Here is a 55923-nt window from a genome sequence, read left to right on the forward strand (position 1 = left end):
CCCCATGTGAGAGTAGGTCATCGTCAAGATTAAATTCCGAAACCCCAATTGCGAAAGCAATTGGGGTTTTGTTTTTGTCCGCAGAAAAGTCACGGCAACTGGATTTCTATGCAATAGCTCGGCGCGTGGCTATCATGCGGGCCTCATTGTGAGGCGAGACCTGCATGCTGACGTTGTTAAAGCTTCTTAAAGATGGCCGATTCCATTCGGGTCAAGCATTGGGTGCTGCCCTGGGCGTCAGTCGTAGCGCCGTGTGGAAGCAGCTTCAGCATTTAGAAGCTGAGCTGGGATTGTCCATTCATAAAGTTCGTGGGCGCGGCTATCAACTGTCCGCGCCATTGGCGCTGCTCGATCCTTCCGAGATCAGTGCCCGGGCGATTTCTTGCGACTGGCCCGTCCAGGTTTACGACTCAATCGATTCCACGAACGCCGAGGCGCTGCGTGCTATAGAGCGGGGGCAGGCTGCGCCCTTTCTTGTGCTCTCGGAGCGGCAGACGGCCGGGCGCGGGCGACGGGGTCGCAAATGGGTCAGTCCCTTCGCTGAAAACGTCTATTACAGTCTGGTGCTGCGTATTGATGGTGGGATGCGCCAGTTGGAGGGCTTGAGTCTCGTCGTTGGGCTCGCTGTTTTGCAGACGTTGCGTGAGCTGGGTATTGCAGCCGCTGGATTGAAGTGGCCCAACGATGTTCTGGTGGGTCAGAAAAAGATCGCTGGAATATTGCTTGAGCTGGTTGGTGACCCTGCTGATGTGTGCCACGTGGTTCTGGGGGTGGGAATCAATGTGAACATGCAGTCCGCTGACGAGGTGGACCAGCAATGGACATCCATGCGGCTCGAATCAGGCAAATTGTTTGATCGCAACCAATTGGTCGCCATGTTGGGGGAGATGCTGCAGCGATACCTGGCTCGTCATCAGGCGGGTGGTTTTTTGGCCATCCAGTCGGAGTGGGAGCAAAATCACCTGTGGCAGGGGCGAAGCGTGTCGTTGATTGCCGGTGTCAATCAAATTGATGGCGAGGTGCTTGGTATTGATGGCCAGGGTGCCCTGCGCCTGAAGGTGGATGGTGTGGAGAAAGTCTTCAGTGGTGGTGAATTGAGCCTGAGGTTGCGTGATGATTCTTGAGCTCGATTGTGGGAATAGTTTCATCAAGTGGCGCGTGCTTGCGGCGAATGCCGGGCAGCTGCTTGGTGAGGGGGTGGTCGATTCCAATCTCGCATTGCTTGAGGGGTTGGGGGAGCTCAAAGGGCTTGCCCTCACGTTTTGCCGGCTGGTGAGCGTCAGGACTGCGGAAGAGACCGGTGCGCTGACGTCACTGCTGAAGGATACCTTTGATGTGCCGATAGTGTGCGCAGCGCCTGCTCGCGAAATGTCAGGCGTGCGCAACGGTTATGAAGAGTTTGAGCGGCTGGGGCTGGATCGCTGGCTTGCAATGCTTGGAGGCTTTCATCTGGCTTCAGGTGCGTGCCTGGTGCTCGACTTCGGTACGGCCGTGACTGCGGACTTTATCGCTTCTGATGGGGAGCACCTGGGTGGTTTCATCTGTCCGGGCATGCCGTTGATGCGCAACCAGTTGCGCACCCATACGCGGAAAATTCGTTATGGAGATCTGGCGGCGGAGCAGGCTCTGGAAAATCTTGTTCCAGGGCGCGCGACTGTCGAAGCTGTCGAGCGTGGTTGTTTGCTGATGTTGCGCGGCTTCGTAATGACTCAGCTCGAGTTGGCGCGCAGCTACTGGGGTGAGGACTTTGTCGTATTCCTTACCGGGGGGGATGCGAGCCTGGTTTCTGAGGTCGTGCCTCGGGCCAGGGTGGTTCCGGACTTGGTGTTTGTCGGATTGGCCATGGCCTGTCCCTTGTCCTGAGGTTTTTATGCGTTGGTTGTTTCTGCTGCTGCTTGTCCTCAATGGCTTTTACTACATCTGGCATCAACAGGAGGCTCCACTGCGTGCGAAGGATGTCACGCCTTTGAGTCTGTATCGCGGGTCTCAGCAGGATATACGCCTGTTGAGCGAAGCGGGTGATGCCTCCAAAGACAAGACTAAAGCTGTCTCGCCAGACAATGGCTGCCTTTATCTGGGGGGCTATACGCGCCAGGAGGCCGCGCAGGCGGTTGAGCGTCGGTTGAGCGGGATGGAGGTCAAATACCAGTCCCTGCCCAGGGGCTCGGAAAGCGCAGGGTATTGGGTGCGTATTGCGCCGGAAAGCCGGCGTTGGCTGGACGATCTGCAGCTGCAAAACCTTTCTAAAGAATTCAATGAGTTAAAACATAAAATAATGCCGTGCGAGGGGGTTGCACCCACCGAATAGTTTGCATAGAATGGCGCCCGCTCCACAGCGAACACCGGAAACGGTTAACGATGTGAGGCGAGGTCAACGCAGCTAAGCTCAGGTTTTTAATGAGAAAAATGCTTGACAGAAGGCTGGCATGATGTAGAATGCCGGCTCGCTTAGGAGGGGTTCCCGAGCGGCCAAAGGGATCAGACTGTAAATCTGACGTCTACGACTTCGAAGGTTCGAATCCTTCCCCCTCCACCATTTTTAGCGAGAGCTGTAAGCCTCGCGGGTATAGTTTAGTGGTAGAACCTCAGCCTTCCAAGCTGATGATGCGGGTTCGATTCCCGCTACCCGCTCCAAGTTTACAGGTTTTGCACAGTGTTACGCTCTTGTAGCTCAGTTGGTAGAGCACACCCTTGGTAAGGGTGAGGTCAGCGGTTCAAATCCGCTCAAGAGCTCCATATAACAAGGCAGATATGAAAATATCTGCCTTTGTTTTAGGTGGTTGTGGTTGCGCCTCGTTGTGTATTCGGGGTTGCCGGTGTCGCAGATGCTGGTGTTGCAGTCGGGATTGCCTGGTAAGTGTTGTAAAGTCTTTTTCGGGTCGGCATAATGGTCGGCCTGATTTTGTTTTAGGTCAGTAGCTCAATTGGCAGAGCGACGGTCTCCAAAACCGTAGGTTGGGGGTTCGATTCCCTCCTGACCTGCCAGATTCACCTGGTGTGTCTGGCTTTCTTTTCACAGGATCTTCATAGATGACTCCTAAAGCTGAAGCTCAAGGCTCTCGTTTCGACCTCCTCAAGTGGCTTGTAGTAGTCGCTCTGGTGGTTGTTGGCGTTGTTGGCAATCAGTACTTTTCTGCTTCGCCGATCCTGTACCGCGTACTCGCATTGCTTGCCATTGCTGCTGTAGCTGCCTTTGTAGGCCTGCAGACGGCCAAGGGCAAGTCTTTCTTTGTACTGGTTAAGGAAGCTCGCACCGAGATTCGTAAAGTCGTTTGGCCAACTCGCCAAGAAACCACGCAGACCACCCTGATTGTGGTGGCTGTTGTTCTGGTTATGGCGTTGCTGTTGTGGGGGCTTGATTCCCTGCTCGGCTGGCTTGTTTCCTTGATTGTCGGCTAAGGGTGTCCCGTGGCTAAGCGTTGGTATGTTGTGCATGCTTACTCCGGTTACGAGAAGCATGTAATGCGCTCGCTGATCGAGCGCGTAAAGCTGGCCGGTATGGAAGACGGCTTCGGCGAGATTCTGGTTCCCACTGAAGAAGTGGTTGAGATGCGCAATGGCCAGAAGCGCAAAAGCGAACGCAAATTCTTCCCTGGCTACGTGCTGGTGCAGATGGATATGAACGAGGGTACCTGGCACTTGGTCAAGGATACGCCTCGGGTGATGGGTTTCATCGGCGGTACCGCCGACAAGCCTGCACCGATCACCGATAAGGAAGCAGAAGCGATTCTGCGCCGCGTTGCTGACGGTAGCGACAAGCCGAAGCCGAAGACGTTGTTCGAGCCGGGCGAGTCGGTACGTGTCAATGACGGTCCATTCGCGGACTTTACCGGTGTTGTTGAAGAAGTTAACTACGAAAAGAGCCGGATTCAGGTCGCAGTGCTCATTTTCGGTCGCTCTACTCCGGTGGAGCTCGAGTTCAGCCAGGTCGAAAAGGTCTAGCTGAGCAACAATCCCAACCCCGCAGCCGTAGGCTGTGGGGTTTTGTCGTCACTGGGATAAACGCGCAAGTAACCGGGGAGCCTCTCGAGGCGTTCGAACCCGTAATTGGAGTGCCTCATGGCCAAGAAGATTACCGCTTACATCAAGCTGCAAGTGAAGGCCGCTCAGGCTAACCCAAGCCCACCTGTTGGTCCTGCTCTGGGTCAGCACGGCGTGAACATCATGGAATTCTGCAAGGCTTTCAACGCCCGTACCCAGGGTCTTGAGCCAGGTCTGCCGACTCCAGTGATCATCACTGTCTACAGCGACCGTAGCTTCACTTTCGAAACCAAATCCACCCCTGCTTCGGTTCTGCTGAAGAAGGCGGCCGGTCTGACCAGCGGTTCCGCTCGTCCGAACACCGTTAAGGTTGGCACCGTCACTCGTGCTCAGCTGGAAGAAATCGCGAAAACCAAAAACGCGGATCTGACTGCAGCTGATATGGAAGCAGCCGTGCGTACTATCGCCGGTTCTGCTCGTAGCATGGGCCTTAACGTGGAGGGTGTGTAATGGCTAAGCTGACCAAGCGTCAAAAGGCTATCGCCGGCAAAATCGAAGCAGGCAAGTCCTACAACTTTGTAGACGCTGCTGCCCTGCTGGCCGAGCTGTCGACTGTCAAGTTCAGCGAGTCGTTCGACGTAGCTGTAAACCTGGGTGTTGACCCGCGTAAATCCGACCAGGTCGTTCGTAGCGCTACCGTGCTGCCACACGGCACTGGCAAGACCGTTCGCGTTGCTGTGTTCACCCAGGGTCCAGCTGCTGAGGCCGCTCTGGCTGCCGGCGCTGACCGTGTAGGCATGGACGACCTGGCTGCCGAAATGAAAGGCGGCGACCTGAACTACGACGTAGTGATCGCATCCCCGGATGCAATGCGCGTTGTAGGTCAGTTGGGTCAGATCCTCGGTCCACGTGGCCTGATGCCTAACCCTAAAGTCGGCACCGTAACGCCAGACGTAGCTACCGCGGTTAAAAACGCCAAGGCTGGTCAGGTTCGTTATCGCACCGACAAAAACGGCATCATCCACACTTCCGTTGGCAAGATCGGCTTCGACGCCGTCAAGCTGAAGGAAAACGTTGAAGCCCTGATCGCTGATCTGAAGCGTATCAAGCCGGCTTCCTCGAAAGGCATCTACGTCAAGCGCGTTACCCTGAGCACCACCATGGGCCCAGGTCTGGTTATCGACCAGAGCTCGCTCGACGCGTAAGACACAGATTGGCGCAAGCGATTGCGCCAATTGAAAAATTGGGGTCCCTGCCTGGCGGGGGCTATCCAAGACCGTAGGCGACGCAAGTCTTAAACCACAAGCCTACGCAGATGGTGCTCCCGGTTCCTTACCGAATCAGACACCAAAACGACATCCGGTTTCGACCAGATGAAACGGTAACAAGCAGGAGTTAAACCCGTGGCAATTAAACTCGAAGACAAGAAGGCCATCGTCGCTGAAGTCAACGAGGCTGCCAAAGTCGCTCTGTCCGCTGTCGTGGCTGATGCCCGTGGCGTAACAGTAGGCGCGATGACCGGACTCCGTAAAGAGGCTCGTGAAGCTGGCGTTTACGTACGTGTTGTACGTAACACCCTGCTCAAGCGCGCTGTTGCTGACACTGAATTCAGTGTCCTCAACGACGTGTTCACCGGCCCTACCCTGATTGCGTTCTCCAAGGAACATCCAGGCGCTGCTGCCCGGATCTTCAAGGAATTCGCAAAGGGTCAGGACAAGTTCGAGATCAAGGCAGCTGCGTTCGAGGGCAAGTTCCTCGCAGCTAACCAAATCGACGTACTGGCAACTCTGCCGACCCGTGACGAAGCAATTTCTCAGCTGATGAGCGTGATTCAAGGCGCTACCAGCAAGTTGGCTCGTACTCTGGCGGCAATTCGCGACCAGAAAGAAGCTGCTGCAGCCTAAGGCTCGTCAACTTCTCGCGTTTTTTGTTTTTTTCGATGGTCGCGTAGGCCGTCCCCAATATCAGGAATTAGATTCATGTCTATCTCTCAGAACGATATCCTTGAAGCAGTTGGCAACATGTCCGTAATGGAAGTTGTTGAGCTGATCAAAGCTTTCGAAGAAAAATTCGGTGTTACCGCTGCTGCTGCATCGGCTGGTCCAGCTGTTGCTGCTGCCGTTGCTGAAGAGCAAACCGAATTCAACGTCATGCTGACCGAAGCTGGCGAGAAGAAAGTTAACGTGATCAAGGCTGTACGTGAACTGACCGGTCTGGGCTTGAAAGAAGCCAAGGCTGTAGTTGACGGCGCACCTGCCATGGTTCTGGAAGCTGTTGCCAAAGACGCAGCTGACAAAGCCAAAGCAGCTCTGGAAGAAGCAGGCGCTAAAGTCGAGCTGAAGTAAGCATCGACTTTGCTCCTCCAGCCCGAGCGTTAAGCGACAGGCTGATGGCTGGTGGCTCTTGCCACCGGCCTTTTTCCGTTATTGGCAGCCGACTGGGTCGGTGTCGATAACGTGCTGTAACCACCCGATGCGGTGGCGCAAACCATGGGGTTTGCACGATTTTCTGGCTGCTCCCGTCGGGAGGGGCCAAACAAGCAGGTGACCAAGCTGGGGAACGCTGATGGCTTACTCATATACTGAGAAAAAACGTATCCGCAAGGACTTTAGCAAGTTGCCGGACGTCATGGATGTGCCGTACCTCCTGGCCATCCAGCTGGATTCGTATCGTGAATTCTTGCAAGCGGGAGCGACTAAAGATCAGTTCCGCGACGTGGGCCTGCATGCGGCCTTCAAATCCGTTTTCCCGATCATCAGCTACTCCGGCAATGCTGCGCTGGAGTACGTCGGATATCGTCTGGGCGAACCGGCATTTGATGTCAAAGAATGCGTATTGCGCGGTGTAACTTACGCCGTACCTTTGCGGGTAAAAGTGCGCCTGATCATTTTCGACAAAGAATCGTCGAACAAAGCGATCAAGGACATCAAAGAGCAAGAAGTCTACATGGGTGAAATCCCCCTGATGACTGAAAACGGTACCTTCGTAATCAACGGTACCGAGCGTGTAATCGTTTCCCAGCTGCACCGTTCCCCGGGCGTGTTCTTCGACCACGACCGTGGCAAGACGCACAGCTCCGGTAAACTGCTGTACTCCGCGCGCATCATTCCTTACCGCGGTTCGTGGCTGGACTTCGAGTTCGACCCGAAAGACTGCGTATTCGTGCGTATCGACCGTCGTCGCAAGCTGCCTGCATCGGTACTGCTGCGCGCGCTCGGCTATACCACCGAAGAAGTGCTGGACGCGTTCTACACCACCAACGTATTCCACGTGAAGGGCGAGACCCTGAGCCTGGAGCTGGTGCCTCAGCGCCTGCGCGGTGAAATCGCTGTCCTCGATATTCAGGATGACAAAGGCAAGGTTATTGTCGAGCAGGGTCGTCGTATCACCGCTCGCCACATCAACCAGCTGGAAAAAGCCGGTATCAAAGAGCTGGATGTGCCTCTGGACTACGTCCTGGGTCGCACAACCGCCAAGGTCATCGTGCATCCGGCAACCGGCGAAATCCTGGCAGAGTGCAACACCGAGCTGAACACCGAGATCCTGGCAAAAATCGCCAAGGCCGGCGTTGTTCGCATCGAAACTCTGTACACCAACGATATCGACTGCGGTCCGTTCGTCTCCGACACCTTGAAGATCGACTCCACCAGCAACCAACTGGAAGCGCTGGTCGAGATCTATCGCATGATGCGTCCTGGCGAGCCGCCAACCAAAGACGCTGCCGAGACCCTGTTCAACAACCTGTTCTTCAGCCCTGAGCGCTATGACCTGTCTGCGGTCGGCCGGATGAAGTTCAACCGTCGTATCGGTCGCACCGAGATCGAAGGTTCGGGCGTGCTGTGCAAGGAAGACATCGTCGCGGTACTGAAGACCCTGGTCGACATCCGTAACGGTAAAGGCATCGTCGATGACATCGACCACCTGGGTAACCGTCGTGTTCGCTGCGTAGGCGAAATGGCCGAGAACCAGTTCCGCGTTGGCCTGGTACGTGTTGAGCGTGCGGTCAAAGAGCGTCTGTCGATGGCTGAAAGCGAAGGCCTGATGCCGCAAGACCTGATCAACGCCAAGCCAGTGGCTGCGGCAGTGAAAGAGTTCTTCGGTTCCAGCCAGCTGTCCCAGTTCATGGACCAGAACAACCCGCTGTCCGAGATCACCCACAAGCGCCGTGTTTCTGCACTCGGCCCTGGCGGTCTGACTCGTGAGCGTGCCGGCTTTGAAGTGCGTGACGTACACCCGACTCACTACGGTCGTGTATGCCCGATCGAAACGCCGGAAGGTCCGAACATCGGTCTGATCAACTCCCTGGCCGCTTATGCGCGCACCAACCAGTACGGCTTCCTCGAGAGCCCGTACCGCGTGGTGAAAGACGCTCTGGTCACCGACGAGATCGTGTTCCTGTCCGCCATCGAAGAAGCTGATCACGTGATCGCTCAGGCTTCGGCCACGATGAACGACAAGAAAGTCCTGATCGACGAGCTGGTAGCTGTTCGTCACTTGAACGAATTCACCGTCAAGGCGCCGGAAGACGTCACCTTGATGGACGTATCGCCGAAGCAGGTAGTTTCGGTTGCTGCGTCGCTGATTCCGTTCCTCGAGCACGACGACGCCAACCGTGCGTTGATGGGTTCGAACATGCAGCGTCAAGCTGTACCGACCCTGCGTGCTGACAAGCCGCTGGTAGGTACCGGCATGGAGCGTAACGTAGCCCGTGACTCCGGCGTTTGCGTCGTGGCTCGTCGTGGCGGCGTGATCGACTCCGTCGACGCCAGCCGTATCGTGGTTCGTGTTGCCGATGACGAAGTTGAAACCGGTGAAGCCGGTGTCGACATCTACAACCTGACCAAGTACACCCGCTCCAACCAGAACACCTGCATCAACCAGCGTCCGCTGGTGCGTAAAGGTGATCGGGTTCAGCGTAGCGACATCATGGCCGACGGTCCGTCCACCGACATGGGTGAACTGGCTCTGGGTCAGAACATGCGCATCGCGTTCATGGCATGGAACGGCTTCAACTTCGAAGACTCCATCTGCCTGTCCGAGCGTGTTGTTCAGGAAGACCGTTTCACCACGATCCACATCCAGGAACTGACCTGTGTGGCCCGTGACACCAAGCTTGGCCCAGAGGAAATCACTGCCGACATCCCGAACGTGGGTGAAGCGGCACTGAACAAGCTGGACGAAGCCGGTATCGTTTACGTAGGTGCTGAAGTAGGCGCAGGCGACATCCTGGTCGGTAAGGTCACTCCGAAAGGCGAGACCCAGCTGACTCCGGAAGAAAAACTGCTGCGTGCGATCTTCGGTGAAAAAGCCAGCGACGTTAAAGACACTTCCCTGCGTGTACCTACCGGTACCAAAGGTACTGTCATTGACGTACAGGTCTTCACCCGCGACGGCGTTGAGCGTGATGCTCGTGCCCTGTCGATCGAGAAGTCCCAGCTGGACGAGATCCGCAAGGACCTGAACGAAGAGTTCCGTATCGTTGAAGGTGCTACTTTCGAACGTCTGCGTTCCGCTCTGGTCGGCCACAAGGCCGAAGGCGGCGCCGGTCTGAAGAAAGGCCAGGACATCACCGACGAAGTTCTCGACGGTCTTGAGCACGGCCAGTGGTTCAAACTGCGCATGGCTGAAGATGCTCTGAACGAGCAGCTCGAGAAGGCCCAGGCCTACATCGTTGATCGTCGCCGTCTGCTGGACGACAAGTTCGAAGACAAGAAGCGCAAACTGCAGCAAGGCGATGACCTGGCTCCGGGCGTGCTGAAAATCGTCAAGGTCTACCTGGCAATCCGTCGTCGCATCCAGCCGGGCGACAAGATGGCCGGTCGTCACGGTAACAAGGGTGTGGTCTCCGTGATCATGCCGGTTGAAGACATGCCGCACGATGCCAATGGCACCCCGGTCGACGTCGTCCTCAACCCGTTGGGCGTACCTTCGCGTATGAACGTTGGTCAGATCCTTGAAACCCACCTGGGCCTCGCGGCCAAAGGTCTGGGCGAGAAGATCAACCGCATGATTGAAGAGCAGCGCAAGGTTGCCGAGCTGCGTAAGTTCCTGCACGAGATCTACAACGAGATCGGCGGTCGTCAGGAAAGCCTCGATGACTTCTCGGACCAGGAAATCCTGGACCTGGCTCAAAACCTGCGTGGCGGCGTTCCAATGGCCACTCCAGTGTTCGACGGTGCCAAGGAAAGCGAAATCAAGGCCATGCTGAAACTGGCGGACCTGCCGGAAAGCGGCCAGATGCAGCTGACCGACGGCCGTACCGGCAACAAGTTCGAGCGCCCGGTTACCGTTGGCTACATGTACATGCTGAAGCTGAACCACTTGGTAGACGACAAGATGCACGCGCGTTCTACCGGTTCGTACAGCCTGGTTACCCAGCAGCCGCTGGGTGGTAAGGCGCAGTTCGGTGGTCAGCGTTTCGGGGAGATGGAGGTCTGGGCACTGGAAGCATACGGTGCCGCTTACACTCTGCAAGAAATGCTCACAGTGAAGTCGGACGATGTGAACGGCCGTACCAAGATGTACAAAAACATCGTGGATGGCGATCACCGTATGGAGCCGGGCATGCCCGAGTCCTTCAACGTGTTGATCAAGGAAATTCGTTCCCTCGGCATCGATATCGATCTGGAAACCGAATAACACGTGACGCGAATCGAGAGCGGGGCAGTATTGCCCGCTCTCTGCTCCGCCAGGAGGAAAGGCCTTGAAAGACCTACTGAATTTGCTGAAAAACCAGGGTCAAGTCGAAGAGTTCGACGCCATCCGTATCGGATTGGCATCGCCTGAGATGATCCGTTCGTGGTCGTTCGGTGAAGTTAAAAAGCCGGAAACCATCAACTACCGTACGTTCAAACCTGAGCGTGACGGCCTGTTCTGCGCCAAGATCTTTGGCCCGGTAAAGGATTACGAGTGCCTGTGCGGTAAGTACAAGCGCTTGAAGCACCGCGGTGTGATCTGCGAGAAGTGCGGCGTTGAAGTCGCGCTGGCAAAAGTTCGTCGTGAGCGCATGGCGCACATCGAACTGGCCTCGCCGGTTGCCCACATCTGGTTCCTGAAATCGCTGCCGTCCCGTATCGGCTTGCTGATGGACATGACCCTGCGTGATATCGAGCGCGTTCTCTACTTCGAGAGCTACGTCGTTATCGATCCAGGCATGACCACCCTTGAAAAGGGTCAGCTGCTGAACGACGAGCAGTACTTCGAAGCGCTGGAAGAGTTCGGCGACGATTTCGATGCCCGCATGGGTGCCGAAGCTGTCCGCGAACTGCTGCACGCTATCGACCTGGAGCACGAGATTGGCCGTCTGCGTGAAGAAATTCCGCAAACCAACTCGGAAACCAAGATCAAGAAGCTGTCCAAGCGTCTGAAGTTGATGGAAGCCTTCCAGGGTTCCGGCAACCTGCCAGAGTGGATGGTGCTGACCGTTCTGCCGGTTCTGCCGCCAGACCTGCGTCCACTGGTCCCGCTGGATGGCGGTCGCTTCGCGACTTCCGACCTCAACGATCTGTATCGTCGAGTGATCAACCGTAACAACCGTTTGAAGCGCCTGCTGGATCTGTCCGCTCCGGACATCATCGTGCGCAACGAAAAGCGTATGTTGCAGGAAGCCGTCGACGCACTGCTCGACAACGGTCGTCGTGGCCGCGCTATCACAGGTTCCAACAAGCGTCCTCTGAAATCCCTGGCTGACATGATCAAGGGTAAGCAGGGTCGTTTCCGTCAGAACTTGCTCGGTAAGCGTGTTGACTACTCCGGCCGTTCGGTAATTACCGTAGGTCCGACCCTGCGTCTGCACCAGTGCGGTCTGCCGAAGAAGATGGCTCTCGAGCTGTTCAAGCCGTTCATTTTCGGCAAGCTGGAAATGCGTGGTCTCGCGACCACCATTAAAGCTGCCAAGAAGATGGTCGAGCGCGAGCTGCCGGAAGTTTGGGACGTTCTCGCTGAAGTGATTCGCGAACACCCGGTTCTTCTCAACCGTGCACCGACCCTTCACCGTCTGGGTATCCAGGCGTTTGAACCGGTACTGATCGAAGGTAAGGCTATCCAGCTGCACCCGCTGGTCTGCGCCGCGTACAACGCCGACTTCGACGGCGACCAAATGGCCGTGCACGTACCGCTGACGCTGGAAGCCCAGCTGGAAGCGCGTGCGTTGATGATGTCGACCAACAACATTCTGTCGCCAGCCAACGGTGAGCCAATCATCGTTCCGTCGCAGGACGTTGTATTGGGTCTGTACTACATGACGCGTGAAGCGATCAACGCCAAGGGCGAAGGTCGTGTATTCGCGGATCTGCAGGAAGTTGACCGTGTGTTCCGTGCCGGCGAAGCCGCACTGCACGCCAAGGTCAAAGTCCGGATCAACGAAACCGTCAACGACCGTGACGGCGGCAGCGTGACCAACACCCGTATCGTCGACACCACTGTCGGCCGTGCGCTGTTGTTCCAGGTTGTGCCAAAAGGTCTGTCGTACGACGTCGTCAACCTGCCGATGAAGAAAAAGGCGATCTCCAAGCTGATCAACCAGTGCTACCGCGTGGTTGGTCTGAAAGAGACCGTTATCTTCGCTGACCAGTTGATGTACACCGGTTTCGCCTACTCGACCATCTCCGGCGTTTCCATCGGTGTTAACGACTTCGTTATCCCGGATGAAAAAGCCCGCATCATCGGTGCAGCCACCGACGAAGTGAAAGAGATCGAGAGCCAGTACGCCTCCGGCCTGGTAACCCAGGGCGAGAAGTACAACAAAGTGATCGACCTTTGGTCCAAGGCGAACGACGAAGTTTCCAAGGCGATGATGGCCAACCTCTCGAAAGAGAAAGTCATCGACCGTCATGGCGTCGAAGTCGACCAGGAATCGTTCAACTCGATGTACATGATGGCCGACTCGGGTGCGCGGGGTTCCGCAGCACAGATTCGTCAGCTCGCCGGTATGCGTGGCCTGATGGCCAAGCCGGACGGCTCCATCATTGAAACGCCGATTACTGCGAACTTCCGTGAAGGTTTGAGCGTACTTCAGTACTTCATCTCCACTCACGGTGCTCGTAAAGGTCTGGCGGATACCGCGTTGAAAACGGCGAACTCGGGTTACCTGACTCGTCGTCTGGTAGACGTGGCGCAGGATCTGGTTGTAACCGAGATCGATTGCGGCACCGAACACGGTCTGCTGATGACTCCGCACATTGAAGGCGGTGACGTTGTAGAGCCGTTGGGTGAGCGCGTATTGGGTCGTGTTATTGCCCGTGACGTATTCAAGCCGGGTACCGAGGACGTCATCGTTCCTGCTGGCACCCTGGTAGACGAGAAGTGGGTCGAGTTCATCGAGCTGAACAGCATCGACGAAGTGATCGTGCGTTCGCCGATCAGCTGCGAAACCCGCTACGGCATTTGCGCCAAGTGCTACGGCCGTGACCTGGCTCGTGGTCACCAGGTGAACATCGGTGAAGCGGTCGGCGTTATCGCTGCCCAGTCCATCGGTGAGCCGGGTACCCAGCTGACGATGCGTACGTTCCACATCGGTGGTGCGGCAAGCCGGACCTCCGCAGCCGACAGCGTTCAGGTGAAGAATGGCGGTACCGTCCGTCTGCATAACCTGAAGCACGTTGAGCGAGTGGATGGTCACCTGGTTGCCGTGTCCCGTTCCGGTGAGCTGGCCATCGCTGATGACTTCGGTCGTGAGCGTGAGCGTTACAAGCTGCCGTACGGTGCCGTGATTTCGGTTAAAGAAGGTGACAAGGTCGACGCTGGCGCCATCGTGGCCAAGTGGGATCCGCACACTCACCCGATCGTTACCGAAATGAAAGGTACCGTGACCTACGTGGGCATGGAAGAAGGCATCACGATCAAGCGTCAGACTGACGAATTGACCGGTATGACCAACATTGAAGTACTCGACGCCAAAGATCGTCCAGCTGCCGGTAAGGACATCCGTCCGGCCGTTAAGATGGTCGACGACAACGGCAAGGATCTGTTGCTGCCAGGCACTGACGTTATCGCTCAGTACTTCCTGCCAGCCAACGCCCTGGTCGGTGTAGCGGACGGTGCGAAGATTGCGATCGGTGATGTTATCGCTCGTATTCCGCAAGAAACTTCGAAGACCCGTGACATCACCGGTGGTCTGCCGCGTGTTGCCGACCTGTTCGAAGCCCGTCGTCCGAAAGAAGCGTCGATTCTGGCTGAAGTCAGCGGCACCATCGCGTTCGGTAAAGAGACCAAGGGCAAGCGCCGTCTGGTCATTACCCCGAACGACGGTAGCGATCCGTACGAAGAGCTGATTCCGAAGTGGCGTCACCTGAACGTGTTCGAAGGCGAACAGGTAAACCGCGGCGAAGTTATCTCCGACGGTCCGAGCGATCCACACGACATCCTGCGTCTGTTGGGTGTGAGTGCGCTGGCCAAGTACATCGTTAACGAGATCCAGGACGTTTACCGTCTGCAAGGCGTGAAGATCAACGACAAGCACATCGAGACCATCCTGCGTCAGATGCTGCGTAAAGTTGAAATCGCTGAATCCGGCGATTCCAGTTTCATCAAGGGCGACCAGATGGAACTGACTCACGTACTGGTTGAGAACGAGCGCCTGGCGACTGAAGACAAGTTTGTCTCCAAGTTCACTCGTGTACTGCTGGGTATCACCAAGGCGTCGTTGTCCACCGAATCGTTCATCTCGGCGGCTTCCTTCCAGGAAACCACCCGCGTACTGACCGAAGCGGCGGTAACCGGCAAGCGCGACTACCTGCGCGGCCTGAAAGAAAACGTGGTCGTGGGTCGCCTGATCCCGGCTGGTACCGGTCTGGCTTATCACAGCGAGCGTAAGCGTCGCCGTGATGCAGACAAGCCGTTGCGCGTGAGCGCCAGTGAAGTGGAAGCTGCACTGACCGAAGCGCTGAACTCGAGCGGTAACTGAGTTCTGCGGTAAATGAGTGTGAGGCCCTGGTCACTCCGTTCATCGAATCGAGACAAATTGTCGAGATTGGATGAGCGGGGAGGGCGGGGCCTTGCCTTGACTGGGGACAAGATCCTCTTTAGACTCTTGTACCCCTAAATTTGGCGGGAACTCGTTCCTGCCATTTTGCTTTTCTTGCAAGACAATAGCGTCGCAAGACAACAGTGGAGCTAGTAGATGGCAACTATCAACCAGCTGGTACGTCAGCCGCGTAAGCGTATCGTCGAGAAATCCGACGTGCCTGCGCTGCAGAACTGCCCGCAACGCCGTGGCGTGTGCACCCGTGTGTACACCACCACGCCGAAAAAACCTAACTCGGCACTGCGTAAAGTATGCCGTGTGCGTCTGACCAACGGTTTCGAGGTTTCCTCGTACATCGGTGGTGAAGGCCACAACCTGCAAGAGCACAGCGTGGTACTGATCCGCGGCGGTCGTGTAAAAGACTTGCCAGGTGTTCGTTATCACACCGTTCGCGGTTCGTTGGATACTTCCGGTGTTAAAGGTCGTAACCAGGGTCGTTCGAAGTACGGTACCAAGCGTCCGAAGTAATCGGCCGTTTTGCAGTTATTCATTTTATTGAGTCGATAAGAGTAAGGTCGGGCACGTATCCACAGGATCTGTCCCGGGCTAACCTGAAGACCGTTTGAGGGCTTATCAATGCCAAGACGTCGCGTAGCAGCCAAGCGTGAGATTCTGGACGATCCGAAATACGGAAGCCAAATCCTCGCCAAATTCATGAACCACGTAATGGAAAGCGGCAAGAAAGCCGTTGCCGAGCGTATCGTTTATGGTGCCCTGGATACCGTGAAGGCTCGTAAGGCCGGCACCGATCCCCTGGAACTCTTCGAAAAAGCACTCGACGCCATCGCTCCGCTGGTCGAAGTGAAGTCGCGCCGCGTTGGTGGTGCTACTTACCAGGTTCCGGTCGAGGTTCGTCCTTCCCGTCGTAACGCTCTGGCAATGCGCTGGTTGGTAGACTTCGCTCGCAAGCGCGGCGAGAAGTCTATGGCTCTGCGTTTGGCTGGCGAACTGTTGGACGCCGCCGAAGGTAAAGGTGCTGCAGTTAAGAAGCGTGAAGACGTGCACCGTATGGCTGAAGCCAACAAGGCTTTCTCGCACTACCGCTTCTAATTCTAGCGTCACTCATTTTGCGAGGGCTTTATGGCTCGTACTACACCGATTAATCGCTACCGTAACATCGGTATCGTTGCTCACGTGGATGCTGGTAAAACCACCACCACCGAGCGCGTCCTTTTTTACACTGGCAAAAGCCACAAGATGGGCGAAGTGCATGACGGCGCTGCGACCACTGACTGGATGGTTCAGGAGCAGGAGCGTGGTATTACCATTACTTCTGCTGCCATTACCGCCTTCTGGCAGGGTTCGGCCAAGCAGCACAAAGACCAATACCGCTTCAACGTCATCGATACCCCGGGCCACGTAGACTTCACCATTGAAGTTGAGCGTTCCCTGCGTGTACTCGACGGCGCGGTCGTTGTGTTCTGCGGCACCTCCGGCGTTGAGCCTCAGTCCGAAACCGTATGGCGTCAAGCCAACAAGTACGGCGTTCCACGTATCGTTTACGTGAACAAGATGGACCGTGCCGGTGCGAACTTCCTGCGTGTGATCGCTCAGATCAAGCAGCGTCTGGGTCACACCCCGGTGCCGATCCAGTTGGCAATCGGTTCCGAAGACAACTTCCAGGGTCAGATCGATCTGATGACCATGGAAGCGGTTTACTGGAACGATGCCGACAAGGGCATGACTCCACGTCGCGAAGCTATCCCTGCTGAACTGCAGGAACTGGCTGAAGAGTGGCGCAACAACATGGTTGAGGCTGCGGCCGAAGCCAGCGAAGAGCTGATGAACAAGTATCTCGAAGGGGAAGAACTCTCCATCGAGGAAATCAAGGGCGCTCTGCGTCAGCGTACTATCGCTGGTGAAATCGTTCTGGCTGTTTGCGGCTCTTCCTTCAAGAACAAGGGCGTTCCCCTGGTTCTCGACGCCGTTATCGACTACCTGCCGGCTCCAACCGACATTCCTGCCATCAAGGGTACCGACCCGGATGACGAGGAAGTGCAAATGGAGCGTCATGCAGACGACAATGAGCCGTTCTCGGCTCTGGCGTTCAAGATCGCTACCGACCCATTCGTGGGTACCCTGACCTTCGTCCGTGTTTACTCGGGCGTGTTGGCCTCCGGCGACGGCGTGATCAACTCGGTCAAAGGCAAGAAAGAGCGTGTGGGTCGTATGGTGCAGATGCACGCAAACGCCCGTGAAGAGATCAAGGAAGTACGCGCTGGCGACATCGCGGCCTTGATCGGCATGAAGGACGTCACCACTGGTGAAACCTTGTGCAACGCTGACAAGCCAATCATCCTGGTTCGCATGGACTTCCCGGAGCCGGTTATTTCGGTTGCCGTTGAGCCTAAGACCAAGGATGACCAGGAAAAAATGGGTATCGCTCTGGGCAAGCTTGCTCAGGAAGACCCGTCTTTCCGCGTCAAGACTGATGAAGAGACTGGTCAAACGATCATCTCTGGCATGGGCGAGTTGCACCTGGACATCCTGGTTGACCGGATGCGCCGTGAGTTCAACGTCGAAGCCAACATCGGTAAGCCTCAGGTTTCGTATCGTGAGCGCATCACGAAGAATTGCGAAATCGAAGGCAAGTTCGTTCGTCAGTCCGGCGGTCGTGGCCAGTTCGGCCATTGCTGGATTCGTTTTGCTCCTGCTGACGAAGGTCAGGAAGGTCTGCAATTCGTGAACGAAGTAGTGGGTGGTGTGGTTCCTAAGGAATACATCCCGGCTATCCAGAAGGGTATCGAAGAGCAGATGAAGAACGGCGTAGTTGCCGGCTATCCGCTGATCGGCCTGAAGGCTACCGTGTTTGATGGTTCTTACCACGACGTCGACTCGAACGAGATGGCGTTTAAGGTGGCTGCTTCCATGGCGACCAAGCAACTGGCCCAGAAGGGCGGTGGTGAGTTGCTCGAGCCGATCATGGCGGTAGAGGTTGTTACGCCTGAAGACTATATGGGTGACGTGATGGGCGACCTTAACCGTCGTCGCGGCATGATTCTGGGTATGGAAGACACGGTTTCCGGTAAGGTGATCCGTGCTGAAGTTCCGTTGGGCGAGATGTTCGGTTATGCGACCGATGTTCGTTCGATGTCCCAGGGTCGCGCAAGCTACTCTATGGAATTCAAAAAATACAATACGGCTCCGTCGCACATCGTCGAAACCGTTACCAAAAAACAAGGCTGATTCAGTCCTTTAGGCAAGGAGTTAATTGTCGTGGCTAAAGAAAAATTTGATCGTTCCCTACCGCACGTCAACGTTGGCACCATCGGTCACGTTGACCACGGTAAAACCACTCTGACCGCAGCTCTGACTCGCGTTTGCTCCGAAGTTTTCGGTTCCGCAATCGTTGATTTCGATAAAATCGACAGCGCTCCAGAAGAAAAAGCTCGTGGTATCACCATCAACACCGCGCACGTCGAGTACAACTCGAAGATCCGTCACTACGCTCACGTTGACTGCCCAGGTCACGCTGACTACGTGAAGAACATGATCACCGGTGCTGCTCAGATGGACGGCGCGATCCTGGTTTGCTCGGCCGCTGATGGTCCGATGCCACAAACCCGTGAGCACATCCTGCTGTCCCGTCAGGTAGGCGTTCCGTACATCGTGGTTTTCCTGAACAAGGCTGACCTGGTAGACGACGCTGAGCTGCTGGAACTGGTCGAGATGGAAGTTCGCGACCTGCTGTCCACCTACGACTTCCCGGGCGATGACACTCCAATCATCATCGGTTCGGCTCGTATGGCGCTGGAAGGCAAAGACGACAACGAAATGGGCACCACTGCCGTTCGTAAACTGGTTGAAACTCTGGACAGCTACATCCCAGAACCAGAGCGCGCTATCGACAAGCCATTCCTGATGCCAATCGAAGACGTATTCTCGATCTCGGGTCGTGGTACTGTTGTGACTGGTCGTATCGAGCGCGGTATCGTTCGCGTTCAAGATGCACTGGAAATCGTTGGTCTGCGTGACACCACCACCACCACCTGCACCGGTGTTGAAATGTTCCGCAAGCTGCTCGACGAAGGTCGTGCTGGCGAGAACTGCGGCGTTCTGCTGCGTGGTACCAAGCGTGACGACGTTGAGCGTGGCCAGGTTCTGGTTAAGCCAGGTTCGGTTAAGCCGCACACCAAGTTCACCGCAGAAGTTTACGTTCTGAGCAAGGAAGAAGGCGGTCGTCACACTCCGTTCTTCAAAGGCTACCGTCCACAGTTCTACTTCCGTACTACTGACGTGACTGGTAACTGCCAGCTGCCAGAAGGCGTTGAAATGGTAATGCCAGGTGACAACATCCAGATGGAAGTTACCCTGATCAAGACCATCGCAATGGAAGACGGCCTGCGTTTCGCTATCCGTGAAGGCGGTCGTACCGTCGGCGCTGGCGTCGTAGCCAAAATCATCGAGTAAGCATCTCTTTTGAGATAGCTTCGATGCTTTGAAAGGCCCCCGCTCAGCGGGGGCTTTTTTATTGGGTTGACACCCATCTGGGGCGTCTATAGAATTGCGCCTCCTTTTAACGGGCGTATTGCGCCCGGTGGGAATAGCAGCCGGAGTCTGAAATCCAATGCAAAATCAGCAAATCCGTATCAGGTTGAAGGCTTTCGACCATCGCCTGATCGACCAATCAACCCAGGAAATCGTGGAAACCGCGAAACGTACTGGTGCTCAAGTGCGTGGTCCAATTCCACTGCCTACCCGTAAAGAGCGGTTCACCGTTCTGGTCTCCCCGCACGTCAACAAAGACGCGCGTGACCAGTACGAGATCCGTACTCATAAGCGCGTTCTGGACATCGTCCAGCCAACGGATAAAACCGTTGATGCTCTTATGAAGCTTGATCTTGCGGCCGGTGTGGAAGTGCAGATCAGCCTCGGCTAAGACTCGGTCTTAGTCGTGTAACGCTCTGAAATGGGCGGCCATAGCGGGTGAAAGCCCCGTACACTCATGAGGTTTACAACATGACTATTGGTGTAGTCGGTCGTAAATGCGGTATGACCCGTATTTTCACCGAAGAAGGTGTCTCCATTCCGGTCACGGTCATTGAGATCGAGCCGAATCGCGTCACCCAGTTCAAAACTGAAGAGACCGATGGCTATCGTGCAGTGCAAGTCACTGTCGGCGAGCGTCGTGCTTCGCGTGTAACAGCAGCTCAGGCTGGCCACTTCGCTAAGGCGAACGTTGCCGCTGGTCGTACCGTAATGGAATTCCGCCTTGAAGAAGGCGAGTACCAGGCCGGCGATCTGATCAACGCTGAAATCTTCGCCGCTGGTCAACTGGTTGATGTAACCGGTCAGTCCAAGGGTAAAGGCTTCCAGGGTACGATCAAGCGTTGGAATTTCCGCGGGCAAGATAACACCCACGGTAACTCCGTATCCCACCGCGTTCCAGGCTCTATCGGCCAGTGCCAGACTCCTGGTCGTGTATTCAAGGGCAAAAAAATGTCCGGTCATATGGGCGCTGAGCGCGTGACCGTGCAGTCCCTCGAAGTAGTGCGCGTGGACGCTGAACGCAATCTGTTGTTGGTCAAGGGCGCTGTTCCTGGCGCTACTGGCGGCAACTTGGTTGTACGTCCAGCAGCCAAGGCTCGCGGTTAAGGGGAAGCTGACATGCAATTAAATGTAAATGACGCTCAAGCGATCGAAGTTTCCGAACTGACATTTGGCGGCGAATTCAACGAGACGCTGGTTCACCAAGCAGTCGTGGCCTACATGGCCGGCGGCCGTCAGGGTTCCAAGCAGCAAAAGACCCGTTCCGACGTTCGTGGTGGCGGCAAGCGCCCATGGCGTCAGAAAGGTACTGGCCGTGCTCGTGCCGGTACTATCCGTAGCCCAATCTGGCGTGGCGGCGGTACCACTTTCGCAGCTCGTCCTCAGGATCACTCCCAGAAGCTGAACAAGAAGATGTATCGCGCAGCAATGCGTTCCATCCTTGCTGAGCTGGTGCGTACTGATCGTCTGGTCGTGGTTCAGGATTTCGCCGTTGAAACGCCGAAAACCAAAGACCTGCTGGGCAAGCTGAACAACATGAGCCTGACCGACGTTCTGATCGTGTCGGACGCTGTTGATCAGAACCTGTACCTGGCTGCTCGTAACCTGCCACACGTAGATGTACGTGACGTGCAAGGTTCCGATCCAGTTAGTCTGATCGCATACGACAAGGTGTTGATCACCGTGTCGGCCGTGAAGAAATTCGAGGAGCTGCTGGGATGAACCAGGAACGCGTATTTAAAGTTCTGCTTGGCCCGCACGTTTCCGAGAAGGCTACGGTTCTGGCAGACAAGAAAGGCCAGTTCGTTTTCAAGGTTGCTACTGACGCAACCAAGCTGGAAATCAAGAAGGCCGTCGAAAGCCTGTTCAGCGTGAAAGTAGAGCGTGTAACTACCCTGAATGTTCTGGGTAAGAGCAAGCGCACTGCTCGCGGTCTGGGCAAGCGTAATGACTGGAAGAAGGCAGTTATCTCCCTTCAGCCAGGCCAAGATCTCGATTTCAGCAGCAGTGCTGAGTAAGGAAGGGGTGCATCATGGCAATCGTTAAATGCAAACCGACTTCCCCTGGCCGCCGTTTTGTGGTCAAGGTGGTCAACCAGGAGCTGCATAAAGGCGCTCCTCACGCACCGCTGCTCGAGAAGAAATCGAAGACTGGTGGTCGTAACAACAATGGCCGTATTACCACTCGTCACATCGGTGGTGGTCATAAGCAGCATTACCGTATGGTCGATTTCCGTCGCAACGACAAAGATGGCATCGTCGCCACTGTCGAGCGTATCGAATACGATCCAAACCGTACTGCTCACATCGCACTGCTCTGCTACGCAGACGGCGAGCGCCGCTACATCATCGCCCCTAAAGGCGTGAGTGCTGGCGACCAGCTGATCGCAGGCGCTCTGGCTCCAATCAAGCCAGGCAACGCTCTGCAACTGCGCAACATTCCAGTCGGTTCTACCGTACACGGCATCGAACTGAAGCCAGGTAAAGGCGCACAGATCGCTCGTTCCGCTGGTGCTTCGGCTCAGCTGATCGCTCGTGAAGGTGTGTACGTTACCTTGCGTCTGCGTTCCGGTGAAATGCGTAAAGTCCTGGCTGAATGCCGTGCGACCCTGGGCGAAGTCTCGAACTCCGAGCACAGCCTGCGTTCGCTGGGTAAAGCCGGTGCCAAACGCTGGCGTGGCGTTCGCCCAACCGTTCGTGGTGTTGCCATGAACCCGGTTGACCACCCACATGGTGGTGGTGAAGGTCGTACCTCTGGTGGTCGTCATCCGGTATCGCCATGGGGCTTCCCGACTAAGGGCGCGAAGACTCGTGGTAATAAGCGTACCGACAAAATGATCGTCCGTCGTCGCAAGTAAATAGAGGGATACGACAGTGCCACGTTCTCTGAAAAAAGGTCCTTTTATCGATCTTCACCTACTGAAGAAGATCGAAGTGGCGGCGGAAAAGAACGATCGCAAACCGGTGAAAACCTGGTCGCGTCGTTCGATGATCCTGCCACAAATGGTCGGTCTGACCATCGCAGTACACAACGGTCGTCAGCACGTCCCAGTTCTCGTGAACGAAGACATGGTCGGCCACAAACTGGGCGAGTTCGCCGGTACCCGCACTTATCGCGGGCACGTGGCAGACAAGAAAGCCAAGCGTTAAGGGGTTAGGAAATGGAAGTAGCCGCTAAGTTGTCGGGCGCTCGAATCTCCGCCCAGAAAGCCCGCTTGGTCGCCGACCAGATCCGCGGGAAGAAGGTGGGCGAAGCGCTCAACCTGTTGGCTTTCAGCAGTAAGAAAGCCGCCGAGATCATGAAGAAAGTGCTGGAGTCGGCCGTAGCCAACGCCGAGCATAACGAAGGCGCAGACGTTGATGACCTGAAGGTCAGTACCGTTTTCGTCAACGAAGGGCGTTCGCTGAAGCGCATCATGCCACGTGCCAAAGGCCGTGCTGATCGCATCGTCAAGCGGTCTTGCCATATCACTGTCAAGGTTGCTGACAAGTAACGGAGTCGAAGAGATGGGTCAGAAAGTACATCCCATTGGCATTCGCCTGGGAATCGTCAAGGAGCACACCTCCGTCTGGTACGCAGACGGTCGGACTTATGCGGACTATTTGCTCGCAGATCTGAATGTGCGTGAGTACCTCCAAGACAAACTAAAAAGCGCGTCCGTAAGCCGTATCGATATCCATCGTCCGGCCCAAACTGCACGCATCACCATCCACACCGCTCGTCCAGGTATCGTTATCGGGAAGAAAGGTGAAGATGTTGAGAAACTGCGTCAGGACCTGACCAAGCAAATGGGTGTGCCTGTGCACATCAATATCGAAGAGATCCGCAAGCCGGAGCTCGACGGTATGCTGGTTGCGCAGAGCGTAGCTCAGCAGCTGGAGCGTCGCGTAATGTTCCGTCGTGCTATGAAGCGCGCCGTACAGAACGCCATGCGCATTGGTGCCAAAGGCATCAAAATCCAAGTGAGCGGTCGTCTCGGCGGTGCTGAAATCGCACGTACTGAATGGTATCGCGAAGGTCGTGTGCCATTGCACACCCTGCGTGCCGACATCGACTATGCCAACTACGAAGCTCACACCACTTACGGTGTGATCGGTGTAAAGGTTTGGATCTTCAAAGGCGAAGTAATTGGTGGTCGCCAAGAAGAACTGAAACCACAAGCACCAGCGCCTCGTAAAAAAGCTGCTAAGTAAGGGGTACGCCAAATGTTGCAACCAAAGCGTACGAAGTTCCGCAAGCAAATGACTGGTCACAACCGTGGCCTGGCATTGCGCGGTAGCAAAGTCAGCTTCGGCGAGTTCGCGCTGAAGTCTGTTGCTCGTGGTCGTCTCACCGCTCGTCAGATCGAGTCAGCGCGTCGTGCACTGACCCGTCACGTAAAACGTGGTGGCAAGATCTGGATCCGTGTATTCCCGGACAAGCCGATCTCCAAGAAACCTCTCGAGGTTCGGATGGGTAAAGGTAAGGGTAACGTGGAATACTGGGTTGCCCAGATTCAGCCAGGCAAAGTCCTGTATGAAATCGAGGGTGTTTCTGAAGAGCTGGCGCGTGAGGCTTTCGCCCTGGCTGCTGCAAAGCTGCCGCTCGCCACCTCCTTTGTTAAACGGACGGTGATGTGATGAAAGCGAATGAACTTCGTGAAAAATCCGCACAGCAGCTGAACGAGCAACTGCTCGGCCTGCTGCGCGACCAGTTCAATCTGCGTATGCAGAAAGCAACTGGCCAGTTGGGGCAGTCTCATCTGCTCTCGCAAGTTAAGCGTGACATCGCTCGCGTGAAGACTGTGCTCAACCAGCAGGCAGGTAAGTAATCATGGCTGAAGCCGAAAAAACTGTCCGTACGCTGACTGGCCGTGTTGTCAGCGACAAGATGGACAAAACCATCACCGTTCTGATCGAGCGTCGCGTTAAGCACCCGATCTACGGTAAATACGTTAAGCGTTCGACTAAGCTGCACGCGCACGACGAAACCAATCAGTGCCACATCGGCGACAAAGTCACTATTCGTGAAACTCGTCCTTTGGCCAAGACCAAGTCTTGGGCGCTGGTTGATGTTCTCGAACGCGCTGTGGAAGTCTAAGGACTAGGGGTCGGAGAAATTATATGATTCAGACTCAATCCATGCTCGATGTGGCCGATAACAGCGGCGCTCGCCGCGTTATGTGCATCAAGGTGCTGGGTGGCTCCCATCGTCGTTACGCTGGTATCGGTGACATCATCAAGGTTACCGTCAAGGAAGCAATTCCTCGCGGTAAAGTGAAAAAAGGCCAAGTGATGACTGCTGTTGTAGTCCGCACTCGTCACGGCGTACGTCGTGCTGATGGCTCCATTATCCGCTTTGATGGCAACGCTGCTGTTCTGTTGAACAACAAGCAAGAGCCGATCGGCACCCGTATCTTTGGGCCAGTGACCCGTGAACTTCGTACTGAGAAGTTCATGAAGATCGTCTCGCTCGCCCCAGAAGTGCTGTAAGGAGATCCGACATGCAAAAGATTCGTCGTGACGACGAGATCATCGTGATCGCCGGCAAAGACAAAGGTAAGCGCGGTAAGGTGCTTAAGGTTCTCGCTAACAACCGTTTGGTTATTGGTGGTCTGAACCTGGTCAAGCGTCATACCAAGCCTAACCCGATGTCGGGCGTGCAGGGCGGTATCGTCGAAAAAGAAGCTCCGCTGGATGCTTCTAACGTCGCCATTTTCAACGGCGAAACCAACAAGGCTGACCGCGTTGGTTTCAAAGTAGAAGACGGCAAGAAAATTCGTGTCTTCAAGTCGACCCAAAAAGCGGTTGATGCTTGAACACTGCTAGGTAGATGAGACCATGGCACGACTAAAAGAGATTTACCGGAAGGAAATTGCTCCGAAACTTAAGGAAGAACTTAAGCTTTCGAACGTGATGGAAGTTCCGCGCGTTACCAAAATCACTCTGAACATGGGTCTGGGCGAAGCGATCGGCGACAAAAAAGTCATCGAGCACGCTGTTGCTGACCTGGAAAAGATCACCGGCCAGAAAGTCGTTGTGACCTACGCTCGCAAATCCATCGCTGGCTTTAAAGTCCGTGAAGGTTGGCCGATCGGCGTCAAAGTGACCCTGCGCCGTGAGCGTATGTACGAGTTCCTGGATCGTCTGCTGTCGATCTCCCTGCCTCGGGTTCGCGACTTCCGCGGCCTGAATGCCAAGTCCTTCGATGGTCGTGGCAACTACAGCATGGGCGTGAAAGAGCAGATCATTTTCCCGGAAATCGACTACGACAAGATCGATGCTCTCCGCGGTCTGGACATCACCCTGACCACCACTGCCAAGAACGATGATGAAGGCCGCGCTCTGCTGCGTGCGTTCAAATTCCCGTTCCGCAACTGATTGGAGTAGGACCATGGCCAAGATGAGCATGAAAAACCGCGAGCTGAAGCGTCAGCTCACGGTTGCCAAGTACGCCAAGAAGCGTGCAGCACTGAAAGCTATCATCGTTGATCTGAACGCAAGTCCAGAAGCGCGTTGGGAAGCTACAGTAGCCCTGCAGAAGCAGCCACGTGACGCAAGCGCCTCGCGCATGCGTAACCGCTGCCGCCTGACCGGTCGTCCACACGGTGTTTACCGCAAGTTCGGCCTCGGCCGTAACAAGCTGCGTGAAGCTGCCATGCGTGGTGACGTACCGGGTCTGGTTAAAGCCAGCTGGTAAGTACTGTCAAAGTCTCGGTGTCCAGGATCGCAAGATCCTGACCACCGGTGGCCTTGAATCTGGATCAAGCCCCTTTTGGGGCTTGATTCATTTCTGGGGTGTGTCTAGAATACCCGGCTCGCCTGAGCCCGTGTTTTTCATGCCCGGAGATTCTCGGCGACACGTAATAGCCGCAAGGCTAATTTTTTTGTATTAGGAGCGTCTAGCCCATGAGTATGCAGGACCCGTTAGCGGACATGCTAACTCGTATCCGTAATGCCCAGATGGCTGAAAAGTCCGTCGTAAGCATGCCATCTTCCACGTTGAAGGTAGCTGTTGCCAAAGTCCTGAAGGACGAAGGTTACATTGCGGGTTATCAGATCAGCAGCGAAATCAAGCCACTGCTGTCCATCGAGCTGAAGTACTTCGAAGGCCGTCCGGTTATCGAAGAAGTGAAGCGCGTTAGCCGTCCAGGCCTGCGTCAGTACAAGTCCGTCGATGATCTGCCAAAAGTTCGTGGCGGTCTCGGTGTGTCTATCGTCTCCACCAACAAGGGTGTGATGACTGATCGTGCTGCGCGCGCTGCCGGTGTCGGCGGCGAAGTTCTTTGCACTGTGTTCTAAGGGGGGATAAGCATGTCTCGCGTCGCTAAGAACCCCGTTAAGCTGCCAGCCGGTGTCGAAGTAAAATTCGCAGGCCAACAGCTTTCGGTGAAGGGTGCCAAGGGCACTCTCGAACTGAACATCCATTCGTCCGTTGAGATCGTTGAAGAAGCTGGTGAGCTGCGTTTCGCTGCTCGCAATGGCGATCAACAGACTCGCGCAATGGCTGGTACCACTCGTGCGTTGGTAAACAACATGGTCCAAGGCGTAAGCCAAGGCTTCGAGCGCAAGCTCCAGCTGGTCGGTGTTGGTTACAAAGCGCAAGCAAAAGGCACAGTGCTGAACCTGGCTCTTGGCTTCTCGCACCCAGTGGATTACGAACTGCCGGAAGGCATCACCGCTGAGACTCCTAGCCAGACCGATATCCTGATCAAGGGCATCGACAAGCAGCTGGTAGGTCAAGTGGCCGCCGAGATCCGCGACTTCCGTCCACCAGAGCCGTACAAAGGCAAAGGTGTGCGCTACGCGGACGAAGTCGTCCGTCGTAAAGAAGCCAAGAAGAAGTAGGGCATAGCAAATGACCGACAAAAAAGTTACTCGACTGCGTCGCGCTCGCAAAGCACGCCTGAAAATGCACGAACTCGAAGTCGTGCGTCTCTGCGTGTTCCGCTCTTCGCAGCACATCTACGCCCAGGTCATTTCGGCCGACGGCAACAAAGTCCTGGCAAGCGCCTCGACTTTGGATAAAGAACTGCGTGATGGTGCCACTGGCAACATCGACGCGGCCACTAAGGTTGGCCAGCTGGTCGCTACGCGTGCTAAGGCCGCTGGCGTCTCGCAGGTGGCTTTCGACCGCTCTGGCTTCAAGTACCACGGCCGCGTTAAAGCGCTGGCTGATGCTGCTCGTGAAGCTGGGCTGGAGTTCTAAGTTATGTCAAATAACGACCAAAAGCGCGACGAAGGCTACATCGAGAAGCTGGTTCAAGTTAACCGCGTAGCCAAAACCGTTAAAGGCGGCCGTATCTTCACTTTCACCGCGTTGACCGTGGTTGGTGATGGTAAAGGCCGTGTTGGCTTCGGCCGTGGCAAGTCGCGTGAAGTGCCTGCTGCGATCCAGAAGGCAATGGAAGCTGCTCGCCGCAACATGATCCAGGTTGATCTGAACGGCACCACCCTGCAGTACGCCATGAAGTCCGCTCACGGCGCTTCGAAGGTGTACATGCAGCCTGCTTCTGAAGGTACCGGTATCATCGCTGGCGGCGCTATGCGTGCTGTCCTCGAAGTTGCTGGCGTTCAGAACGTTCTGGCCAAGTGCTACGGCTCGACTAACCCGGTAAACGTGGTTCACGCCACTTTCAAGGGTTTGAAAGCAATGCAGTCTCCTGAATCCATTGCCGCCAAGCGTGGCAAAAGCGTCAAGGAGATCTTCTGATCATGGCTACCGTTAAAGTTACGCTGATCAAAAGCATGACCGGCCGCATCCCTAACCACAAACTGTGCGTTAAGGGTCTGGGTCTGCGTCGCATCGGTCACACTGTAGAAGTCCAGGATACTCCCGAGAATCGCGGGATGATCAACAAGGCTTACTACATGCTGCGTGTCGAGGGTTAATCGATGAAACTCAATGATCTGAGTCCAGCGCCGGGTTCCCGTCGCGAAAAGCATCGTCCGGGCCGTGGTATCGGTAGCGGTTTGGGTAAGACTGGTGGCCGTGGTCACAAAGGTCAGACCTCTCGCTCCGGTGGCACCATTGCTCCAGGCTTTGAAGGCGGTCAACAGCCGCTGCATCGTCGCCTGCCGAAGTTCGGTTTCGTTTCCCTGAAAGCCATGGATCGCGCAGAAGTGCGTCTGTCCGAGCTGGCCAAAGTGGAAGGCGACATCGTCACCGTGCAGTCCCTGAAAGATGCCAACGTGATCAACGTCAACGTACAGCGTGTGAAAATCATGCTGTCCGGTGAAGTGACTCGCGCTGTCACTATCGGCAAGGGAATCGGCGCCACCAAAGGTGCGCGTGCGGCTATCGAAGCAGCTGGCGGCAAGTTCGAGGAATAAATGGCTAAGCAAGGTGCTCTCTCTGCGCTCGGCAAAGGCGGTATGTCTGAACTCTGGGCTCGTCTGCGTTTTCTGTTCCTGGCGATTATCGTCTACCGAATAGGCGCACACATCCCGGTTCCAGGTATCAACCCGGACCGACTCGCGGACCTGTTTCGACAGAATGAGGGGACCATTCTTAGCTTGTTCAACATGTTTTCCGGCGGCGCGCTGGAACGGATGAGTATCTTTGCACTGGGGATCATGCCGTACATCTCGGCATCGATCATCATGCAACTGATGACCGCCGTCAGCCCGCAGCTGGAGCAGTTGAAGAAGGAAGGTGAAGCTGGCCGTCGCAAGATTAGCCAGTACACCCGCTACGGCACTGTCGTCCTCGCTCTCGTCCAGGCCATTGGCATGTCCATTGGTCTGGCGGGGCAGGGCGTTTCGTTCACTGCTGACTTCAGCTTTCATTTCGTTGCGGTAACCACATTTGTGGCAGGCGCGATGTTCATGATGTGGCTGGGTGAGCAGATCACTGAGCGTGGTGTAGGCAACGGTATCTCGATGTTGATCTTCGCAGGTATCGTCGCCGGTCTTCCGAGAGCGATCGGGCAGTCTTTCGAGTCTGCGCGTCAGGGTGATATCAACATCTTCGCCCTGGTTGCCATCGGTTTGCTGGCAGTAGCGATTATCGGTTTCGTGGTGTTCATTGAGCGTGGTCAGCGTCGTATTGCTGTTCACTACGCCAAGCGTCAGCAGGGCCGCAAGGTCTTCGCTGCGCAGACCAGCCACTTGCCGCTGAAGGTGAACATGGCCGGTGTTATTCCGGCTATTTTCGCGAGCAGCATTTTGCTGTTCCCGGCTTCGTTGGGTGCCTGGTTCGGTCAGTCTGAAGGTATGGGCTGGTTGCAGGACATCTCGCAGTCGATCGCTCCTGGTCAGCCGTTGAATATTCTGCTGTTTAGTGCAGGGATTATTTTCTTCTGCTTCTTCTATACGGCGTTGATGTTCAATCCGAAAGACGTAGCGGAAAACCTGAAGAAGTCCGGTGCCTTTATTCCGGGCATCCGTCCAGGTGAGCAGTCTGCGCGCTACATTGATGGCGTTCTGACTCGCTTGACCATGTTCGGTGCTCTTTACATGACGGCCGTCTGCCTGTTGCCCCAGTTCCTGGTGGTTGCAGCCAACGTACCGTTCTACCTTGGCGGGACCTCGTTGCTGATCGTCGTCGTGGTTGTGATGGACTTCATGTCCCAAGTACAATCGCACCTCGTTTCGCACCAGTACGAATCCCTGATGAAGAAAGCCAACCTGAAGGGTTACGGCAGCGGCATGCTGCGCTGACCCATAAGGTTCGAGGAGTTGGTGATGAAAGTTCGTGCATCGGTGAAAAAGCTGTGCCGTAACTGCAAGATTATTCGCCGCGAAGGTGTTGTTCGAGTAATTTGCAGCGCGGAACCGCGTCACAAACAGCGCCAAGGCTGAGTGTGATTGTGCTTCAAGCCCGGCAGCTAGTGCGCTGCCGGGTTGATTATTTGTTATTACAGCGATATTATCTCGCGCCCTATTTCTTGGCTTCCGGGGCGTAGGTAGCTGTCAATTGGAGTCCCACTGAATGGCCCGTATTGCAGGCGTTAACATTCCAGATAACAAGCATACTGTTATCTCGCTGACCTACATCTATGGTGTTGGTCGCACTACTGCACAGAAAATTTGTGCAGAGACTGGGGTAAACCCAGCAGCAAAGATCAAAGATCTGAGCGACGAGCAGATTGAACAGCTGCGTGGCGAAGTGGCGAAGTTCACCACTGAAGGTGACCTGCGTCGCGAAATCAACATGAAAATCAAGCGCTTGATGGACCTCGGTTGCTATCGCGGTCTGCGTCATCGTCGCGGTCTTCCAGTGCGCGGTCAGCGTACCAAGACCAACGCGCGTACCCGTAAAGGTCCGCGTAAGCCGATCCGCAAGTAATCGCCCCAGCGAATCGACAGGAATTTAATCATGGCAAAACCTGCTGCTCGTCCTCGTAAAAAAGTTAAAAAGACAGTGGTTGATGGCATCGCCCACATCCATGCATCTTTTAACAACACCATCGTGACCATCACCGACCGTCAAGGTAACGCTCTTTCCTGGGCTACCTCCGGTGGTTCGGGTTTCCGCGGTTCCCGCAAGTCCACCCCGTTTGCTGCTCAGGTAGCTGCTGAACGTGCTGGTCAAGCTGCGCTGGAATACGGCCTGAAAAACCTCGACGTCAACGTCAAAGGTCCAGGTCCAGGTCGTGAATCCGCAGTCCGCGCTTTGAACGGCTGTGGCTACAAGATCGCCAGCATCACCGACGTGACGCCAATCCCGCACAACGGGTGCCGTCCGCCGAAGAAGCGCCGCGTGTAATCCAGGAGATTGTAAAGAATGGCTCGTTACATTGGTCCAAAATGCAAACTCGCTCGTCGCGAAGGCACCGATCTCTTCCTGAAGAGCGGCGTGCGCGCGATCGAATCGAAGTGCAACATTGAAGCAGCACCTGGTATCCACGGCCAACGCCGCGGTCGCCAGTCCGACTACGGCACCCAACTGCGTGAAAAGCAGAAGGTCCGTCGTATCTACGGCGTTCTCGAGCGTCAATTCAGCGGCTACTACAAAGAAGCTGCTGGCAAGAAAGGTGCAACCGGTGAGAACCTGCTGCAACTGCTCGAATGCCGTCTGGACAACGTTGTATACCGTATGGGCTTTGGTTCGACTCGTGCCGAATCCCGTCAGCTGGTATCGCACAAGTCGATCAGCGTAAACGGTCAGACCGTTAACGTTCCGTCCTACCAGGTTCGTGCTGGTGACGTGGTTGCTGTTCGCGAGAAAGCAAAAAATCAACTTCGCATTGTCCAAGCTCTCGATCTGTGTGCCCAACGTGGCCGCGTAGAATGGGTAGAAGTAGACACTGAGAAGAAGTCGGGCGTTTTCAAGAACGTTCCAGCTCGCAGTGATCTGTCCGCCGACATCAACGAAAGCCTGATTGTCGAGCTCTACTCCAAGTAAGGGCTAGAAAATAGGTGCATCCATGCAGATTTCGGTAAATGAGTTCCTGACACCCCGCCACATTGATGTGCAGGTTGTCAGTCCAACCCGCGCCAAGATCACTCTCGAGCCTCTCGAGCGTGGTTTCGGCCATACCCTGGGCAACGCGCTGCGCCGCATCCTGTTGTCCTCAATGCCCGGCTGTGCAGTAGTCGAGGCCGAGATTGACGGTGTGCTCCACGAGTACAGCGCCATCGAAGGTGTACAGGAAGACGTAATTGAAATCCTGTTGAACCTTAAAGGTCTGGCTATCAAGCTGCACGGTCGTGACGAAGTTACGCTGACCTTGTCGAAGAAGGGTTCGGGGGTGGTTACCGCTGCCGATATTCAGCTGGATCATGATGTCGAGATCGTTAATCCCGATCACGTAATCGCTAACCTGGCGTCTAACGGCGCCCTGAACATGAAGCTCGTAGTAGCTCGTGGTCGTGGTTATGAACCGGCAGACTCGCGTCAGAGCGATGAAGACGAAAGCCGCAGCATCGGTCGCTTGCAGCTTGACTCTTCGTTCAGCCCGGTTCGCCGTATCGCATACGTGGTGGAAAACGCCCGTGTCGAGCAGCGTACTAACCTGGACAAGCTGGTTATTGATCTGGAAACCAACGGTACTCTGGATCCTGAAGAGGCTATTCGCCGCGCTGCAACCATCCTGCAACAGCAGTTGGCTGCGTTCGTCGACCTCAAGGGTGACAGTGAGCCAGTGGTTGTCGAGCAGGAAGACGAGATCGATCCGATCCTGCTTCGCCCGGTTGACGATCTGGAACTGACTGTACGTTCGGCTAACTGCCTTAAGGCGGAAAACATTTACTACATCGGTGACCTGATTCAGCGTACCGAAGTGGAACTGTTGAAGACTCCGAACCTGGGCAAGAAATCCTTGACTGAAATCAAGGACGTTCTGGCCTCCCGCGGTCTGTCCCTCGGCATGCGCCTCGACAACTGGCCGCCTGCAAGTCTTAAGAAGGACGACAAGGCGACTGCCTGATCGTCGTAATCACCGAACGTAGTGTTTGGTAAGGAATGAACCATGCGTCATCGTAAAAGTGGTCGTCACCTGAGCCGCACCAGCTCGCACCGCAAGGCCATGTTCCAAAACATGGCGGTGTCGCTGTTCGAGCACGAGCTGATCAAAACGACTCTGCCAAAAGCCAAAGAACTGCGCCGCGTTGCCGAGCCGCTGATCACTCTGGCCAAGACAGACAGCGTTGCTAACCGTCGTCTGGCTTTCGACCGTACTCGTTCGAAAGCTATCGTTGGTAAGCTCTTCAACGACCTGGGCAAGCGTTACGCTACCCGTGAGGGTGGCTACCTGCGCATCCTCAAGTGCGGTTTCCGCGCTGGCGACAACGCGCCTATGGCGTACGTCGAGTTGGTTGATCGTGCTACTGCTGGCGAAGCTGTATCTGCCGAGTAAGACGTCAGTCTGAAACAAAGAACCGGGCCTAGTGCCCGGTTTTTTGTGCCTGTAAGAAATGTACCTTCGTATAATCCTTGAATCCTTCCCCTTGTCATATTATCGGTCGGGGGCTGATCATTAGTTATTTTCTATCGATGCCTGCAAGTTAATGAATTTGTAGGTGTAACATTGATGATCAATACTCCTTCTCAGCCGATAGCCGGCAGTTCAAGACCGACAGAGGAAGGAAGATCGCATGAGCCAGAACAAAACGCTTACCACCGCCAGTGGCGCTCCTGTTGCCGATAACCAGAATTCCCGTTCCGCCGGCCCTCGTGGCCCGCTGCTGCTCGACGACTTTCATCTGATCGAGAAGCTTGCCCACTTCAACCGTGAAAACATCCCTGAGCGCCGTGTGCACGCCAAAGGCTCGGGTGCCTACGGTACGTTCACCGTGACGCGCGATATCACTCAATACACCAGCGCAAAGCTGTTTGAGGCAGTCGGCAAGCAAACCCCGACTTTCCTGCGGTTTTCCACCGTGGGCGGTGAGCGTGGTTCGGCGGATACCGAGCGTGATCCACGCGGGTTTGCCTTGAAGTTTTACACCGAGGAAGGCAACTGGGACATCGTCGGTAACAACACTCCCGTGTTCTTCATTCGCGATCCACTGAAGTTTCCGGACTTCATTCACACCCAGAAGCGTTTGCCGCAAAGCAACCTGAAGAGTGCCCAGGCGATGTGGGACTTCTGGTCGCATTCGCCCGAGGCGATGCACCAGGTCACCATCCTGTTTTCCGACCGGGGTATCCCTGACGGATACCGTCACATGCACGGCTTCGGCAGCCACACGTACAGCCTCATCAACGCTCAAGGCGAGCGCCACTGGGTGAAGTGGCACTACAAGACCAAACAGGGGATCAAGAACCTTGCTCCTGCCGAGGCTGCGCGCCTGGCGGGCACTGATCCGGATTACGCCCAGCGCGACTTGTTCAATGCCATCGAGCAGGGTGATTTCCCGAAGTGGCGCGTGTGCATTCAGATCATGAGCGAGGCTCAGGCAGCCGCGCACTACGAGAACCCGTTTGATGTCACCAAAACCTGGTCGCAGAAAGAGTTTCCACTGATTGAAGTCGGAGAGCTGGAGCTCAATCGCAATCCGCAGAACTACTTCGCGGAAGTCGAGCAAGCGGCGTTCGGTCCCAGCAATATGGTGCCAGGTGTTGGTCTGTCGCCGGATCGTATGCTGCAAGGGCGGGTGTTCGCCTACGCGGATGCTCACCGCTACCGTGTCGGCACCAACCACCAACAGTTGCCAGTCAACGCTCCGCGCAGTCCGGTCAACACCTATCAGCGCGACGGCTCGATGGCCTTTGGCAGCAATGGCGGTGCGGCGCCGAACTACGAGCCCAATAGCTACGTCGAGTCACCGAAGCAGGCACCTCGTTACGCAGAGCCCGCGTTGGCACTCAGCGGTGCGGCCGATCGTTACGACCACCGCGAAGACACGGATTACTACAGTCACGCCGGCGCGTTGTTCCGCTTGATGTCTGAACAGCAGAAATCACTGCTGGTCAGCAACATCGCCGGTGCGATGGCGGGGGTGTCGAGTGATGTGGTTGATCGCCAGCTGCAACATTTCTACAAGGCTGACCCGGCGTATGGAGAAGCAATCGCAAAGCTGCTCAACGTACAGCTTAACGAAGTCTAAATGAGAAGCAGAACCGCCCTTGTTTGGGCGGTTTTTGCGTTATTTCAGCTGGTTTTCTCAGAATATCTTCGCTTTTATTGCGTCTTGCGAGTGACGATACGGGCATGTTGGTTCAAACTACAACTTTCAGGCAGGGAGATGTAGGGCGATGCAAGGCCACCCAGATGTGATCGATTACCTCAACACGTTGCTGACCGGCGAACTGGCCGCGCGTGATCAATATTTCGTCCACTCGCGGATGTATGAGGACTGGGGTTTCACCAAGCTCTACGAACGAATCAACCACGAGATGGAAGAGGAAGCAGGGCACGCTGATGCCTTGATGCGCCGGATTCTGATGCTTGAGGGCACTCCGCGCATGCGGCCGGACGATCTCGATGTCGGCACCACGGTGACCGAGATGCTCGAAGCGGATTTGCGCCTGGAATACAAGGTGCGGGCTGCGCTGTGCAAGGGCATCAAACTCTGCGAGCAGCACAAGGACTACGTCAGCCGCGAAATGCTGCGGGTTCAATTGCATGACACCGAAGAAGATCACACTTACTGGCTAGAGAAGCAGCTGGGTCTGATCAAGTTGATCGGGCTTGAGAACTACCTGCAATCCCACGCCTGATTCAGCGAATACAAAAAAGCCCCTGTCACCGATGAAGTGACAGGGGCTTTTTCATGGCGTCCGGTTAAGCCCGGTCACGCTCCAGCAGCGGCTTGAGGTAGTAGCCGGTGTGAGACTGCTTCATCTCTGACACTTCCTCCGGTGTGCCGACGGCGATGATCTGGCCGCCCTTGGAACCACCCTCAGGACCGAGGTCCACCAGCCAGTCGGCGGTCTTGATCACGTCCAGGTTGTGCTCGATGACCACCACGGTGTTGCCGTGGTCGCGCAGGCGATGCAGCACGTCCAGCAGTTGCTGGATATCCGCGAAGTGCAGCCCTGTGGTCGGTTCATCGAGGATGTACAGCGTCTTGCCGGTATCACGCTTGGACAATTCGCGGGACAGTTTCACCCGCTGGGCTTCACCTCCGGAGAGCGTGGTCGCCGATTGCCCCAGCTTGATGTACGACAGGCCGACATCCATCAACGTTTGCAGCTTGCGCGCCAAGGCCGGTACGGCATCGAAGAACACCCGCGCTTCCTCGATGGTCATCTCGAGGGTTTCGTGGATGCTCTTGCCCTTGTACTTGATCTCCAGGGTTTCACGGTTGTAGCGCTTGCTCTTGCACACGTCGCACGGCACGTAGATGTCCGGCAGGAAGTGCATCTCGACCTTGATCAGGCCGTCGCCCTGGCAGGCTTCGCAACGCCCGCCCTTGACGTTGAAGGAGAAGCGCCCCGGGCCGTAGCCACGGGAGCGGGACTCCGGCACGCCGGCGAACAACTCGCGGATCGGTGTGAACAATCCGGTGTAGGTCGCCGGGTTGGAACGCGGTGTGCGACCGATCGGGCTCTGGTCGATATCAACCACCTTGTCCAGGTGCTCCAGGCCCTTGATGCTGTCGTGGACGGCTGCCTCAAGTGTTGTTGCGCCGTTCAACGCCGTGGCGCTCAAGGGGAACAGCGTGTTGTTGATCAGCGTCGATTTACCCGAGCCGGATACGCCGGTGACACAGGTCAGCAGGCCGATCGGAATCTCCAGGTCGACATTGCGCAGGTTGTTGCCACGCGCGCCCTTGAGCGCCAGCGTCAGCTTCTTGTTGCGCGGCGTACGTTTGGCCGGGACTTCGATTTTCACCCGGCCCGACAGGTATTTGCCCGTCAGCGAGTCCGGGTGTGCCATGACCTCGGCCGGTGTGCCTTCGGCGACGATATGTCCGCCGTGCACGCCGGCGCCCGGGCCGATGTCCACCACGTAGTCGGCCAGGCGGATCGCGTCTTCGTCGTGCTCGACCACGATCACCGTGTTGCCGATATCGCGCAGGTGCTTGAGCGTGCCCAGCAGCCGGTCGTTATCGCGCTGATGCAGGCCGATGGACGGTTCGTCGAGGATGTACAGGACACCCACCAGCCCGGCGCCAATCTGGCTGGCCAGACGAATACGCTGGGCCTCGCCACCGGACAAGGTGTCGGCACTGCGATCCAGCGACAGATAGTCTAGGCCGACGTTGACCAGGAACTGCAGGCGTTCGCGGATTTCCTTGAGGATCTTGTCGGCAATTTCGCCACGGCGACCGGTGAGCTTGAGCCCGCCAAAATAGTCGGACGCATCGCCGATCGGCAGGTTGGTCACCGCCGGCAGGGTTTTCTCGCCGACCCACACGTGCCGCGCCTCACGGCGCAGGCGGGTGCCGCGGCAGTCCGGGCATGACTGGGTACTGAGGAACTTGGCCAGCTCCTCGCGCACCGATGCCGATTCGGTTTCGCGGTAACGGCGCTCCAGGTTCGGCACGATGCCTTCGAACGGGTGCGAGCGTTTGACGATGTCGCCACGGTCGTTCAGGTATTTGAAGTCGACGTTTTGCGAACCGCTGCCGTGCAGGATGAATTTCTGCTGGTCGGCGGGCAGTTCGTTGAACGGTACTTCCAGACTGAACTTGTAGTGCGAGGCCAGCGAGCCGAGCATCTGGAAGTAATAGACGTTACGCCGGTCCCAGCCACGAATCGCCCCTTCGGCCAGGGTCAGTTCGCCGTTGACCAGGCGCTTGATGTCGAAGAACTGCTTTACCCCCAGACCATCACAGGTCGGGCAGGCGCCGGCCGGGTTGTTGAAGGAGAACAGCTTGGGTTCCAGCTCGCTGATGGCGTGGCCGCAGATCGGGCAGGCGAAGCGTGCAGAGAAGATCATCTCCTCACCCGGCTCGTCGTCCATCGGCGCTACCAGGGCGATGCCGTCTGCCAGTTTCAACGCGGTTTCGAAGGATTCGGCCAGGCGTTGTTGCAGGTCGGCGCGAACCTTGAAGCGGTCGACCACGACATCAATGGTGTGTTTTTTCTGCTTGTCGAGCTTGGGTGCTTCGTCCAGCTCGTAAAGCTTGCCGTTGATTCGGGCGCGGACAAAACCCTGTGCGCGCAGTTCTTCGAAAACCGACAGGTGCTCGCCTTTGCGCTCGCGGATGACCGGGGCCAACAGCATCAGTTTGCTGCCCTCCGGTTCGGCGAGGACCAGGTCGACCATCTGGCTGACGGTCTGCGCTTCCAGCGGAATGTCGTGGTCCGGGCAACGGGGAATGCCCACGCGTGCATACAGCAGGCGCAGGTAATCGTAGATTTCGGTAATGGTGCCGACCGTCGAACGCGGGTTGTGCGAGGTCGACTTCTGTTCGATGGAGATCGCCGGCGACAGGCCTTCGATGGTGTCGACGTCAGGTTTTTCCATCATCGACAGGAACTGCCGGGCATAAGCCGACAGCGATTCGACGTAGCGGCGCTGGCCTTCGGCGTACAGGGTGTCGAAAGCCAGGGACGACTTGCCGGAGCCGGACAGGCCGGTGATGACGATCAGCTTGTCCCGTGGCAGGGTCAGGTCGATGTTCTTCAGGTTGTGGGTTCGAGCCCCACGAATCAGGATCTTGTCCAAGGTGGCCTCGCTCGGCGGGCGTCGAAAACGTAAGAGTATACGGCCAAATACTGGATGGATGCACACTATCAAACGGGTGGGCTACTGTCATACATGAAGAGTGTGTCAGCAATGCGCGTCAAAGCGTCGCGATATACCCCGCCAATCGATGGGACTGGTAGAATCGCCGCCGGTTCACATGAGGTTTTTCCATGCACGATCCCCACAGCGAGCGCATGAGTGGCAGCGAGACCCGCGCGGCAAGCGGTCTGGCCCTGGTGTTCGCCTTCCGTATGCTTGGCATGTTCATGGTGTTGCCGGTACTGGCAACCTATGGGATGGATCTGGCCGGAGCCACGCCGGCCCTGATCGGTCTGGCGATTGGTGCTTATGGCCTGACCCAGGCAGTTTTCCAGATTCCTTTCGGGTTCATTTCCGACCGCATCGGCCGTCGCCCGGTGATTTACCTGGGCTTGATCGTCTTTGCCCTCGGCAGTCTGCTGGCCGCCAATGCCGATTCGATCTGGGGCGTGATCGCCGGGCGAATCCTGCAGGGTGCCGGGGCGATTTCCGCCGCGGTCATGGCCTTGCTGTCCGACCTGACCCGCGAGCAGCACCGGACCAAGGCCATGGCCATGATCGGCATGACCATCGGCCTGTCGTTTGCGGTGGCCATGGTCGTCGGCCCGCTGTTGACCCGTGCGTTCGGGCTGTCCGGGCTGTTCCTTGCCACCGGCGGCATGGCGCTGTTCGGCATCGTGATCGTGATGTTCATGGTGCCGCGCTCCACCGGTCCGTTGCAGCACCGTGAGTCCGGTGTCGCGCGCCAGGCGTTGATCCCGACCCTCAAGCATCCGGACCTGCTGCGCCTGGACCTGGGCATTTTTGTCTTGCACGCGATGTTGATGTCCAGCTTCGTCGCCTTGCCCCTGGCGCTGGTCGAGAAAGCCGGGCTGCCCAAAGAGCAGCACTGGTGGGTGTACCTGACCGCGCTGCTGATTTCTTTCTTCGCCATGATCCCGTTCATTATCTACGGCGAGAAAAAACGCAAAATGAAACGTGTTTTACTCGGCGCCGTCGTGACGTTGATGCTCACTGAGCTATTCTTCTGGCAGTTCGGCGACAGCTTGCGGTCTCTGGTGATCGGTACGGTGGTGTTCTTCACTGCGTTCAATCTGCTGGAGGCTTCATTGCCGTCGCTGATCAGCAAGGTTTCACCGGCAGGCGGCAAGGGCACGGCGATGGGGGTTTATTCCACCAGCCAGTTCCTCGGCTCGGCACTGGGGGGAATCCTCGGTGGCTGGCTGTTCCAGCATGGCGGTCTGTCGGTTGTGTTCCTCGGATGCGCCGGTCTGGCTGCCCTCTGGCTGGCCTTTGCTGTTACCATGCGCGAACCTCCCTACGTCACAAGCCTGCGCTTGCCGTTGTCGCCCGAGGCGATCCGCGAAGCGGGTCTGGTCGAGCGCCTGAAGGCGGTCGTAGGGGTAACAGATGCAGTCATCGTCGCGGAAGAGGCGGCGATTTACATCAAACTGGACACCGAACTATTGGATCGCACCACCCTTGAGCGCCTGGTGAACAACCCGGCCGGGGCAGCGTGCGTAGCCTAGGAGAACGTTATGGCCCGTGGGGTTAACAAAGTCATATTGGTCGGCACTTGCGGCCAGGATCCCGAAGTTCGCTACTTGCCTAACGGTAACGCCGTGACCAACCTGAGTCTGGCGACCAGCGAACAGTGGACCGACAAGCAAACCGGTCAGAAAGTCGAAAAGACCGAATGGCACCGTGTGTCGATGTTCGGCAAAGTGGCGGAAATCGCCGGCGAATACCTGCGTAAAGGTTCGCAGGTGTACATCGAAGGCAAGCTGCAGACCCGCGAGTGGGAAAAAGACGGTATCAAGCGTTACACCACCGAAATCGTGGTCGACATGCAAGGCACCATGCAACTGCTGGGTGGCCGTCCACAGGGCGACCAGCAGGGCCAGGGCGGCGGTAACAACTACCAGCAATCCGCTCCGCGCCAGCAGGCTCCGCGTCCACAGCAGTCGGCGCCGCAGCAGTCGCGCCCGGCTCCACAGCAGGCGGCTCCTCAACCGGCTCCGGATTTCGACAGCTTTGATGACGATATCCCGTTCTGATTCTTTCAGCGAAGAATAGAACCTGAAAAAGCCCGGCCTCCCTATGGATGCCGGGCTTTTTTGCATTTTTACCAAGGCATTCCTCGCCGGGATCGAGGACCGTCCAGCCGTCAGCGCGCAGTGATACTCTGCTATGGGTCCAGACCCTGTGCAGAGTTGCCCTATGGATCGCCTGTCTACGTTGTTGTCACAGTTCGGAGTGCGCGCGCACCTGTTTTACAGCGGCAAGCTTTGCGGCGTGGCGTCCTACGATGGCGCCGACCAGCGCGGCCATATTCACCTGTTGCAGGCCGGCTCTGTCACGTTGAAAGGCCTGGGGAGGAGTGAGTTGTTGCTCACTCGCCCCAGCCTGATTTTCCTGCCGCGCCCCAACCGACATCAGCTCATCGCCAGTGACACTGAAGGTGCTCAGCTGTTATGCGCGTCGATGCTGTTCGATGGCGGCGCCAGTAATCCGATATCTGCTTCGCTCCCCGATCTTCTGATATTGCCTCTGGATGAGCTGCCGTTGCTGGCCGACACCCTGAGATGGCTGTTCGGTGAAGCTGGCGCCGGGCATTGTGGCAGGGAGGCGGTGCTTGATCGTTTGTTCGAACTGTTGATCATCCTGCTGCTCCGGCATTTGCTTGACCACCAGCAGTTGAGCACTGGAATGATGGCCGGGTTGGCCGACGTGCGGCTGTCGCGCTCGTTGATTCAGATGCACAACCAACCTCAGCGGGCCTGGTCAGTGGCCGAGTTGGCGAATGAATCGAACATGTCCCGCGCCGCTTATGCGGTGCATTTTCGCGCGGTTCTGGGGCAAACACCGCTGGATTATCTTTTGAGCTGGCGTATCAGCCTGGCGCAGAAGCGCCTGCGGGAGGGGCGGCCGATTACGCTGATCGCCGATGAGGTGGGCTATGAAAGTCCGTCGGCGCTTGCCCGTGCGTTTCGCCGCAAGACCGGCTGCAGTCCACGGGACTGGATGAAGTCCCTGGCGGCTGAGGGCGGCGTACTGGCTGAGGATGACGATGACCTGAATGCATTGAGCTGATTCAGGCCATCGGCGGATGAGGTTGTCAGCTCAAGGAGTTTCCAGTCTGGTCAGCGAATGGCCCGCCACGAACAGGGAGGCGGCAAGCAAGCCGATGTCCTTGAGCAGGAACTGGCCTGGCGCGACCGTAATGGCTGGGAAACCAAGGCCTGGCTCAATCACTCCGGGCGTCGAGAACATAAAGCTCAAGGTGGTGAAGAATAACCCGGCAGACAAGGCACCTCCGATCAAGGAAAGCTTTGGTGACAGCAGGCGGCCTGCAATCAGTACACCGATGGAAATCTCCAGGACACCGAGCAAACTGGAAAACAGATCGACACTGATAAGGTCATAGACCCAACCCAGGAAAGGGCTGTTGCTCACCAGAGGCACCAGTCCCTCTGCTTCATAGTGAGTAAATTTCATTCCGCCGAACCAGAAGTAGATAACGGCAAGGGCAAAGTAAATGCCGTAGGTCCCGATCGCCATGGTGGTGAGTCCGAGGGATGTTTTTTTCGACAGGCTGTCAGTGCTGATATTCATGCTGTTCATTGTTCAGGCTTCCAGTGAGTTATCCAGAAAGTGGCATGGGTGAAAGCAACATCCCCGGCGTATGCGTAGGGAGTGGAGTGATTGTTGGCTTTGGCATGACTTTCCAGGGTTCTGGCGGTATTGCGTTCGATGCAGATCGTCCAGACTCACTGGCAATAAAATGCCCATGGCATGTGAGGCCATGGGCTTTTTCATTTTTGCTGTCTCGTCCTGAATGAGGTTTACACCTTTTGGCTTCCTATCAGGAACTCGTCGGCCGACACCACGCTGGCATACGCAAATGCCAGGGACGCCATGAACGCCGCATGAACCTGGGCCGCCGGCACCGTCACGCCATTGAATTCCAGGTCGCGAGTGGCGCAGGCGTCGTGGATCACGGTCACCGTGTAGCCGAAGTCCGCCGCCGCACGGGTGATGCCGTCGACGCACATGTGGCTCATGCTGCCCACGATCACCAGTTCCTTGATGCCTTGCTCGTCGAGGATCGATTTCAGCTCGGTTTCGCGGAACGAGTTGACGAAGTGCTTGAGCACCACCGGTTCGTCTGCACGGTTGATCACTTTGGGGTGCAGCTTCGCGCCTTCGGAGTTCGGGGTGAAGAACGGCGCCTCTGCGGAGGTGAATTCGTGGCGGATATGCACCACCGGATCACCGGCATCACGGAAGGCCTTGATCAGGCGGACGGCGTTGTCGGCGGCGGCATCGGCGCCGACCAGTGGCCACTTGCCTTGGGGGAAGTAGTCGTTCTGGATATCGACTACGATGAGCGCTTGCTTGGCCATGACTGTTTCCTCGAAGTGTGTTTGGGTGTGGAATGAAGTATTGGCGCTGGCAGGCGGTCCGGGGATTGGCCGCACCGACAATAAGAGGGGGAAAACTGACAATGGATGCAGAAAGGGCAATCGCCGAGCTCGGTGTGCTGATCTATCCTGGCGCGCAGATGGCGGCGGTGCATGGCTTGACGGACTTGTTCGGGGTGGCGAACCGGATCGCCGCCGAGCATCAGACTGCGCAACTGCCCCTGCTGCGGGTCAGCCATTGGCAGGTCGAGGGTGATCAGTCGCCGGACCGGGTCTTCGACAGCCATCCCGGCCCGGAGCGTGCCCTGGTGGCCGTGTTGATCCCGCCATCGATTGCCGGTTTTTCCGAGGGCCAGGCGCCACAGGGCTTGATCCGTTGGTTGCGCGAGCAACATGCCGGCGGCGCGACACTGGGCGGGGTTTGCGTGGGCTCGATCCTGTTGGCTGAAAGCGGTCTGCTCGACGGTCGCAGCGCCACCACCCACTGGACTTCGGCCAAGAACTTTGCCGAACGTTATCCGGCGATACGGCTCAAGGCCGATACTCCGATTGTCGATGACGGCGACCTGATCACCACCGCCGGGCTGATGGCCTGGTCTGAACTGGGTTTGCGCCTGGTCAACCGGCTGCTGGGACCGAGCATCGCCACCGGTACCGCGCGTTTTCTGGTGGTGGAACACAGTGACAGCGCCAGCGAGTGCGGCAGCAATTTTGCGCCGATCCTCAGTCATGGCGATGCGGCGATTCTCAAGGTGCAGCACTGGTTGCAAAGCACCGGGGCGACCGATGTATCGCTGGCAGCGATGGCCGAAAAGGCAGGGCTGGAAGAGCGCACCTTCCTGCGACGCTTCCGCGCGGCTACCGGGCTCAAACCCACCGAATACTGCCAGCATCTGCGAGTCGGCAAGGCCCGGGAAATGCTCGAATTCACCAACGGCACCATCGACCATATTGCCTGGACCGTGGGTTATCAGGACCCCGGCGCGTTTCGCGCGACATTCAAGAAAATCACCGGGCTGGCGCCGAGTGATTATCGGATGCGGTTTGGGGTGAGCCCTGGATCGGTTGCACGGTAGTCGCATCGCCCCCGATCTCCTGTGGGAGCGAGCTTGCTCGCGATGAGGGCATGACATTCAACATTGATGTGTCTGGAACACCGCTATCGCGAGCAAGCTCGCTCCCACAGGGTCGGGTGTGCGGGCTGGAGTCGTGCAAAATGCCGGAGTATCAAAGGGTATCGTGCAGAATAAAACAGGCCCCATGCCATCACTTTGTACGCAACGGGCTGATTTAAAACCCCTCTTTCCGTAACGGGCCTTGGCCTGATCCCTGCACCCCTTCAACTACATTCATCAAGCGTCGATTGAAGGGGGATGCATGACCCCAACAAACCGCAAGAAACTGGTGGTTGCCCATTCGGTACGCGCCGACGCGCCGCTGCACGAAGTCGAGACAAACCGTGCGCTGGCGCGCTGGCTGGCGCAGATAATGGGACTCAAGTACGGCGGCAGTTTCGATCCGCAATTGCACGACGGTCGGGACCTCTATCTGTTGCCGACCCAGACGCTGGTGGGTGCTGCGGCTGCCCGGCAACTGGGGGTCAAGGGGCCGGAGGATTTGTGGGGGGGGTATGTCGACCATGATTTCATCTGCACCAAAGCCATCAGTCATGGGCTGCTCAACCACCATGCCCATGCGCCGGCAGGCTGGGCTCCATTGTTTTCCCAGCGGGTACGCAGCGTCGTACTCGACGGTCTCAGCGTGTTCTGCCTGAAGGATGCTCGCCCGGCGGCGGAACATCTGTTGTACACCGGGCCGATCCGCCTGAAGCCGATACACGCTTGCGCCGGACGTGGTCAGGAAGTGATCCAGAACCTCGACGAGTTCGATGAAATCCTGGCCAGGCCCGAGGCTGACGCGACCTTCACCGAAGGCGTGGTGCTGGAACAGGATCTTGATCAGGTGATTACCCACAGCGTCGGCCAGAGTTTCATCGGCGACAAGGTGCTGAGTTACTGCGGTGATCAATACTTGACCAAGGATGCAGAGGGCGAGGAGGTGTATGGCGGCTCGAACCTGTTGGTGGTGCAGGGTAGCTATGACGATTTACTGAAGCTGGACCTGGCCGATGACGTGCGGATGGCTATCAAGCAGGCGCAGGTGTTCGACAGCGCCGCGGATGAAGCCTATCCGCGTTTCTATGCGTCACGGCGCAACTACGACATCGCTCAGGGCATCGATAGCGACGGCAAACAGCGCAGCGGCGTGCTCGAACAATCCTGGCGCATGGGCGGTGCCAGCAGTGCCGAGGTGGCGGCTTTGCAGAGTTTCGTCAACGATCCGGGAATGCGCGCAATTCGTGTGTCTTCGGTGGAAACCTACATCGATCAGCCGCTGCCGACAGATGCCATCGAGGTGTACCGCGGGCCGGCGCAAAGCAGTGACTTTCTTCTCAAGTACGTAACGGTTCAATCCTATGACGGCTAGAAGCGAATCCATTCAGATCGACATCGATAACGAACAGATGAGCGGGACTTTTCTGAGCCCCAAATCGAAAGTGCCTGGCGTACTCTTCGTGCACGGTTGGGGCGGCAGTCAGGAGCGGGACCTGGAACGCGCCAAAGGCATCGCCGGCTTGGGTTGTGTATGCCTGACCTTCGACCTGCGCGGACACACCGGCGGCACAGGCATTCCATTGTCCCGGGTGACTCGCGAAGACAATCTGCGCGACCTGCTGGCAGCCTATGACCGCTTGCTCGCGCACCCGGCCCTCGATACCTCGGCGATTGCCGTGGTCGGTACCAGTTATGGGGGTTATCTGGCCTCGATTCTGACTTCGCTGCGGCCGGTGCGCTGGCTGGCGCTGCGGGTGCCGGCGCTGTACCGCGACGAGCAGTGGCACACGCCGAAACGCGACCTGGACAAGCTGGATCTGCGTGATTACCGAGGCACCCTGGTGCGGGCCGACGGCAACCGGGCCTTGCATGCCTGCTCGCAATTTCGCGGGGATGTCCTGCTGGTGCAGTCCGAGACCGACGACTATGTGCCCCACGCGACGATCATGAGCTACCGGGCCGCCTGCCAGCAGACGCACTCAATGACCCACCGCATCATCGACGGCGCCGACCACGCCTTGAGCGACCCGGTTTCCCAGCAGGCCTACACCTCGATCCTTGTCGACTGGATCACCGAGATGGTGGTCGGGGAGCGGTTGAGCATTATTCAATCCCAGTGATTTACGGTGTGCCTGCGGACGCCTTCGCGGGCAAGCCCGCTCCCACAATGTCTGCAGGTGTTCACAAAGAATGTGTTCATCACCGATCAACTGTGGGAGCGGGCTTGCCCGCGAAGGCGTCCGCAAACACCCCCCCAAATCATTTGGGTTTCCTGGCAATCCGCAACGACTTGGCCTTGGCCTCCACCAACAGGTACATCACCAGGGTAATCAACAACGGCAGGATGAAATAAATCGCCCGATAGGCCAGCAGCCCGGCCACCAGGCTGCCGCGCGAAACCTCGTGTTGCAGCAGCGCCACGAACACCGCCTCGAGCACGCCGAGCCCGGCCGGGATGTGGGTGATGACCCCGGCGATGGCGCTGATCAACAGCACGCCCAGCACCAGTGGATAGTCCAGTTTGCTCGGCAGCAAGGTGAAGATCACCGCCGCCATCAGCGACCAGTTCAGCGCCCCGAGGGCCAGTTGCAGCACTGCCATGCGCAGGGACGGGAGGTCGATTTCGATGCCGCGAATCGCCCACTCCCGACGTTTGGCAAACTGGCACGCCGCCAGGTAGCCGGCGCTCAACAGCAACAACAAGACCCCCACGCCTTGCAGCGCACTGCTGCTGAGCTTCCAGCCCGGCGGCATGCGCACCAGCCCGCTGCTGAACACGGCGCCGGCAATGACCATGTAGCCGAACCAATTGGTCGCCAGGCTCAGGCCAAGGATCTTCGCGATGTTGCTCTTGCTGACCCCGAGCCGCGAATACAACCGGTAGCGCATGGCGATGCCGCCGACCCAGGCGCTCAGGTTCAGGTTGAAGGCGTAGCTGATGATCCCCACGGGCAGTATCTGCTTCCACGTCAGGTTCTGGCGGATGTAGGTGCGGCCGATCAGGTCGAAGCAGGCGTATACCAGAAAGCTCACCAGGGTCAGCCCCGACGCAATGATCAGCGTGCGCACCTTGAAATCGGCCAGGTTATCGAACACCTCGTTCCACTCGAGGCGCTGGGCGAGCATCGTGAACAACACGATCAGCATCAGGAAAAACAGCATCGTCAGCGGTCGTTTCCAGCGGCTCCAGTGCGACTTGCCCGGGCTTTTGGCGTCAGTTGCCATGTGAGGCTCAGCGCGGTTCATGGTCAGCGCTCCCGGTCGGAGGGGGGATGGGTTTCAGGCGAGGCTTGTGCGCCGGCAACCAACCGGCCCAAGCCGGGAAATGCCGCAGGAAGTGAAACACCAGAAAACCTATGGTCATGTGCCAGACACGCCCGCGCGGCGCGATGTCGTGAGACATGGCCTTGCAATGGTTGTCGCTGAGGTCTTCCAGGCGATCGAACAGAACTCGATTGAAGCCACGGTCGCGGATCAGCACGTTGGCTTCCAGATTCATCGACAGGCTCAACGGGTCGAGGTTGCTGGAGCCGACGGTGCTCCAGTCTTCATCCACCAATGCGACCTTGCCATGTAACGGGCGGTCGCAATATTCGTAGATCTTCACCCCGGATTTGAGCAGGTAGTCATAGGTCATGCGCGCCGCAAGCTTGGCCACCCGCATGTCTGGCTGGCCCTGCAGGATCAACCGCACATCCACGCCTCGACGGGCCGCGTTGCGGATCTCGCGCAGCAAGCGAAAACCGGGAAAGAAGTAGGCGTTGGCGATCACCACCCGACGCTGCGCCTGGCGCAACACCTGTCGGTAAACCTCCTCGATGTCGGTCTGGTGTTCCCCGTTGTCGCGGTACACCAGACGCACCTGGCCATCGTGATCGCTGAAGGCCAGCTCCGAACGCCGCTGCCGGCGGCGTTGCCACCAGTATTTGGCGTGCGCCGGGCGACCGCATTGCAGCAGGGCAAAGTGATGGATATCGGCCACGGCCGGACCTTGCACCTCCACGGAGTAATCCTGTTTGGCCTCGGGACCGAAATCGGCCAGATGATCGGCAGAGAAATTGATCCCGCCGACGAATGCGACGGTGCCATCCACCACCACAATCTTGCGGTGCAGGCGCCGGAACCAGTTGGTGCGGATGCCCAGGCGTTTCGGTGCCGGATCGAACATTTGCAGGTGCACGCCGGCGGCGGTCAGGGCGGTAAGGAACGCGGTACTCAATTCGCCGCAGCCAAAGCCGTCGAGGCTGACGGTGGTGCGTACACCGCGCTGGGCAGCTTCGATCAGGATCTGCTGCAGCTCATTACCAACCTTGTCCTCGAACAGAATGAAGGTTTCCAGCAGGATTTCACTTTGCGCCCGGCGCAGGGCGTCAAATACCCGGGGAAAATACGCTTCGCCGTTTTCCAGCAACTCGACGCGATTACTGCCTTGCCAGCCGTATTCGACGTCGACCGCTGTCGGCTCACGGATCGGCGGAGCGGGGATGTGATCCAGCGTGGTTTTTTCCATCGACTGGCTGCTCATAACTCGATCTCCACCGACAGTGGTACGTGGTCGGAAAGGTGCGACCAGGGACGGGTGGTCAGCACTTGCGGATGGCTGGCCTTGAGGTTGCGCAGGTAGATGCGGTCCAGGCGCAATGCCGGCAGGCGCGCGGGGAAACTGCGCGCCGGTTTGCCGTGGTGCGCGGCGAAGGCTTCGCGCAGACCGCAGGGTTTGAGCAACGCATCGGCGCGCTGACGCCAGTCGTTGAAGTCCCCGGCGACGATCACCGGGGCATCGGCGGGCAGGGCGTCCAGACGCTGGGCGAGCAGCTTCAGTTGCGCCGTGCGGTGACTTTCGCGCAGCCCCAGGTGCACGCAAATGGCATGCACTTCCTGGCCGTCGCCGGGCAGGCGCAACACACAATGCAGGATCCCGCGGTTCTCGTGACCGCTGATGGACACGTCGAGGTTGTCGTGGCGGATGATCTGGAATTTCGACAACAGCGCGTTGCCGTGATCACCCGCCGGATACACCGCGTTGCGGCCATAGGCGAACTGCGGCCAAAGGGTGTCGGCGAGGAACTCGTATTGCGGCATCGCCGGCCAGTTGGTGTAGCGCTTGGGGTGGTGCTCGTGGGTGCCGTGGACTTCCTGCAAAAACACCACATCGGCAGACACGCTGCGCACCGCTTCACGCAGTTCCGGCAGGATGAAACGCCGGTTGAGCGCGGTGAAACCTTTATGGGTGTTGACCGTCAGTACCGTGAAACGGCTAACGGTCGTATTGATGGGTGTCTGTTCGTCGGTCACACCGACCGGCTCGGGAATGCTCATGGCAACACTCCCTCGGCAGCAGGCTCGCCGGGGGCAGTGGCGAGGTTTTTATCCAGATGAAGACGCTCCAGCAAGTGGCGTGCGTCGAAGGGGGCACGGACTTTGATGTCGTTATCGAAATAGCAGAACACTTCCCGGGAGGTGCGCGCCTTTGGCTTCTGCCGGGGCGCGATCAATTGCGGATCAGCCGGTTGTTGGCCGTGGTGCCAGGCTTCGATTCGTTCGCCCCAGCGTTTCAATGCCTGCGGGGTGTAACCGCTGGCGTAGAGTGCCTCGGCACCATGCAGGCGCAGGTAGACGAAGTCGCTGGTGATGTCTTCGCGGTACGGCCATTTGCCTGCGGTGTCGGCGATGACCAGGGCCGTGTTGTAGCGCTTGAGCAAGCGCACGAACAGCGGATCGACAAAGCTTTCATGGCGGATTTCCACGGCATGATGCAAAGGCTGCTTTTTGTAAGCCTTGAGGCTGGCGTGGCCGTTGACGTGAGCATCGTGCTGGCGGGCGAGGGCGGCAGCCTGCTGGGTATCATGGGGCAGTTGGTCGAGAAAGGATTCGAACAACTCGGCATCGAACTTGAAACTGGGCGGGAATTGCCAGAGGATCGGGCCGAGTTTTTCCTTCAGTTCCAGAACCCCGGAAGCAAAAAAATTCGCCAGCGGCTTGTGGATATCCCGCAGACGCTTGATATGGGTGATGAAGCGTGGGGCCTTGATGCTGAAAACGAAGTCGAACGGGGTTTCGCCGTACCATTGAGCGTAACGTTCGGGCCGCTGCAGGGCATAGAACGATCCATTGATTTCGATGCTGTTGACCGCCCGCGAGGCGAACTGCAATTCGCGCTTGTGGGTCAGCCCCCGGGGGTAGAAATCTCCCCGCCAGGGCGCGTAGCGCCAGCCTGAAATACCGATATGAATCGCCACCATGTCGCCTCCGGTCTGCCTGCCCCTGTCTTAGGGTGACTGCGCGGTGGCGGTGAAAGTTTCGGCGCCGGTACGGACGGTAGAGGTCTTGGGTGCACCTCTACCCAGGGTTTGTCAGTGACCAGCGATAACGCGCGCGGTCCCTTCAGCCGGCTCGGCGTACACCGGGCCAAGGCGATCAAGACGTCCACTCCACGCAGTCAATGCCAGCGCCACCAGCACTACCAGGCCACCGATCCACGCGGTGTGGATCAACCCCATGTGGGCGACGATCAGGCCACCGCCCCAGGCACCGCCGGCAATGCCGAGGTTGAATGCGGCGATGTTCAGGCCGGATGCCACGTCCACGGCATGGGGCGTGTGATGTTCGGCCTGGCGCACCACGTACACCTGCAATCCCGGTACGTTGCCGAATGCCACGGCACCCCAGACCAGTACCGTAGCCAGCGCCAGCCAGGGATTGCCGGCCGTGAAGGTCAGCGCGAACAACACGGCGGCGAGCAGGGCAAAAATGATTTTCAGGGCGCTGATCGGACCGCGTTTGTCCGCCAGTTTGCCGCCCCAGATATTGCCGACGGCCACGGAGATGCCATAGACCAGCAACACTAGGCTGACGGCGCTGGCGCTGAAGCCGGAGAGGTCCTGAAGTATTGGCGCGAGGAAGGTAAAGGCGGTGAACGTGCCGCCGTAACCGACGGCCGTCATCGCATACACCAGCAACAGGCGAGGTTGCTTGAGCACCTGCAATTGCTGCAAGAACGACGCGGGTTTGCTGTGGGCGATATTTTTCGGCACGTAGATCAGGCTGCCGATGAAGGCGATGACACCCAGTGCCGAAACGGCGAGGAAGGTTTCACGCCAGCCGAAATGCTGGCCGATGAAGGTCCCCAGCGGCACGCCAGTGACCAGTGCTACGGTCAGGCCGGTGAACATGATGGCAATCGCGCTGGCGGCTTTTTCCTTCGGCACTAGACTGGTGGCGATGGTCGAACCGATCGAGAAAAATACCCCGTGGGCCAGGCCGGTGACGATCCGTGCGAGGATCAGCGACTCGTAGCCCGGTGCTTGCCACGCCAGCAGGTTGCCGAGGGTGAACAGCACCATCAGCGACAACAGCAGCAACTTGCGCGGAACCTTGCCGGTGAGGGCGGTCAGCACCGGGGCGCCGACGGCAACGCCAAGGGCATACAGGCTGACCAGCAGGCCGGCGGACGGCAGGCTGACGCCGAGGTCGGCGCCAATAGTGGGTAACAGGCCAACGATGACGAACTCTGTCGTCCCGATGGCAAAGGCGCTGAGGGTCAGCGCGAGCAAGGCAATGGGCATGGCTGCAACTCCGGAGGATGATTCGATGGAGCGCAGTGTCGGCATTTTGCTCGTGAGGAAAAATATAGGGATGGACATTTGATATTTGCCTTGGGCGCAAAGATCGCAAGAGCGGGTGTTAGTCTGTGGCGAGGGAGCTTGCTCCCGCTCGGCTGCGCAGCAGTCGTTAATCCATTGCATGCGGTGTATCAGATGTTTCCGAATGGTAGGTATTGGGGGCGCTTCGCACCCCAGCGGGAGCAAGCTCCCTCGCCACATGGGGTATCGCCATTCGGCTATCCAGAGGCAATGCCCGAACTTGCCCGGCATTTTTCGATCAGTTCCTTACCGACACAGCCAAAGGAGCGGGTGTTTTGATCAGGCTCAAGACCGCGATACTGCTGGGGGCGTTGCTGTTTGTGGGCAGCGAGCAACTGGAAGCCGCCGCGATACCGGGGCTGCCGGCCGCCGCGACCGCTGCGACGCCGCCGGCCCACCCCGAACCGCTGGTGCAAGGCGGATTACTGGGGGCCATCAGTTCAAGCATCGACGAGGTCCAGACCAAGCTTGATCTCAACGAAAACCTGCTCGACGCCTGGCGCCTGCGTGCCGACCGCGCGGCCGATGAAGTGGATCAGTTGGTCAATCAGCCTTCGGCCCGCTCGCCGTGGAACGTCGCCGGCGATTTCCTGATACTGACCTGCGTGTGGGCCGCCGTGTTTGCCTGTCTTTGGCTGCTTGGGCGACTGTTGGCCAAACGCCTGTGCGAACATCGCCTGCTGCTCAGCCGCGAACGCGGCCAAGCCCTGCTCGGTTATGTCTTGCCCTATACCCTTCCGGCGGTGGCCAGCCTGCCCCTGACGATTTATGCCAGCCAGTTTTTGCCGATATCCGCCGGTCGGGCGCTTGCGTTGTGCCTGGCTTATGCCACAAGCGCGGGGATATTTTCCGCATCCTTGGTGCTGTCGCTGGTGGTGGTGTTCAATGCCGGCCACAAACGCCGGGCGGTGCAGATTCTCCGCGAGAAGAGTGCCCGGCCGTTGTTCGGCATCGGTTTTCTGGTGGCCTTGAGCGATGCCCTGACCAGTCCGCAAATCGCCCATCAACTGGGCAGCAATCTCACCAGCAGCATTGCAGTCTTCACTGGCTTGGCGGCGTCGATTTCCTTCGGTTTGCTGGTGATCCGCATGCGCCGCCCGGTCGCTCACGTGATCCGCATCCTGCCGCTGGCCCAGCGCCAAAGTCAGCCGGCATTACGTGAGACCCTGCGGATATTTTCCGGGCTCTGGTATTGGCCGATCCTGTTGATGGTGCTGGTCTCGATCATCAACCTGATCGGCGTTGGCGCGGACAACCAGAGGGTACTGCGCAGCGCCTTGTTCACCACGGTATTGCTGATTGCCACGGTGTTTCTCAGCACCACGCTGCACCATCTGTTCAAGGCGCGCAGTGAAGCGGACCTGCGCCGCAGCAGCGCCTACAAGGAGCGTTTTCTCAACTTGTCCCACGCCTTGCTGCGCATCGGCATGGCCATTGTGTTCATCGATATACTCGGGCGGATCTGGGGCGTGTCGCTGTTCGAGTTCGCGGTGAGCAATGCCGTGGGCCGGGCGATCAGTGATTCCCTGAGCCACATCGGTTTGATCCTGCTGGTGACCTGGATGGTCTGGGTGGTGCTCGACACGGCGATTCAGGAGGCCCTGAAACCGCCGACCAACAAGCGCTCGGCACGCCAGCCGAGTACGCGGGTGAAAACCATCCTGCCACTGCTGCGCAATGCGATCAAAATCATCCTGGTGGTAATCTGCGCGATCACCACCATGGCCAACCTGGGGATCAACGTCGCGCCATTCCTGGCCGGTGCCGGGGTCATCGGCCTGGCAATCGGTTTCGGCTCCCAGCAACTGGTGCAGGATGTGATCACCGGGCTGTTCATCATCATCGAGGACACCCTGTCCATCGGTGATTGGGTGGTGCTTGATTCCGGACATGCCGGCACGGTCGAAGGCCTGACCATCCGCACCTTGCGTCTGCGCGACGGCAAGGGTTTCGTGCACTCGGTACCGTTCGGGCAGATCAAGGCCGTGACCAACCAGTCGCGGCAATTCGCCTATGCGTTTTTCTCGGTGCAATTCACCTATGACACCGACGTCGACAAGGCCATCGAACTGATCCGCGAGGCCGGGCATTCCATCAGCAACGACCCGTTCCTGCGCTACAACCTGCAAGGGCCGCTGGATGTGTTTGGCGTCGACAGGATGGACCTCAACGGTGTGGTGCTGACAGCGCAATTTCGCACGGTGAGTGGTGGCCAATATGCGGTGAGCCGGGCCTTTAACCAGCGATTGAAAAAGCTTGTGGATAACTGCCCGTGGGTGAACTTCGCGCAGACTTATCCACAGCAGGCGCTGGTGCCGAGGCATCCGGTCGAAGCGCCACCAGAGGCTGAGCCGGAACATGCGGCGGTGTTGATGCCGGATCGGCCGCGGTCTCAGTAAGTCGTCAGGGAAATTTTCGGAGGCTGTAATGGCCTCTTCGCGAGCAGGCTCGCTCCCACAGGGGGATTTGTGAACGACACAGATCAACTGTGGGAGCGAGCCTGCTCGCGAAGGGGCCAAACCAGACAACCTCAATGCCGGATCAGCTTGCTGCGCACCTCGGCACTCGCCTGCTGATCCAGCTCCAACCAAAAAAGTGGCTTGCCGGCAATCTCGGCAGCAACCGGCAAACCATCGCGATACACCAGCCGATTGCTCGCCAGTCCCGGGACTTTCGCACCGGGCAATAGCGTACCGGCGAGGTTCAGCGGATCGACCCCGCACACCGCGACCAAACTCCCGTCATGGGGCCGACGACGCACCTCCCGCAGCAAGGGAATCGCCTCGGGCAGGGCGAATTGCTCGCCCGCCAGGCCGCTGACAAACCGTCCCCCACGAATCTCGCCGCGTGCCTCCAGGCGATGGAAGGTGCGCAGCAGTTCACGCCAGCTCGGCAGCCAGTCCGCCTCGCGTTCCAGCAAGCGCCAGAACACCACGCCGTAACGACGCAGCAAGGTCATGGCGATGTGCTCCAGGGTATCGGCCGGCGTCTGCGCAGGACGCTGGTTTTCCACCACAGAGGCCGTTGGCGCACGTCGCAACAAGGCCCAGCGCCCGGCGTCGTCCATGCCGCCGATGAATGCGCCGCGTCCACGACGACTGTTGCGCGGCTGGCGCTTGCTCGCCGGGGTGATCAGCGCGCGCAAACCGGCAAAGCTGTCGGCGTTCACCAGCCCCGCGCCCACCAGTTCCTGCAGGGCGATTTCCAGTTCTGAACGCAGCAAGTGCGCCTCATGGATCAGCTCGTCGAAAAACAACGCGCCATGTTGGCTGAGGGCGGCGTGGACCTTTTGCGCTTTCGGCGACAGTTCGCTCACCGGTGTCTGTTCGGTCAAGCCGCTCCAGAGGCCGACCCGGTTGCGCGGCAGCAAGACAATCGGTGTGCTGCGCAACGCGGTGCCGGCGCTTTTGTTGTGCGCAGTCAGGCGTGTCCACACCAGTCTGCCGCTGCGGCACAACTCATCCAGCCAGGTCGCCGAGTAGTCCTTGATCCGTGCGGGCAGGATGTCGCTGTCCCAGGCGGAAGCGGCGGCGGGGTAGCCTTCGAATTGCCCGACGATGGCTGGCAGTACCGCCGCGCCCTGGCCTTGGCTTGCGCTCGAAACATGCTGCCAGTCGAACAGGAATCGCATGAAATCCTGCAACGCCACCGGTTCGATTTCCCGGCGCAGGCGCTTGACCGTATAGCGGTGAATCCGCGCCAGCAAATGCCGCTCACACCATTCTTCGTCAGCGATGCCCGGGGTGAAGTGGCCGCGCAGCACGTAGCCTTCGCGTTCCAGTTGCGCCAAGGCCTGGGTCACTTGTGCTGCGGGCAAGCCGAGTGGTTCGGCAATGCGCTCGAGCGCAAGCGGGCCGAAGGCGCTGAGCCGTGCGCGGATCAGTTCGAGGGTGGCTTCGTCGGGTGCCCAGGTTTCATCGAAGTCCGGCAGCGCTTGCAGCGGTGGCGTCAATTCGGCCTGTGGATAAATGGTCCGCAGGCAGGTCAGGCGCTCCAGCGCCAGCCACAGCGATTGCCCGGCGTTGATCTGTAAACGGCTCGCGCGTCCGCTGTCGGCCAGGGTCTTGAGCCAGCCGGGCCATTGCGGATTGGCGCCGGCCTCGGTATCGGTGATGCACGCCAGGCTCATCAAGGCCTCGTGCATTTCATCGACACTGCAAGGCACCGGCCAGGCTTCGTCGCGAACGGCGGCAATCGCCTCGGC

61 protein-coding genes and 4 tRNA genes (1 of these 65 only partly in view) are annotated in these 55923 nt (G+C 57.7%); 56 read left to right on the plus strand and 9 right to left on the minus strand.

Going from position 1 to position 55923, the window contains the following annotated elements; genetic code table 11:
• Positions 1-164: 164 nt before the first annotated feature.
• The 49 genes from birA to bfr all read left to right on the plus strand — a co-directional run bounded on the left by birA (position 165) and on the right by bfr (position 35578).
• Positions 165-1124: a bifunctional biotin--[acetyl-CoA-carboxylase] ligase/biotin operon repressor BirA gene (gene birA, locus AC3WJW_RS16100; RefSeq protein ID WP_493726672.1), complete on the plus strand. Its 960-nt coding sequence runs from the start codon at positions 165-167 to the stop codon at positions 1122-1124.
• Positions 1114-1863: a pantothenate kinase gene (locus tag AC3WJW_RS16105; RefSeq protein ID WP_493726673.1), complete on the plus strand. Its 750-nt coding sequence runs from the start codon at positions 1114-1116 to the stop codon at positions 1861-1863. Before birA ends, AC3WJW_RS16105 begins: the two co-directional genes overlap by 11 nt.
• 7 nt (positions 1864-1870) lie before the next feature.
• On the plus strand, positions 1871-2308 hold the full coding sequence (locus AC3WJW_RS16110) for a hypothetical protein (RefSeq protein WP_493726674.1): 438 nt from the start codon (positions 1871-1873) through the stop codon (positions 2306-2308).
• A 143-nt stretch (positions 2309-2451) separates the two neighbouring features.
• Positions 2452-2536: transfer RNA gene (locus AC3WJW_RS16115), tRNA-Tyr, on the plus strand.
• Positions 2537-2560: 24 nt separating this feature from the next.
• Positions 2561-2634, plus strand: a tRNA-Gly gene (locus AC3WJW_RS16120).
• Positions 2635-2660: 26 nt separating this feature from the next.
• A tRNA-Thr gene (locus AC3WJW_RS16125) sits at positions 2661-2736 on the plus strand.
• 173 nt (positions 2737-2909) lie between these two features.
• Positions 2910-2985 (plus strand) — tRNA-Trp (locus AC3WJW_RS16130).
• 45 nt (positions 2986-3030) lie between these two features.
• Positions 3031-3399 carry a preprotein translocase subunit SecE gene (gene secE / locus AC3WJW_RS16135; protein ID WP_102673697.1) on the plus strand — a complete coding sequence of 123 codons (369 nt, stop codon included), beginning with the start codon at positions 3031-3033 and terminating at the stop codon, positions 3397-3399.
• Positions 3400-3408: 9 nt separating this feature from the next.
• Positions 3409-3942, plus strand: coding sequence for a transcription termination/antitermination protein NusG (gene nusG / locus AC3WJW_RS16140; RefSeq protein ID WP_007984405.1), 534 nt, complete (start codon positions 3409-3411; stop codon positions 3940-3942).
• A 117-nt stretch (positions 3943-4059) separates the two neighbouring features.
• A complete protein-coding gene (gene rplK, locus AC3WJW_RS16145; protein ID WP_007933726.1) occupies positions 4060-4491 on the plus strand; it encodes a 50S ribosomal protein L11 in 432 nt (143 codons plus the stop codon).
• Positions 4491-5186 (plus strand): 50S ribosomal protein L1, encoded by a 696-nt coding sequence (rplA, locus tag AC3WJW_RS16150; protein ID WP_008041297.1) that lies wholly within the window; start codon positions 4491-4493, stop codon positions 5184-5186. Before rplK ends, rplA begins: the two co-directional genes overlap by 1 nt.
• A gap of 198 nt (positions 5187-5384) precedes the next feature.
• Positions 5385-5885: a 50S ribosomal protein L10 gene (gene rplJ / locus AC3WJW_RS16155; RefSeq protein WP_007970413.1), complete on the plus strand. Its 501-nt coding sequence runs from the start codon at positions 5385-5387 to the stop codon at positions 5883-5885.
• A gap of 75 nt (positions 5886-5960) precedes the next feature.
• Positions 5961-6326: a 50S ribosomal protein L7/L12 gene (gene rplL / locus AC3WJW_RS16160; protein ID WP_007970414.1), complete on the plus strand. Its 366-nt coding sequence runs from the start codon at positions 5961-5963 to the stop codon at positions 6324-6326.
• 220 nt (positions 6327-6546) lie between these two features.
• Entirely contained in the window at positions 6547-10620 is a 4074-nt protein-coding gene (gene rpoB, locus AC3WJW_RS16165) for a DNA-directed RNA polymerase subunit beta (RefSeq protein WP_007970415.1), read from the plus strand.
• A gap of 64 nt (positions 10621-10684) precedes the next feature.
• Positions 10685-14884, plus strand: coding sequence for a DNA-directed RNA polymerase subunit beta' (gene rpoC, locus AC3WJW_RS16170; RefSeq protein WP_007970416.1), 4200 nt, complete (start codon positions 10685-10687; stop codon positions 14882-14884).
• 216 nt (positions 14885-15100) lie between these two features.
• Positions 15101-15472: a 30S ribosomal protein S12 gene (gene rpsL, locus AC3WJW_RS16175; RefSeq protein ID WP_003186084.1), complete on the plus strand. Its 372-nt coding sequence runs from the start codon at positions 15101-15103 to the stop codon at positions 15470-15472.
• 108 nt (positions 15473-15580) lie between these two features.
• Positions 15581-16054 carry a 30S ribosomal protein S7 gene (rpsG, locus tag AC3WJW_RS16180; protein ID WP_007970418.1) on the plus strand — a complete coding sequence of 158 codons (474 nt, stop codon included), beginning with the start codon at positions 15581-15583 and terminating at the stop codon, positions 16052-16054.
• Positions 16055-16084: 30 nt separating this feature from the next.
• A complete protein-coding gene (gene fusA, locus AC3WJW_RS16185; protein ID WP_493726675.1) occupies positions 16085-18190 on the plus strand; it encodes an elongation factor G in 2106 nt (701 codons plus the stop codon).
• Between the two features lie 30 nt (positions 18191-18220).
• Positions 18221-19414, plus strand: a complete 1194-nt coding sequence (gene tuf, locus AC3WJW_RS16190; RefSeq protein ID WP_008053875.1) for an elongation factor Tu — start codon at positions 18221-18223, stop codon at positions 19412-19414.
• A gap of 157 nt (positions 19415-19571) precedes the next feature.
• The gene (gene rpsJ / locus AC3WJW_RS16195) at positions 19572-19883 is read left to right on the plus strand and encodes a 30S ribosomal protein S10 (protein WP_003186070.1); all 312 of its coding nucleotides are present in this window, start codon (positions 19572-19574) and stop codon (positions 19881-19883) included.
• An 80-nt stretch (positions 19884-19963) separates the two neighbouring features.
• A complete protein-coding gene (rplC, locus tag AC3WJW_RS16200; protein WP_003186059.1) occupies positions 19964-20599 on the plus strand; it encodes a 50S ribosomal protein L3 in 636 nt (211 codons plus the stop codon).
• 12 nt (positions 20600-20611) lie between these two features.
• Entirely contained in the window at positions 20612-21214 is a 603-nt protein-coding gene (gene rplD, locus AC3WJW_RS16205; RefSeq protein ID WP_003228735.1) for a 50S ribosomal protein L4, read from the plus strand.
• Entirely contained in the window at positions 21211-21510 is a 300-nt protein-coding gene (rplW, locus tag AC3WJW_RS16210; protein ID WP_002555488.1) for a 50S ribosomal protein L23, read from the plus strand. Before rplD ends, rplW begins: the two co-directional genes overlap by 4 nt.
• A 14-nt stretch (positions 21511-21524) precedes the next feature.
• On the plus strand, positions 21525-22349 hold the full coding sequence (gene rplB / locus AC3WJW_RS16215) for a 50S ribosomal protein L2 (RefSeq protein ID WP_003228734.1): 825 nt from the start codon (positions 21525-21527) through the stop codon (positions 22347-22349).
• Between the two features lie 16 nt (positions 22350-22365).
• Positions 22366-22641 (plus strand): 30S ribosomal protein S19, encoded by a 276-nt coding sequence (gene rpsS, locus AC3WJW_RS16220; protein ID WP_002555486.1) that lies wholly within the window; start codon positions 22366-22368, stop codon positions 22639-22641.
• A gap of 11 nt (positions 22642-22652) precedes the next feature.
• On the plus strand, positions 22653-22985 hold the full coding sequence (rplV, locus tag AC3WJW_RS16225) for a 50S ribosomal protein L22 (protein ID WP_003103908.1): 333 nt from the start codon (positions 22653-22655) through the stop codon (positions 22983-22985).
• A 13-nt stretch (positions 22986-22998) separates the two neighbouring features.
• Positions 22999-23685 (plus strand): 30S ribosomal protein S3, encoded by a 687-nt coding sequence (gene rpsC, locus AC3WJW_RS16230; RefSeq protein WP_007970424.1) that lies wholly within the window; start codon positions 22999-23001, stop codon positions 23683-23685.
• A 12-nt stretch (positions 23686-23697) separates the two neighbouring features.
• Positions 23698-24111, plus strand: a complete 414-nt coding sequence (rplP, locus tag AC3WJW_RS16235; protein WP_003228729.1) for a 50S ribosomal protein L16 — start codon at positions 23698-23700, stop codon at positions 24109-24111.
• Positions 24111-24302 (plus strand): 50S ribosomal protein L29, encoded by a 192-nt coding sequence (gene rpmC, locus AC3WJW_RS16240; protein ID WP_002555481.1) that lies wholly within the window; start codon positions 24111-24113, stop codon positions 24300-24302. The genes rplP and rpmC overlap by 1 nt, the downstream gene beginning before the upstream one ends.
• 2 nt (positions 24303-24304) lie before the next feature.
• On the plus strand, positions 24305-24571 hold the full coding sequence (rpsQ, locus tag AC3WJW_RS16245) for a 30S ribosomal protein S17 (RefSeq protein ID WP_003176419.1): 267 nt from the start codon (positions 24305-24307) through the stop codon (positions 24569-24571).
• A 23-nt stretch (positions 24572-24594) separates the two neighbouring features.
• Positions 24595-24963, plus strand: coding sequence for a 50S ribosomal protein L14 (gene rplN, locus AC3WJW_RS16250; RefSeq protein ID WP_002555479.1), 369 nt, complete (start codon positions 24595-24597; stop codon positions 24961-24963).
• Positions 24964-24974: 11 nt separating this feature from the next.
• Complete coding sequence (gene rplX / locus AC3WJW_RS16255) at positions 24975-25289, plus strand: 50S ribosomal protein L24 (RefSeq protein WP_003176416.1); 315 nt, start codon at positions 24975-24977, stop codon at positions 25287-25289.
• A 22-nt stretch (positions 25290-25311) separates the two neighbouring features.
• Positions 25312-25851, plus strand: a complete 540-nt coding sequence (rplE, locus tag AC3WJW_RS16260) for a 50S ribosomal protein L5 (RefSeq protein ID WP_003210069.1) — start codon at positions 25312-25314, stop codon at positions 25849-25851.
• A gap of 13 nt (positions 25852-25864) precedes the next feature.
• On the plus strand, positions 25865-26170 hold the full coding sequence (rpsN, locus tag AC3WJW_RS16265; RefSeq protein WP_003176414.1) for a 30S ribosomal protein S14: 306 nt from the start codon (positions 25865-25867) through the stop codon (positions 26168-26170).
• Between the two features lie 209 nt (positions 26171-26379).
• Positions 26380-26772 (plus strand): 30S ribosomal protein S8, encoded by a 393-nt coding sequence (gene rpsH / locus AC3WJW_RS16270; RefSeq protein WP_003186040.1) that lies wholly within the window; start codon positions 26380-26382, stop codon positions 26770-26772.
• Positions 26773-26784: 12 nt separating this feature from the next.
• Positions 26785-27318, plus strand: a complete 534-nt coding sequence (gene rplF / locus AC3WJW_RS16275; RefSeq protein WP_003176412.1) for a 50S ribosomal protein L6 — start codon at positions 26785-26787, stop codon at positions 27316-27318.
• Positions 27319-27328: 10 nt separating this feature from the next.
• Positions 27329-27679 (plus strand): 50S ribosomal protein L18, encoded by a 351-nt coding sequence (rplR, locus tag AC3WJW_RS16280; protein WP_003186037.1) that lies wholly within the window; start codon positions 27329-27331, stop codon positions 27677-27679.
• A gap of 3 nt (positions 27680-27682) precedes the next feature.
• Positions 27683-28183, plus strand: coding sequence for a 30S ribosomal protein S5 (gene rpsE, locus AC3WJW_RS16285; protein ID WP_003186035.1), 501 nt, complete (start codon positions 27683-27685; stop codon positions 28181-28183).
• Positions 28184-28185: 2 nt separating this feature from the next.
• Positions 28186-28362 (plus strand): 50S ribosomal protein L30, encoded by a 177-nt coding sequence (gene rpmD, locus AC3WJW_RS16290; protein WP_003176408.1) that lies wholly within the window; start codon positions 28186-28188, stop codon positions 28360-28362.
• 3 nt (positions 28363-28365) lie between these two features.
• Positions 28366-28803 carry a 50S ribosomal protein L15 gene (gene rplO / locus AC3WJW_RS16295; protein ID WP_003228720.1) on the plus strand — a complete coding sequence of 146 codons (438 nt, stop codon included), beginning with the start codon at positions 28366-28368 and terminating at the stop codon, positions 28801-28803.
• Entirely contained in the window at positions 28804-30132 is a 1329-nt protein-coding gene (secY, locus tag AC3WJW_RS16300; RefSeq protein WP_015097035.1) for a preprotein translocase subunit SecY, read from the plus strand.
• Positions 30133-30156: 24 nt separating this feature from the next.
• Complete coding sequence (rpmJ, locus tag AC3WJW_RS16305; protein WP_002555468.1) at positions 30157-30273, plus strand: 50S ribosomal protein L36; 117 nt, start codon at positions 30157-30159, stop codon at positions 30271-30273.
• Between the two features lie 130 nt (positions 30274-30403).
• Positions 30404-30760, plus strand: coding sequence for a 30S ribosomal protein S13 (rpsM, locus tag AC3WJW_RS16310; protein WP_009045849.1), 357 nt, complete (start codon positions 30404-30406; stop codon positions 30758-30760).
• 30 nt (positions 30761-30790) lie between these two features.
• Positions 30791-31180, plus strand: a complete 390-nt coding sequence (gene rpsK, locus AC3WJW_RS16315) for a 30S ribosomal protein S11 (protein ID WP_002555466.1) — start codon at positions 30791-30793, stop codon at positions 31178-31180.
• An 18-nt stretch (positions 31181-31198) separates the two neighbouring features.
• Complete coding sequence (gene rpsD / locus AC3WJW_RS16320) at positions 31199-31819, plus strand: 30S ribosomal protein S4 (protein ID WP_003176404.1); 621 nt, start codon at positions 31199-31201, stop codon at positions 31817-31819.
• 22 nt (positions 31820-31841) lie between these two features.
• Positions 31842-32843, plus strand: coding sequence for a DNA-directed RNA polymerase subunit alpha (locus AC3WJW_RS16325; RefSeq protein ID WP_007970428.1), 1002 nt, complete (start codon positions 31842-31844; stop codon positions 32841-32843).
• 42 nt (positions 32844-32885) lie between these two features.
• Positions 32886-33272, plus strand: a complete 387-nt coding sequence (rplQ, locus tag AC3WJW_RS16330; RefSeq protein ID WP_007970429.1) for a 50S ribosomal protein L17 — start codon at positions 32886-32888, stop codon at positions 33270-33272.
• Positions 33273-33510: 238 nt separating this feature from the next.
• Positions 33511-34965, plus strand: coding sequence for a catalase (locus AC3WJW_RS16335; RefSeq protein ID WP_493726676.1), 1455 nt, complete (start codon positions 33511-33513; stop codon positions 34963-34965).
• Positions 34966-35113: 148 nt separating this feature from the next.
• Positions 35114-35578 (plus strand): bacterioferritin, encoded by a 465-nt coding sequence (gene bfr / locus AC3WJW_RS16340; RefSeq protein ID WP_007970123.1) that lies wholly within the window; start codon positions 35114-35116, stop codon positions 35576-35578.
• 64 nt (positions 35579-35642) lie between these two features.
• On the opposite strand, the gene uvrA is transcribed toward bfr, so the two are convergent.
• Positions 35643-38477: an excinuclease ABC subunit UvrA gene (gene uvrA, locus AC3WJW_RS16345; RefSeq protein WP_218431045.1), complete on the minus strand. Its 2835-nt coding sequence runs from the start codon at positions 38475-38477 to the stop codon at positions 35643-35645.
• 191 nt (positions 38478-38668) lie between these two features.
• On the opposite strand from uvrA, the gene AC3WJW_RS16350 reads away from it, so the two are divergent.
• From AC3WJW_RS16350 to AC3WJW_RS16360, 3 genes are all read left to right on the plus strand, one after another.
• Positions 38669-40066 carry an MFS transporter gene (locus AC3WJW_RS16350; RefSeq protein WP_102701280.1) on the plus strand — a complete coding sequence of 466 codons (1398 nt, stop codon included), beginning with the start codon at positions 38669-38671 and terminating at the stop codon, positions 40064-40066.
• A gap of 9 nt (positions 40067-40075) precedes the next feature.
• On the plus strand, positions 40076-40594 hold the full coding sequence (locus AC3WJW_RS16355; protein ID WP_007984430.1) for a single-stranded DNA-binding protein: 519 nt from the start codon (positions 40076-40078) through the stop codon (positions 40592-40594).
• Between the two features lie 163 nt (positions 40595-40757).
• A complete protein-coding gene (locus AC3WJW_RS16360; RefSeq protein ID WP_493726677.1) occupies positions 40758-41630 on the plus strand; it encodes an AraC family transcriptional regulator in 873 nt (290 codons plus the stop codon).
• A gap of 30 nt (positions 41631-41660) precedes the next feature.
• Here the strand turns inward: AC3WJW_RS16360 and AC3WJW_RS16365 are convergent, their stop codons facing one another.
• Positions 41661-42161, minus strand: coding sequence for a YkgB family protein (locus AC3WJW_RS16365; RefSeq protein WP_008053863.1), 501 nt, complete (start codon positions 42159-42161; stop codon positions 41661-41663).
• A 221-nt stretch (positions 42162-42382) separates the two neighbouring features.
• A complete protein-coding gene (locus tag AC3WJW_RS16370; protein ID WP_493726678.1) occupies positions 42383-42943 on the minus strand; it encodes a cysteine hydrolase family protein in 561 nt (186 codons plus the stop codon).
• 101 nt (positions 42944-43044) lie between these two features.
• Between AC3WJW_RS16370 and AC3WJW_RS16375 the strand changes: the two genes are divergently transcribed.
• The 3 genes from AC3WJW_RS16375 to AC3WJW_RS16385 all read left to right on the plus strand — a co-directional run bounded on the left by AC3WJW_RS16375 (position 43045) and on the right by AC3WJW_RS16385 (position 46196).
• Entirely contained in the window at positions 43045-44037 is a 993-nt protein-coding gene (locus AC3WJW_RS16375) for a GlxA family transcriptional regulator (protein WP_493726679.1), read from the plus strand.
• 301 nt (positions 44038-44338) lie between these two features.
• Positions 44339-45448 (plus strand): DUF3182 family protein, encoded by a 1110-nt coding sequence (locus tag AC3WJW_RS16380; RefSeq protein ID WP_493726680.1) that lies wholly within the window; start codon positions 44339-44341, stop codon positions 45446-45448.
• Positions 45438-46196 carry an alpha/beta hydrolase family protein gene (locus AC3WJW_RS16385; RefSeq protein WP_493726681.1) on the plus strand — a complete coding sequence of 253 codons (759 nt, stop codon included), beginning with the start codon at positions 45438-45440 and terminating at the stop codon, positions 46194-46196. Before AC3WJW_RS16380 ends, AC3WJW_RS16385 begins: the two co-directional genes overlap by 11 nt.
• Positions 46197-46335: 139 nt before the next feature.
• Here AC3WJW_RS16385 and AC3WJW_RS16390 read toward each other — a convergent pair whose 3' ends face one another.
• The 5 genes from AC3WJW_RS16390 to AC3WJW_RS16410 all read right to left on the minus strand — a co-directional run bounded on the left by AC3WJW_RS16390 (position 46336) and on the right by AC3WJW_RS16410 (position 51641).
• On the minus strand, positions 46336-47322 hold the full coding sequence (locus AC3WJW_RS16390; RefSeq protein ID WP_493726682.1) for a lysylphosphatidylglycerol synthase domain-containing protein: 987 nt from the start codon (positions 47320-47322) through the stop codon (positions 46336-46338).
• Positions 47309-48601, minus strand: a complete 1293-nt coding sequence (clsB, locus tag AC3WJW_RS16395) for a cardiolipin synthase ClsB (RefSeq protein WP_493726683.1) — start codon at positions 48599-48601, stop codon at positions 47309-47311. Before clsB ends, AC3WJW_RS16390 begins: the two co-directional genes overlap by 14 nt.
• Positions 48598-49395 carry an endonuclease/exonuclease/phosphatase family protein gene (locus AC3WJW_RS16400; protein ID WP_493726684.1) on the minus strand — a complete coding sequence of 266 codons (798 nt, stop codon included), beginning with the start codon at positions 49393-49395 and terminating at the stop codon, positions 48598-48600. Before AC3WJW_RS16400 ends, clsB begins: the two co-directional genes overlap by 4 nt.
• The gene (locus tag AC3WJW_RS16405) at positions 49392-50318 is read right to left on the minus strand and encodes a DUF72 domain-containing protein (RefSeq protein WP_493726685.1); all 927 of its coding nucleotides are present in this window, start codon (positions 50316-50318) and stop codon (positions 49392-49394) included. The genes AC3WJW_RS16400 and AC3WJW_RS16405 overlap by 4 nt, the downstream gene beginning before the upstream one ends.
• Before the next feature lie 111 nt (positions 50319-50429).
• Entirely contained in the window at positions 50430-51641 is a 1212-nt protein-coding gene (locus AC3WJW_RS16410; RefSeq protein WP_493726686.1) for an MFS transporter, read from the minus strand.
• 353 nt (positions 51642-51994) lie between these two features.
• Between AC3WJW_RS16410 and AC3WJW_RS16415 the strand changes: the two genes are divergently transcribed.
• Positions 51995-54118 (plus strand): mechanosensitive ion channel family protein, encoded by a 2124-nt coding sequence (locus AC3WJW_RS16415; protein ID WP_493726687.1) that lies wholly within the window; start codon positions 51995-51997, stop codon positions 54116-54118.
• A gap of 131 nt (positions 54119-54249) precedes the next feature.
• On the opposite strand, the gene AC3WJW_RS16420 is transcribed toward AC3WJW_RS16415, so the two are convergent.
• Positions 54250-55923: the end of a DNA glycosylase AlkZ-like family protein gene (locus AC3WJW_RS16420; protein WP_493726688.1), read on the minus strand. 2643 nt of this gene lie beyond the right edge of the window; 1674 of the gene's 4317 nt are visible here — the last part of the coding sequence; its start codon lies beyond the right edge, outside the window — the gene reads right to left on this strand; it ends in the stop codon at positions 54250-54252.

The organism is Pseudomonas sp. GW821-FHT07G06, assembly GCF_058986625.1.

Bases quoted from the DNA above. Each gene is read 5' to 3' on its own strand.
- AC3WJW_RS16365 (WP_008053863.1), bottom strand. From the start codon at position 42,161: ATGAACAGCATGAATATCAGCACTGACAGCCTGTCGAAAAAAACATCC.
- rpsN (WP_003176414.1), top strand. From the start codon at position 25,865: ATGGCCAAGATGAGCATGAAAAACCGCGAGCTGAAGCGTCAGCTCACG.
- rpsC (WP_007970424.1), top strand. From the start codon at position 22,999: ATGGGTCAGAAAGTACATCCCATTGGCATTCGCCTGGGAATCGTCAAG.
- AC3WJW_RS16350 (WP_102701280.1), top strand. From the start codon at position 38,669: ATGCACGATCCCCACAGCGAGCGCATGAGTGGCAGCGAGACCCGCGCG.
- secE (WP_102673697.1), top strand. From the start codon at position 3,031: ATGACTCCTAAAGCTGAAGCTCAAGGCTCTCGTTTCGACCTCCTCAAG.
- AC3WJW_RS16110 (WP_493726674.1), top strand. From the start codon at position 1,871: ATGCGTTGGTTGTTTCTGCTGCTGCTTGTCCTCAATGGCTTTTACTAC.
- rplO (WP_003228720.1), top strand. From the start codon at position 28,366: ATGAAACTCAATGATCTGAGTCCAGCGCCGGGTTCCCGTCGCGAAAAG.
- AC3WJW_RS16375 (WP_493726679.1), top strand. From the start codon at position 43,045: ATGGATGCAGAAAGGGCAATCGCCGAGCTCGGTGTGCTGATCTATCCT.
- rpsM (WP_009045849.1), top strand. From the start codon at position 30,404: ATGGCCCGTATTGCAGGCGTTAACATTCCAGATAACAAGCATACTGTT.
- clsB (WP_493726683.1), bottom strand. From the start codon at position 48,601: ATGAGCAGCCAGTCGATGGAAAAAACCACGCTGGATCACATCCCCGCT.
- AC3WJW_RS16355 (WP_007984430.1), top strand. From the start codon at position 40,076: ATGGCCCGTGGGGTTAACAAAGTCATATTGGTCGGCACTTGCGGCCAG.
- AC3WJW_RS16385 (WP_493726681.1), top strand. From the start codon at position 45,438: ATGACGGCTAGAAGCGAATCCATTCAGATCGACATCGATAACGAACAG.
- rpsH (WP_003186040.1), top strand. From the start codon at position 26,380: ATGAGTATGCAGGACCCGTTAGCGGACATGCTAACTCGTATCCGTAAT.
- AC3WJW_RS16400 (WP_493726684.1), bottom strand. From the start codon at position 49,395: ATGAGCATTCCCGAGCCGGTCGGTGTGACCGACGAACAGACACCCATC.
- AC3WJW_RS16325 (WP_007970428.1), top strand. From the start codon at position 31,842: ATGCAGATTTCGGTAAATGAGTTCCTGACACCCCGCCACATTGATGTG.
- birA (WP_493726672.1), top strand. From the start codon at position 165: ATGCTGACGTTGTTAAAGCTTCTTAAAGATGGCCGATTCCATTCGGGT.
- rplB (WP_003228734.1), top strand. From the start codon at position 21,525: ATGGCAATCGTTAAATGCAAACCGACTTCCCCTGGCCGCCGTTTTGTG.
- rplC (WP_003186059.1), top strand. From the start codon at position 19,964: ATGACTATTGGTGTAGTCGGTCGTAAATGCGGTATGACCCGTATTTTC.
- AC3WJW_RS16405 (WP_493726685.1), bottom strand. From the start codon at position 50,318: ATGGTGGCGATTCATATCGGTATTTCAGGCTGGCGCTACGCGCCCTGG.
- AC3WJW_RS16380 (WP_493726680.1), top strand. From the start codon at position 44,339: ATGACCCCAACAAACCGCAAGAAACTGGTGGTTGCCCATTCGGTACGC.
- rpsK (WP_002555466.1), top strand. From the start codon at position 30,791: ATGGCAAAACCTGCTGCTCGTCCTCGTAAAAAAGTTAAAAAGACAGTG.
- rplF (WP_003176412.1), top strand. From the start codon at position 26,785: ATGTCTCGCGTCGCTAAGAACCCCGTTAAGCTGCCAGCCGGTGTCGAA.
- rpsQ (WP_003176419.1), top strand. From the start codon at position 24,305: ATGGCTGAAGCCGAAAAAACTGTCCGTACGCTGACTGGCCGTGTTGTC.
- rplL (WP_007970414.1), top strand. From the start codon at position 5,961: ATGTCTATCTCTCAGAACGATATCCTTGAAGCAGTTGGCAACATGTCC.
- rpmD (WP_003176408.1), top strand. From the start codon at position 28,186: ATGGCTACCGTTAAAGTTACGCTGATCAAAAGCATGACCGGCCGCATC.
- rplX (WP_003176416.1), top strand. From the start codon at position 24,975: ATGCAAAAGATTCGTCGTGACGACGAGATCATCGTGATCGCCGGCAAA.
- rpsG (WP_007970418.1), top strand. From the start codon at position 15,581: ATGCCAAGACGTCGCGTAGCAGCCAAGCGTGAGATTCTGGACGATCCG.
- rpsJ (WP_003186070.1), top strand. From the start codon at position 19,572: ATGCAAAATCAGCAAATCCGTATCAGGTTGAAGGCTTTCGACCATCGC.
- rplK (WP_007933726.1), top strand. From the start codon at position 4,060: ATGGCCAAGAAGATTACCGCTTACATCAAGCTGCAAGTGAAGGCCGCT.
- rplR (WP_003186037.1), top strand. From the start codon at position 27,329: ATGACCGACAAAAAAGTTACTCGACTGCGTCGCGCTCGCAAAGCACGC.
- fusA (WP_493726675.1), top strand. From the start codon at position 16,085: ATGGCTCGTACTACACCGATTAATCGCTACCGTAACATCGGTATCGTT.
- AC3WJW_RS16390 (WP_493726682.1), bottom strand. From the start codon at position 47,322: ATGAACCGCGCTGAGCCTCACATGGCAACTGACGCCAAAAGCCCGGGC.
- bfr (WP_007970123.1), top strand. From the start codon at position 35,114: ATGCAAGGCCACCCAGATGTGATCGATTACCTCAACACGTTGCTGACC.
- AC3WJW_RS16370 (WP_493726678.1), bottom strand. From the start codon at position 42,943: ATGGCCAAGCAAGCGCTCATCGTAGTCGATATCCAGAACGACTACTTC.
- rplW (WP_002555488.1), top strand. From the start codon at position 21,211: ATGAACCAGGAACGCGTATTTAAAGTTCTGCTTGGCCCGCACGTTTCC.
- rpsD (WP_003176404.1), top strand. From the start codon at position 31,199: ATGGCTCGTTACATTGGTCCAAAATGCAAACTCGCTCGTCGCGAAGGC.
- AC3WJW_RS16410 (WP_493726686.1), bottom strand. From the start codon at position 51,641: ATGCCCATTGCCTTGCTCGCGCTGACCCTCAGCGCCTTTGCCATCGGG.
- rplA (WP_008041297.1), top strand. From the start codon at position 4,491: ATGGCTAAGCTGACCAAGCGTCAAAAGGCTATCGCCGGCAAAATCGAA.
- AC3WJW_RS16360 (WP_493726677.1), top strand. From the start codon at position 40,758: ATGGATCGCCTGTCTACGTTGTTGTCACAGTTCGGAGTGCGCGCGCAC.
- secY (WP_015097035.1), top strand. From the start codon at position 28,804: ATGGCTAAGCAAGGTGCTCTCTCTGCGCTCGGCAAAGGCGGTATGTCT.
- rplQ (WP_007970429.1), top strand. From the start codon at position 32,886: ATGCGTCATCGTAAAAGTGGTCGTCACCTGAGCCGCACCAGCTCGCAC.
- AC3WJW_RS16335 (WP_493726676.1), top strand. From the start codon at position 33,511: ATGAGCCAGAACAAAACGCTTACCACCGCCAGTGGCGCTCCTGTTGCC.
- rplD (WP_003228735.1), top strand. From the start codon at position 20,612: ATGCAATTAAATGTAAATGACGCTCAAGCGATCGAAGTTTCCGAACTG.
- AC3WJW_RS16105 (WP_493726673.1), top strand. From the start codon at position 1,114: ATGATTCTTGAGCTCGATTGTGGGAATAGTTTCATCAAGTGGCGCGTG.
- rpmJ (WP_002555468.1), top strand. From the start codon at position 30,157: ATGAAAGTTCGTGCATCGGTGAAAAAGCTGTGCCGTAACTGCAAGATT.
- rpoB (WP_007970415.1), top strand. From the start codon at position 6,547: ATGGCTTACTCATATACTGAGAAAAAACGTATCCGCAAGGACTTTAGC.
- rplV (WP_003103908.1), top strand. From the start codon at position 22,653: ATGGAAGTAGCCGCTAAGTTGTCGGGCGCTCGAATCTCCGCCCAGAAA.
- rplP (WP_003228729.1), top strand. From the start codon at position 23,698: ATGTTGCAACCAAAGCGTACGAAGTTCCGCAAGCAAATGACTGGTCAC.
- rpsE (WP_003186035.1), top strand. From the start codon at position 27,683: ATGTCAAATAACGACCAAAAGCGCGACGAAGGCTACATCGAGAAGCTG.
- rplE (WP_003210069.1), top strand. From the start codon at position 25,312: ATGGCACGACTAAAAGAGATTTACCGGAAGGAAATTGCTCCGAAACTT.
- rpsL (WP_003186084.1), top strand. From the start codon at position 15,101: ATGGCAACTATCAACCAGCTGGTACGTCAGCCGCGTAAGCGTATCGTC.
- rpmC (WP_002555481.1), top strand. From the start codon at position 24,111: ATGAAAGCGAATGAACTTCGTGAAAAATCCGCACAGCAGCTGAACGAG.
- rplN (WP_002555479.1), top strand. From the start codon at position 24,595: ATGATTCAGACTCAATCCATGCTCGATGTGGCCGATAACAGCGGCGCT.